General features: G+C 62.2%; 59 protein-coding genes, 1 tRNA gene and 1 other RNA gene (1 of these 61 only partly in view). 22 read left to right on the forward strand and 39 right to left on the reverse strand.

Annotation, left to right across the window (positions count from 1 at the left end):
- Positions 1-246: 246 nt before the first annotated feature.
- Positions 247-1524 (forward strand): App1 family protein phosphatidate phosphatase, encoded by a 1278-nt coding sequence (locus ILT44_RS04320; protein ID WP_204238343.1) that lies wholly within the window; start codon positions 247-249, stop codon positions 1522-1524.
- Positions 1525-1681: 157 nt separating this feature from the next.
- Here the strand turns inward: ILT44_RS04320 and egtD are convergent, their stop codons facing one another.
- Positions 1682-2629, reverse strand: a complete 948-nt coding sequence (egtD, locus tag ILT44_RS04325; protein WP_239467905.1) for an L-histidine N(alpha)-methyltransferase — start codon at positions 2627-2629, stop codon at positions 1682-1684.
- A 247-nt stretch (positions 2630-2876) separates the two neighbouring features.
- Entirely contained in the window at positions 2877-4184 is a 1308-nt protein-coding gene (locus tag ILT44_RS04330; RefSeq protein WP_204238345.1) for an adenylate/guanylate cyclase domain-containing protein, read from the reverse strand.
- 408 nt (positions 4185-4592) lie between these two features.
- Here ILT44_RS04330 and ILT44_RS04335 point away from each other — a divergent pair, with 408 nt between their 5' ends.
- Positions 4593-5039 carry a YHS domain-containing (seleno)protein gene (locus tag ILT44_RS04335; RefSeq protein ID WP_204238346.1) on the forward strand — a complete coding sequence of 149 codons (447 nt, stop codon included), beginning with the start codon at positions 4593-4595 and terminating at the stop codon, positions 5037-5039.
- On the opposite strand, the gene ILT44_RS04340 is transcribed toward ILT44_RS04335, so the two are convergent.
- Together ILT44_RS04340 and ILT44_RS04345 are read right to left on the reverse strand one after the other, a co-directional pair.
- Positions 5036-6946, reverse strand: a complete 1911-nt coding sequence (locus tag ILT44_RS04340; protein WP_204238347.1) for an adenylate/guanylate cyclase domain-containing protein — start codon at positions 6944-6946, stop codon at positions 5036-5038. The genes ILT44_RS04335 and ILT44_RS04340 overlap by 4 nt on opposite strands.
- 40 nt (positions 6947-6986) lie before the next feature.
- On the reverse strand, positions 6987-7367 hold the full coding sequence (locus ILT44_RS04345) for an adenylate/guanylate cyclase domain-containing protein (protein ID WP_204238348.1): 381 nt from the start codon (positions 7365-7367) through the stop codon (positions 6987-6989).
- A 396-nt stretch (positions 7368-7763) separates the two neighbouring features.
- Between ILT44_RS04345 and ILT44_RS04350 the strand changes: the two genes are divergently transcribed.
- The 3 genes from ILT44_RS04350 to ILT44_RS31850 all read left to right on the forward strand — a co-directional run bounded on the left by ILT44_RS04350 (position 7764) and on the right by ILT44_RS31850 (position 10493).
- On the forward strand, positions 7764-7982 hold the full coding sequence (locus ILT44_RS04350; RefSeq protein WP_204238349.1) for a hypothetical protein: 219 nt from the start codon (positions 7764-7766) through the stop codon (positions 7980-7982).
- A 413-nt stretch (positions 7983-8395) separates the two neighbouring features.
- On the forward strand, positions 8396-10186 hold the full coding sequence (locus ILT44_RS04355) for a vanadium-dependent haloperoxidase (RefSeq protein WP_204238350.1): 1791 nt from the start codon (positions 8396-8398) through the stop codon (positions 10184-10186).
- A gap of 97 nt (positions 10187-10283) precedes the next feature.
- On the forward strand, positions 10284-10493 hold the full coding sequence (locus tag ILT44_RS31850) for a hypothetical protein (RefSeq protein ID WP_372441130.1): 210 nt from the start codon (positions 10284-10286) through the stop codon (positions 10491-10493).
- Positions 10494-10998: 505 nt separating this feature from the next.
- Here ILT44_RS31850 and ILT44_RS04365 read toward each other — a convergent pair.
- The 3 genes from ILT44_RS04365 to ILT44_RS04375 all read right to left on the reverse strand — a co-directional run bounded on the left by ILT44_RS04365 (position 10999) and on the right by ILT44_RS04375 (position 15151).
- The gene (locus tag ILT44_RS04365) at positions 10999-11499 is read right to left on the reverse strand and encodes a hypothetical protein (protein ID WP_204238351.1); all 501 of its coding nucleotides are present in this window, start codon (positions 11497-11499) and stop codon (positions 10999-11001) included.
- A 250-nt stretch (positions 11500-11749) separates the two neighbouring features.
- Entirely contained in the window at positions 11750-13429 is a 1680-nt protein-coding gene (locus tag ILT44_RS04370) for an MFS transporter (protein ID WP_204238352.1), read from the reverse strand.
- 567 nt (positions 13430-13996) lie between these two features.
- Positions 13997-15151, reverse strand: a complete 1155-nt coding sequence (locus tag ILT44_RS04375; protein ID WP_204238353.1) for an RHE_PE00001 family protein — start codon at positions 15149-15151, stop codon at positions 13997-13999.
- 1731 nt (positions 15152-16882) lie between these two features.
- Here ILT44_RS04375 and ILT44_RS04380 point away from each other — a divergent pair.
- The 5 genes from ILT44_RS04380 (at position 16883) to ILT44_RS04400 (ending at position 18828) form a co-directional block, all read left to right on the forward strand.
- Positions 16883-17161 carry a hypothetical protein gene (locus tag ILT44_RS04380; RefSeq protein WP_204238354.1) on the forward strand — a complete coding sequence of 93 codons (279 nt, stop codon included), beginning with the start codon at positions 16883-16885 and terminating at the stop codon, positions 17159-17161.
- 56 nt (positions 17162-17217) lie between these two features.
- Positions 17218-17598: a hypothetical protein gene (locus ILT44_RS04385; RefSeq protein WP_204238355.1), complete on the forward strand. Its 381-nt coding sequence runs from the start codon at positions 17218-17220 to the stop codon at positions 17596-17598.
- A 76-nt stretch (positions 17599-17674) separates the two neighbouring features.
- A complete protein-coding gene (locus ILT44_RS04390) occupies positions 17675-17860 on the forward strand; it encodes a hypothetical protein (protein WP_204238356.1) in 186 nt (61 codons plus the stop codon).
- Between the two features lie 178 nt (positions 17861-18038).
- Positions 18039-18227, forward strand: coding sequence for a hypothetical protein (locus tag ILT44_RS04395; protein WP_204238357.1), 189 nt, complete (start codon positions 18039-18041; stop codon positions 18225-18227).
- Between the two features lie 397 nt (positions 18228-18624).
- Entirely contained in the window at positions 18625-18828 is a 204-nt protein-coding gene (locus tag ILT44_RS04400; RefSeq protein ID WP_204238358.1) for a nucleoside/nucleotide kinase family protein, read from the forward strand.
- On the opposite strand, the gene ILT44_RS04405 is transcribed toward ILT44_RS04400, so the two are convergent.
- A complete protein-coding gene (locus ILT44_RS04405) occupies positions 18825-19160 on the reverse strand; it encodes a Rap1a/Tai family immunity protein (RefSeq protein ID WP_204238359.1) in 336 nt (111 codons plus the stop codon). The two genes, ILT44_RS04400 and ILT44_RS04405, sit on opposite strands and share 4 nt — an antisense overlap.
- Before the next feature lie 13 nt (positions 19161-19173).
- On the reverse strand, positions 19174-20214 hold the full coding sequence (locus ILT44_RS04410) for a hypothetical protein (RefSeq protein ID WP_204238360.1): 1041 nt from the start codon (positions 20212-20214) through the stop codon (positions 19174-19176).
- Between the two features lie 126 nt (positions 20215-20340).
- On the opposite strand from ILT44_RS04410, the gene ILT44_RS04415 reads away from it, so the two are divergent.
- A complete protein-coding gene (locus ILT44_RS04415; RefSeq protein WP_204238361.1) occupies positions 20341-20925 on the forward strand; it encodes a hypothetical protein in 585 nt (194 codons plus the stop codon).
- A 65-nt stretch (positions 20926-20990) separates the two neighbouring features.
- Here the strand turns inward: ILT44_RS04415 and ILT44_RS04420 are convergent, their stop codons facing one another.
- The 8 genes from ILT44_RS04420 to ILT44_RS04455 all read right to left on the reverse strand — a co-directional run bounded on the left by ILT44_RS04420 (position 20991) and on the right by ILT44_RS04455 (position 25395).
- Positions 20991-21353, reverse strand: coding sequence for a hypothetical protein (locus tag ILT44_RS04420; protein WP_204238362.1), 363 nt, complete (start codon positions 21351-21353; stop codon positions 20991-20993).
- A gap of 234 nt (positions 21354-21587) precedes the next feature.
- Entirely contained in the window at positions 21588-22025 is a 438-nt protein-coding gene (locus ILT44_RS04425; protein ID WP_204238363.1) for a DUF6634 family protein, read from the reverse strand.
- Complete coding sequence (locus ILT44_RS04430) at positions 22022-22294, reverse strand: hypothetical protein (RefSeq protein WP_204238364.1); 273 nt, start codon at positions 22292-22294, stop codon at positions 22022-22024. Before ILT44_RS04430 ends, ILT44_RS04425 begins: the two co-directional genes overlap by 4 nt.
- Complete coding sequence (locus ILT44_RS04435; protein WP_204238365.1) at positions 22291-22671, reverse strand: L5-gp82 domain-containing phage-derived protein; 381 nt, start codon at positions 22669-22671, stop codon at positions 22291-22293. Before ILT44_RS04435 ends, ILT44_RS04430 begins: the two co-directional genes overlap by 4 nt.
- Positions 22668-22907: a hypothetical protein gene (locus tag ILT44_RS04440; protein ID WP_204238366.1), complete on the reverse strand. Its 240-nt coding sequence runs from the start codon at positions 22905-22907 to the stop codon at positions 22668-22670. Before ILT44_RS04440 ends, ILT44_RS04435 begins: the two co-directional genes overlap by 4 nt.
- The gene (locus tag ILT44_RS04445) at positions 22900-23265 is read right to left on the reverse strand and encodes a hypothetical protein (protein WP_204238367.1); all 366 of its coding nucleotides are present in this window, start codon (positions 23263-23265) and stop codon (positions 22900-22902) included. The genes ILT44_RS04440 and ILT44_RS04445 overlap by 8 nt, the downstream gene beginning before the upstream one ends.
- Before the next feature lie 10 nt (positions 23266-23275).
- A complete protein-coding gene (locus ILT44_RS04450; protein ID WP_204238368.1) occupies positions 23276-24607 on the reverse strand; it encodes an AAA family ATPase in 1332 nt (443 codons plus the stop codon).
- A gap of 419 nt (positions 24608-25026) precedes the next feature.
- Entirely contained in the window at positions 25027-25395 is a 369-nt protein-coding gene (locus ILT44_RS04455; RefSeq protein WP_204238369.1) for a hypothetical protein, read from the reverse strand.
- 110 nt (positions 25396-25505) lie between these two features.
- On the opposite strand from ILT44_RS04455, the gene ILT44_RS04460 reads away from it, so the two are divergent.
- On the forward strand, positions 25506-25910 hold the full coding sequence (locus tag ILT44_RS04460; RefSeq protein WP_204238370.1) for a hypothetical protein: 405 nt from the start codon (positions 25506-25508) through the stop codon (positions 25908-25910).
- Positions 25911-26288: 378 nt separating this feature from the next.
- On the opposite strand, the gene ILT44_RS04465 is transcribed toward ILT44_RS04460, so the two are convergent.
- Both ILT44_RS04465 and ILT44_RS04470 read right to left on the reverse strand, forming a co-directional pair.
- Positions 26289-26364, reverse strand: a tRNA-Lys gene (locus ILT44_RS04465).
- 314 nt (positions 26365-26678) lie between these two features.
- Complete coding sequence (locus ILT44_RS04470) at positions 26679-28241, reverse strand: 2-isopropylmalate synthase (protein WP_204238371.1); 1563 nt, start codon at positions 28239-28241, stop codon at positions 26679-26681.
- A 427-nt stretch (positions 28242-28668) separates the two neighbouring features.
- Here ILT44_RS04470 and ILT44_RS04475 point away from each other — a divergent pair, with 427 nt between their 5' ends.
- Positions 28669-28980: a hypothetical protein gene (locus tag ILT44_RS04475; RefSeq protein ID WP_204238372.1), complete on the forward strand. Its 312-nt coding sequence runs from the start codon at positions 28669-28671 to the stop codon at positions 28978-28980.
- Between the two features lie 137 nt (positions 28981-29117).
- On the opposite strand, the gene ILT44_RS04480 is transcribed toward ILT44_RS04475, so the two are convergent.
- Genes ILT44_RS04480 through pdxY form a run of 3 tightly spaced genes read right to left on the reverse strand, consistent with a single transcriptional unit; the run spans position 29118 to position 31590 of the window.
- Positions 29118-29834: a hypothetical protein gene (locus ILT44_RS04480; RefSeq protein ID WP_204238373.1), complete on the reverse strand. Its 717-nt coding sequence runs from the start codon at positions 29832-29834 to the stop codon at positions 29118-29120.
- Positions 29831-30736, reverse strand: a complete 906-nt coding sequence (locus ILT44_RS04485; protein ID WP_204238374.1) for a PhzF family phenazine biosynthesis protein — start codon at positions 30734-30736, stop codon at positions 29831-29833. Before ILT44_RS04485 ends, ILT44_RS04480 begins: the two co-directional genes overlap by 4 nt.
- A gap of 5 nt (positions 30737-30741) precedes the next feature.
- Entirely contained in the window at positions 30742-31590 is an 849-nt protein-coding gene (gene pdxY / locus ILT44_RS04490; protein ID WP_204238375.1) for a pyridoxal kinase PdxY, read from the reverse strand.
- Between the two features lie 263 nt (positions 31591-31853).
- Between pdxY and ILT44_RS04495 the strand changes: the two genes are divergently transcribed.
- From ILT44_RS04495 to ILT44_RS04505, 3 genes are all read left to right on the forward strand, one after another.
- Complete coding sequence (locus tag ILT44_RS04495; RefSeq protein ID WP_204238376.1) at positions 31854-32375, forward strand: DedA family protein; 522 nt, start codon at positions 31854-31856, stop codon at positions 32373-32375.
- A 64-nt stretch (positions 32376-32439) separates the two neighbouring features.
- Positions 32440-32595: a hypothetical protein gene (locus ILT44_RS04500; RefSeq protein ID WP_204238377.1), complete on the forward strand. Its 156-nt coding sequence runs from the start codon at positions 32440-32442 to the stop codon at positions 32593-32595.
- Between the two features lie 238 nt (positions 32596-32833).
- Complete coding sequence (locus ILT44_RS04505) at positions 32834-33052, forward strand: hypothetical protein (RefSeq protein ID WP_204238378.1); 219 nt, start codon at positions 32834-32836, stop codon at positions 33050-33052.
- Between the two features lie 21 nt (positions 33053-33073).
- Here ILT44_RS04505 and ILT44_RS04510 read toward each other — a convergent pair whose 3' ends face one another.
- Both ILT44_RS04510 and ilvC read right to left on the reverse strand, forming a co-directional pair.
- On the reverse strand, positions 33074-34825 hold the full coding sequence (locus tag ILT44_RS04510) for a patatin-like phospholipase family protein (protein ID WP_204238379.1): 1752 nt from the start codon (positions 34823-34825) through the stop codon (positions 33074-33076).
- A gap of 158 nt (positions 34826-34983) precedes the next feature.
- Positions 34984-36003 carry a ketol-acid reductoisomerase gene (gene ilvC / locus ILT44_RS04515; protein WP_204238501.1) on the reverse strand — a complete coding sequence of 340 codons (1020 nt, stop codon included), beginning with the start codon at positions 36001-36003 and terminating at the stop codon, positions 34984-34986.
- Positions 36004-36282: 279 nt separating this feature from the next.
- Between ilvC and ILT44_RS04520 the strand changes: the two genes are divergently transcribed.
- On the forward strand, positions 36283-36831 hold the full coding sequence (locus ILT44_RS04520) for a DUF924 family protein (RefSeq protein WP_204238380.1): 549 nt from the start codon (positions 36283-36285) through the stop codon (positions 36829-36831).
- A gap of 4 nt (positions 36832-36835) precedes the next feature.
- Here the strand turns inward: ILT44_RS04520 and ilvN are convergent, their stop codons facing one another.
- The 4 genes from ilvN to ILT44_RS04540 are packed head-to-tail and all read right to left on the reverse strand — an operon-like array spanning position 36836 to position 40318.
- Positions 36836-37381, reverse strand: a complete 546-nt coding sequence (gene ilvN, locus ILT44_RS04525; RefSeq protein WP_204238381.1) for an acetolactate synthase small subunit — start codon at positions 37379-37381, stop codon at positions 36836-36838.
- Between the two features lie 28 nt (positions 37382-37409).
- Positions 37410-38090, reverse strand: coding sequence for a glutathione S-transferase family protein (locus ILT44_RS04530; protein WP_204238382.1), 681 nt, complete (start codon positions 38088-38090; stop codon positions 37410-37412).
- A gap of 2 nt (positions 38091-38092) precedes the next feature.
- Positions 38093-38491 (reverse strand): endonuclease domain-containing protein, encoded by a 399-nt coding sequence (locus ILT44_RS04535; protein WP_204238383.1) that lies wholly within the window; start codon positions 38489-38491, stop codon positions 38093-38095.
- Positions 38492-38545: 54 nt separating this feature from the next.
- Positions 38546-40318, reverse strand: a complete 1773-nt coding sequence (locus ILT44_RS04540) for an acetolactate synthase 3 large subunit (RefSeq protein ID WP_204238384.1) — start codon at positions 40316-40318, stop codon at positions 38546-38548.
- A 274-nt stretch (positions 40319-40592) separates the two neighbouring features.
- Here ILT44_RS04540 and ILT44_RS04545 point away from each other — a divergent pair, with 274 nt between their 5' ends.
- On the forward strand, positions 40593-41420 hold the full coding sequence (locus ILT44_RS04545; protein WP_204238385.1) for an RMD1 family protein: 828 nt from the start codon (positions 40593-40595) through the stop codon (positions 41418-41420).
- Here the strand turns inward: ILT44_RS04545 and miaA are convergent.
- Positions 41398-42336, reverse strand: coding sequence for a tRNA (adenosine(37)-N6)-dimethylallyltransferase MiaA (miaA, locus tag ILT44_RS04550; protein WP_372441135.1), 939 nt, complete (start codon positions 42334-42336; stop codon positions 41398-41400). The two genes, ILT44_RS04545 and miaA, sit on opposite strands and share 23 nt — an antisense overlap.
- Before the next feature lie 9 nt (positions 42337-42345).
- Between miaA and serB the strand changes: the two genes are divergently transcribed.
- Positions 42346-43251 (forward strand): phosphoserine phosphatase SerB, encoded by a 906-nt coding sequence (serB, locus tag ILT44_RS04555; RefSeq protein ID WP_204238387.1) that lies wholly within the window; start codon positions 42346-42348, stop codon positions 43249-43251.
- 527 nt (positions 43252-43778) lie between these two features.
- Entirely contained in the window at positions 43779-44525 is a 747-nt protein-coding gene (locus ILT44_RS04560) for a hypothetical protein (protein ID WP_204238388.1), read from the forward strand.
- A gap of 96 nt (positions 44526-44621) precedes the next feature.
- Here the strand turns inward: ILT44_RS04560 and ILT44_RS04565 are convergent, their stop codons facing one another.
- The 9 genes from ILT44_RS04565 to ILT44_RS04605 form a co-directional block, all read right to left on the reverse strand.
- A complete protein-coding gene (locus tag ILT44_RS04565; protein WP_204238389.1) occupies positions 44622-46136 on the reverse strand; it encodes a DegQ family serine endoprotease in 1515 nt (504 codons plus the stop codon).
- A gap of 88 nt (positions 46137-46224) precedes the next feature.
- Positions 46225-46416, reverse strand: a complete 192-nt coding sequence (locus ILT44_RS04570; RefSeq protein WP_204238390.1) for a DUF2065 domain-containing protein — start codon at positions 46414-46416, stop codon at positions 46225-46227.
- A gap of 9 nt (positions 46417-46425) precedes the next feature.
- Complete coding sequence (hflC, locus tag ILT44_RS04575; protein WP_204238391.1) at positions 46426-47367, reverse strand: protease modulator HflC; 942 nt, start codon at positions 47365-47367, stop codon at positions 46426-46428.
- Positions 47364-48509, reverse strand: coding sequence for an FtsH protease activity modulator HflK (gene hflK, locus ILT44_RS04580; RefSeq protein ID WP_204238392.1), 1146 nt, complete (start codon positions 48507-48509; stop codon positions 47364-47366). Before hflK ends, hflC begins: the two co-directional genes overlap by 4 nt.
- Before the next feature lie 138 nt (positions 48510-48647).
- The gene (locus ILT44_RS04585) at positions 48648-49160 is read right to left on the reverse strand and encodes a dihydrofolate reductase (RefSeq protein WP_204238393.1); all 513 of its coding nucleotides are present in this window, start codon (positions 49158-49160) and stop codon (positions 48648-48650) included.
- Positions 49157-49639 carry a GNAT family N-acetyltransferase gene (locus ILT44_RS04590; RefSeq protein WP_204238394.1) on the reverse strand — a complete coding sequence of 161 codons (483 nt, stop codon included), beginning with the start codon at positions 49637-49639 and terminating at the stop codon, positions 49157-49159. The genes ILT44_RS04585 and ILT44_RS04590 overlap by 4 nt, the downstream gene beginning before the upstream one ends.
- 116 nt (positions 49640-49755) lie before the next feature.
- Positions 49756-51228: a M64 family metallopeptidase gene (locus ILT44_RS04595; RefSeq protein ID WP_204238395.1), complete on the reverse strand. Its 1473-nt coding sequence runs from the start codon at positions 51226-51228 to the stop codon at positions 49756-49758.
- 96 nt (positions 51229-51324) lie between these two features.
- Positions 51325-51621: a DUF2293 domain-containing protein gene (locus tag ILT44_RS04600; RefSeq protein WP_204238396.1), complete on the reverse strand. Its 297-nt coding sequence runs from the start codon at positions 51619-51621 to the stop codon at positions 51325-51327.
- A gap of 5 nt (positions 51622-51626) precedes the next feature.
- A complete protein-coding gene (locus ILT44_RS04605; protein ID WP_204238397.1) occupies positions 51627-52421 on the reverse strand; it encodes a thymidylate synthase in 795 nt (264 codons plus the stop codon).
- Positions 52422-52498: 77 nt separating this feature from the next.
- Here ILT44_RS04605 and ssrA point away from each other — a divergent pair.
- Positions 52499-52855: a transfer-messenger RNA gene (gene ssrA, locus ILT44_RS04610) on the forward strand.
- Between the two features lie 23 nt (positions 52856-52878).
- On the forward strand, positions 52879-53481 hold the full coding sequence (locus ILT44_RS04615; RefSeq protein ID WP_204238398.1) for an SspB family protein: 603 nt from the start codon (positions 52879-52881) through the stop codon (positions 53479-53481).
- A 16-nt stretch (positions 53482-53497) separates the two neighbouring features.
- Here the strand turns inward: ILT44_RS04615 and ILT44_RS04620 are convergent, their stop codons facing one another.
- A protein-coding gene (locus ILT44_RS04620; protein ID WP_204238399.1) for a cytochrome P450 crosses the window boundary here: on the reverse strand, positions 53498-54432 show its 3' portion. Its footprint extends 481 nt past the window's final position; only the last 935 of its 1416 coding nucleotides appear in the window; the start codon falls outside the window, past its right edge; its stop codon occupies positions 53498-53500.

Below are 54432 nucleotides of genomic sequence, written 5' to 3' on the forward strand. Positions count from 1 at the left end.
CGTCCACTCCGCGCCCGGCCTCGGCTCATGCCTCAGCTTAACGACACCGTCTGTCAGATTAAGTCCAAACTACTTCAAACCCAGAACCCTCTGATTAAAAGTCAGAGGTTCTTTGGCTATCAAGCAGAATAAGTCTGGCCTGCCGCAGCGGGTGCAAGACTATCATGGCTCAACAGAGCAGTACTCCTAGGATCTTTTCCACGACCCACTCATTGGGAGACCAGACAAGGATACGAGGTCAACGCGATGAGCCTCACCGGCGCAATGAGGAAATCGCTGGGCGCACTCATCCAGATGCTGGGCATCGCTGCCCGGCCCGTGCAGGATGCGCAAGGCGAGAGGGGCGTGGTCATCCAGCCCTACCGTGGCTATGGATCCCACTCCGAGGTCTTCCTGATTGGCCGGGTGTTCCGACAATCGAGTCCACACGCGGAGACCAGACGAGGATACCTCCTGACCAACCTACGCGACATCGGTCGGCGCATTGCCCGCCGCGCGATCCCCGATGCCATCGTGACCGCCCGGTTCTATGGAGCGGAGGAAACCGTCACCACCGACAAGGACGGCTATTTTCGGGTCCATCTCTCCCCTGCCCTGCCTCCCCGGCTCGACCGTTCATGGCACATCATGGATCTGACCCTGCCGCAGCCCCATGCGGTTCAGGCGCAGGCTCAGATCTTCATCCCGCCAGCCAGCTGCCGGTATGTGGTCATCAGCGACATCGATGATACGGTCATGCACACCGGGGTTGCCAACAAGCTCAGGATGCTCTGGCGCCTGTTCGTCGAAGACGCGCAGAGCCGGGTAGCGTTTCCCGGAGTCGGGGCTTTGTACCGCGCCCTGCACGCCGGCGCCTCCGGCGACCAGCACAACCCCATGCTCTATGTCTCACGAGCCCCCTGGGGCATCTACGAGGTGCTGGAAGCGTTTTTCGATCGGCATGGTATCCCGATCGGCCCAATCCTGTTCCTGCGGGAATGGGGCGTCTCCTGGACAAGTCCGCTGCCGCGCAAGGCCGAGGACCACAAGCGCGAGCTGATCCACAACATGCTGGCACTCTATCGTGAGCTGCCCTTCATTCTCATCGGCGACAGCGGTCAGCACGATCCCGAGATCTATCGTCAGATTGTCGAGGAGCATCCCGGGCGGGTGCTGGCGGTCTACATCCGCAATGTCTCACGGGATCCCAAGAGGATCAGAGAGATTGAGGACCTCGCCAAGGTGGTGGCGGGCGCGGGCAGCAGCCTGGTTCTGGCGGCCGACAGTGTGGCGATGGCCGAGCACGCCGCGAGCCTTAGTCTCGTTTCCGCAGAGACTGTCTCTGAAGTCCGGAACGAGAGAACGGCTACCGATCCGACTGAGCCTGAGTCGCAGACCTACGGCATTCAGAGGTCTACTCCAACGCGGACGGCAGAGGCCGTAGCGCAGGGTGACTTGCAGGATCTGGTTGGGACCGGATCCGAGCCGATGCCGCCCAATGTGATCATCGAGCCGACAACACGGGAGCAGCCCAAGCAACCCTGATGGGATGGGAGTATCTGCTGGCTCAAGATGATAACTTTCAGGCTATTAGAACCTGAGCCGTTCCTAACCGTCATCCTTGTGCAGCGCGCCACGATGATACGCTTCTCTGCGGGGTCAACTGACGCTGGCAGTCGTGGCTCTGCTGGGCATCACTGTCTTAGCTCGATTGTAGCAAGTGAAGGCAGAAGCGATTCTGCTCAGCGCACCAGAACCTCACAGGTTGCCAACCGGCTTGGCTTGCTAAGTTCTGGAAGGTACCAACATCATACTTATACGAGGTGTCCGTGTGGATGCTCTCCCCGACCTCAAACGCGATTGGAACCTCCCCAACCTGATACATCAATGGTCTTGTGGCAACCAGATGAGCCTCAACACGGAACGGGTCATGCTGCACGCGGGCCTCGTGGCGGAAGTCTTCGGGATCGAATACAGTGCCGAGAAGGCGATTGAGGTGAACCAACAGGTTCTTATGCAGCTCAGCCATTAGACCATCAGCCTGGCTGTAGGCGCGTAACAGGCTCTGTTCATCACGATTGGGATCGGCTCCAACCAGAAACCAGCTTGGCCCAAGGGTCTCGCGGGCCCGCGTCAGAAATGCGACTGCGCCTGCAGGATCGAAGTTGCCGATCGTGGAGCCTGGAAAGAACCCAAGGGTCGGACTTACCCCACGCTCGATCGGAAGGGTGATCTGCTTGGTGTAATCCGCGCATACCGGAGAAACCTCGATCCCCGGATAGTCCTCTGCAATCCGCAGTGTGGCGGCTTCGAGAAACTCACGTGAGATGTCGAGAGCAACGTACCGCGTCGGCGCAGTGAGTGTATCGAGCAGTATGCGAACCTTGTGGCTTGCTCCGCTGCCAAACTCGACGATCGTGGCTCCGGACCCAACCAGGCTGCCAATCTCATCGGCCGTTGAGCGCAGGAGAGCACCCTCGCAGCGGGTGAGGTAGTAATCTTGCGTGTAGCAGATGCGGTCGAACAGGGACGACCCCGCCTCATCCCACAGGTACTTGCCCGGAAGCGTCTTCTGGGCAAGAGACAGACCGCCAAGCACATCCCGCAGCACCTCATTCCGCTCGATCAATCCGGCCTCCTGCGTGAGCATGGTCATTAATGGGGCTTGCGCCTTTAGTCTTCGTCGAGCGTGCGCCTCACTTTTGTGGCCCGCTCAGCATCGATGAAGGGCTTCTCGATCAGGTGCATGCCAGGGTCCAAACGCCCATGGTGCACAATAGGGTTCTGTCGCAAACTTGGTTTTTACTTGTTTATACTGGTGGGCTCGTGCTGACCGGCCGCTGTAGTATCAACGACTTAACGCCGCCGCCGTGACCCAACATGGCGCCGAAAAACACCTATACTTCGAGTTTGCGACAGAACCGGAGAAGTGGCTGCCGCCGGGCGAGACCGAGCAAGTACCCGATCAACGCCTCCATCATCAGTTCCCGCTGCTGGCCCGGATCGTATGGCGACGGCCCGTAACGATCGCTTGTGGGAAGCGAGAGCATCGCGGCGAACACAGGCGCAACCGTCAGGACGTCGTCCGTCGCCTGAGCCAGGAAGGTCTCCAGCTTCACCAGCCGCTCGCCGGGCGTATCGTCTTGCCGGAACCCGGCATCCCGTTCGATCCGCTCGACGAACGAATGCAGCGGAGAATTGCTGAAAAAGGGCGAGCACTGGCACTGCACCTCGGTGTGGGGTTCTGGCCGCACGTGGTCGCGGAACTCGCGCGCGACCCGCGATTTGCCAATCCCGGCTTCGCCGGACAGCAATGCCACCTGCCCGTCTCCACCCCTGACCTGCTCCCATCTCTGTGCGAGCAGCCGAAGCTCCTCGGCCCTTCCGACCAGGGACGCAGTCCGCGTGCCGTGGGCCTCGAAGCGGCTCTCGACGGCGCGGGGGCCGAGCACCTGCCAGAGCCCGACAGGGGCAGCAAAGCCCTTCAGGTTCTGGGGACCGAGATCGTCGAGGTAAAAGCCGCTGCCGAGCAGGCGCCAGGTCGCCGGCGCGATTACCACCGCGCCCGGCGCCGCAAGGGTCTGGAGCCGCGCGGCAAGGTTCGGGGTCTCGCCCACCACACTCCGTTCCTGGGCTGCACCTGCGCCGACCAGATCACCCACCACGACTACGCCCGTGGCAATGCCGACCCGAGCGCGCAACGGATCCACTCCGAACGGAACCGGGACACGGCCCACCTCCTCGGCTAGGGCCAGACCAGCGCGGACCGCCCTGACGGCATCATCCTCGTGAGCCTGCGGATAGCCGAAATACGCGAGCACCCCGTCGCCCATGTACTTCGCCACGTAGCCCCTGCACTCGGCAACGATTCCAGAGCAGGCTTCATGATAAGCGCTGAGGACGGCGCGGTATTCCTCGGGGTCCAGAGTGCTTGCGAGGGTGGTCGACTCGACGAGGTCGCAGAACATCACCGTCAATTGCCGCCGCTCCGCTTCCACACCAATGTTGCCAGGGTTAGCCAGCGAGCGATCGAGCTGTGAAATGGCGTCGAGGAGTTTCCGGCGGTGGCCGACCGCATGGACGCCGAGCTCCTTCAGGTCCTCGCCAGTGAGCCGCGGCAGGATGTCGGCATCCACGGCATTGTCGCGGAACGCCTGCTCGTACTGCGCCAGCCCGAGGCTCCGTAGCCACTGCGCGACATCCACGTCCTGTCTCCCGCCGAGAGGCCGCAGCTTGCCGAGAGGATACACCGAGGCCGCTCATGCAGCGAGCGCCATCATGGGAGATCATCAGATGATAGGGCCTTACGATGAAGCGGTTGGAGGTGGGCTGGGCGGGTGATGCCCGACTTCCCTTTACACAAGCCCACTACGGAACGTCTCTTCAGGGTCAGGAACCGAGATTTCCTGCGTTCTCGGAACGTCCGGTTCGATGGGGATTGCTGCCCTCGAGCTTGGATCTCAGGCGTGCCGCAACCCGACGAAGAATGGGATCAGGCAATCCCGAAGCACCGCTGCCCTGATCCCCGAGATTTCGAGGTGGAGGAGGACTGCCTGAGGGTATATAATGGATCCCGCTGGCTTCGAGGGAAGCCGCGCCGGGAGGACAGTGCCATGCCGAAGCTCTCACGCCGAGATGCTGGCCTTATCCTCGTTGCAGCCGGCTTGCTTACGCCTTATTCCTTCGCCGCGGACGGGAAGCCGCTGGCCATTAAGGGCTATGATCCGGTCGCCTATTTCGATATGGGAACGCCCACACGCGGGCTGCCGGATTTTGAGCTCGAATGGGATGAGCACCGCTACCACTTCGTGAGCGCCGAACATCGCGAGCTTTTCAAGGCCGATCCTGTTCGCTACGCGCCCCAGTTCGGAGACTACTGTGCCATGGCGCTGGCAATGGGCGAACTCGACGAGGCAAACCCGGAGAACTGGCTGATCAGCGACGGTAAGCTTTATATTTTCGGTAAGGCAGCGCCGATGGGACCTGCGCTCTTCCAGCAGGACCTTGCTGCCAACGTTGCCAAGGCCAACCAGAACCGCCCGCTCATTCAAGCACACTAGCGGTTCATTCTCTCGTCCGGCAGCGGATCGCCTGTGACCGGATAGAGGCCGGCCTTACGCATGCCGTCACGCAAGTGGTCGAGATCGGCAGACTTCAGAAACTTGGTTCCGAATTCATGCGGATCGAAGGTCGGGAAGACGCGGCGTATCATCGTGACAACACGGGCGGCATCCTCAGCCTGGCCGTTCTGGGCATAGGCCGCAGCTAGCACGATGCGGCTGGAGTTTACGCTGCTAGCCGTGCGAAGATTAACTTCCGCCTGCTCGATGGCTGCGGGGTATCGCCGTCTCAAATAGTATGCGAGGCTCAGGGCAAAGCGGTCGACGCCATTGAGCTCGGGATCAATACGCTGCGCCTGCTCCAAGGCCTCGATCGCGGCATCCGTCTGTCCCAGCCACAACAATACGGTGCCACGCCCGGCAAGCCCCTGGGCGTCGTTGGGATTGATGGTAAGGGCGCGGTCGATCTCTGCCTGTGCTTCACGATATCGCTGACGAAAAAGGTGGATGTGGCCGAGGACTACGCGGGCGCGCACTTCGGAATTGTCAAGGCTGAGCGCTTTGACGGCCAGTTCCTCGGCGCGTGCCAGAAAGGCAATTGGCGACTCCGCCCAGCCCATTGAGGCCGCGAGGTGATAGGTTTCGGCGAGTGCTGCGTAAGCGGCAGCGTAATTGGGGTCCAGCTCGATGGCGCGTCTGAGCAGGACGCGCGCCTCCGCGTTGTTCGCGCGCGTTGGGCGCTGCAAAGCTGGCCGTGCGCGGAGCACGTAATCGTAGGCTGCAAGGCTTTCCGTCGGCTTCGCCAACACACGGCGTTGTTCGATCTGGGTCACGCCGATCGCCAAGGCCCCGGCGATCTGGGACGTAATCTTGTCCTGCAAGGCAAAGATGTCGATCATCGCCTCGTCGAAGCGGGCCGACCAAAGTACCCTGCCGCCTGCATCAACGAGTTGTGCGGCGACGCGGAGGCGGTCGTCGACATGGCGTACACTGCCCTCCACCTGATAGCGCACTGCCAGATTACGGGCGATCTCTCCGGGGCTCGCGGGCATGTTTTTGTAGGGAAAAACGGCGTTCCACGAAATCACGGTCAGCGCGGAAAACCGGCCGAGCGCGTTGATGATGTCCTGCGTCAAGCCATCGGCGAGATAATCGCGCTCTGGATCGGTGTTCTGGCTTTGGAATGGAAGTACGGCGATCGCGGGTCTCGCGCCGAGTTCGACGTTCCTCGTGAACTCATTGCCAGTAAGCAAAGGGCCGATAGATTTCCACCCGGAGGTAACACCGAGCCACACCGATCCCGCCGCAAGCGCGAGCGTGACAGCCATGGCGGCCATCAAGCCTGCGCGTCCGCGGGTGAACTGTGCGCTGGACCTCCCATCGACTCGCAGGCAATACGCCCGCACAGGCCGCGCGATGTTCTTGAGCTTGTGTTCGCCCCAATCGACGAGGGCGATGTCCATCTTGCCCTGTACGTCCTCCTGCACACGGCCCGATACGCAGATGCCGCCCGGCTCGGCGAGCACTTGCAGGCGGGCCGCCACATTGACGCCGTCCCCGAAAATGTCTGGTCCCTCGATAATGATGTCGCCGACGTTGACGCCAATTCGGAATTCGATGCGCTCTTCATGAGGCACCGCGACGTTGCGCTCAGCCATGCCGCGCTGGATTGCGACGGCGCAGCGCACGGCTTCGACGACGCTGGCGAACTCCGACAGCAGACCGTCGCCGGTGGTCTTGACAATGCGTCCGCGGTACTCGTGGATCGTCGGATCGATCAGGACGCGCAGATGCTCGTTCAGCCGCGCCAGCGTGCCTTCTTCGTCTGCTCCCATAAGGCGACTGTAACCGGCGACATCAGCCGCCAGGATCGCCGCCAGTCGCCGATCCACACGCTCCGTCGTCAATGTGGCTCTCCCAATTCACGCCGACGGCCGTTCCAGTGGATTATTGAGAGAAACTCCTCCACCAGGCACTTGGGAACCAGGCAGGCTCCCCGACTGACCAACCCGACATTTGAGCGCTCAAGGTCCCGATGCGGCACAGGCAGCCGCATGTCCGCTTGAGGTCGATGCCGATCCGGAAGGGGATCCGTTTCTCTTCCGCGACCCGGGCCTGGTGCTCGGCCGTGACCTGCTGGGCCTCGATCGCGTATTCGACGGCTTCGACGACGCTCAGGAACTCGACGAGGGCGCCGCCGCCCATCAGCTTGATGGTGCGGACGCGGTGCCGGACGATGCGGGGCTCGATCAGCTCCTTGCGGAGGGCCCTGAGCCGGGCCAGCGTGCCGGCCTCGTCCGCACCCATGAGGCGCGAATACTCGATCATATCGGTAGCCAGGATCGCAGCGAGCTTGCGCTCGACCGGCTGCCCGTGTGCGACGTGACTGTGGCATGGCGGCCGCCCGTCGACAGGGCTGAGGCCGGTGATCCGACATGGCCCGGATGCCCGGCCACAGCCTTCACCCCGCAGGGATGTTGCTCCTTTCGGATCCTCTTGGCTAGCGCTGGGTTGGCCGCGTCGGCGAGAGGGGGCCGGCGAAGCGGCATTCGGCCAGCAGGCATCGCCAACTGGATGCAAACCCTGGGCGATTAGGACAAGCAGGAAGGTTCACGGGGCTCCTTGCGTAATCCCCCTCGTTAACGGGCGCTGTGCGCGTCTGACGGCGATAATCCCGAGAGGCCGTTCTGCGACCACCAAAACTGTTTCTCCATAACGTTCAAGTTGGGTCTACCTCGGTCATCGAATGGGTCAGGACGCATCCGGCACTATGGCCTCCTCGCCAACAGCAGACGCGTCACCAATCTGGCCCGGGCCCGCGCGCTCCTCCTCGCGCGCGGGCCGCCCCTGGAGACCATTGCGGCAGAACTCACGGACGGCCTCGCCAAGGCTGGCACAGCCCTGCCCCTGCTGCTGCGGGCCTCGTCCTCCCACCCCAGATGACCGAAGGGCCCAAAGATTATCGGTCACCCCCGCTATACACCGTTCCAGATCGCCAAGGTGGCACTCCCCCGCAACCTATTCCGCCGCATCTTGGAGATAATCAAGGACTTCCGACCGCGGCAGATGGAGCGATGTTGAACCCGCACCTACAAGCAATCCTATGGATCCAGACGGGAGAGGTGCGCCTGACATCCGCCGGGATGGGCGGAACGGCGCGATAGGGCGGGTACGACCGGCAATCGGGGCCGATCCAGGCCGCAAAACAGCCTTTTGGTGCTGTTCAAAAATCGTCGCCAGGGTTATTCTGCTCCCGAAGGCACGCCACCGGGCCGCTTATCTGGGAATCCCCGTCAGAATCCTGAAAAGGGAAAAACGCGGGCCCCAGAGCGGTGCCTGCGAGGGAGGAGACCTCCATGGCTGACCACCCCACCATTTCGACGGAATCCGACCTGACATCACCAGCCTTACCGACCACCGCGGTCACTCGCCGCTCGCTGCTCGGCGGGGCGGGCATCGCGGTTGGCGCCGCCGTGCTTGCGTCTCCGCCGAGCATGCCTGGAATTACCCCGGCTGCGGCGCAGCCTGTGAGCGCGGACCCGCGACCGCTCGATGCGGCGTTCAAGCGCCGCGCCTTCGAAGTCCGAGAGGTCTGCGCGAGCAACAACGAGAAGATCCCCATCGCGCCCCACCCGACGAATGGCGATGAGGCCCGCTACACCAACAAGATCGGTTCCGACTCACGGGGCCTGCCGCACGACAAACGCGGCGAAGTGGAGCAAGCAGCATGGCAGGCCCTCTATACCGCTTGCCAGTCGGGCGATCCCACTGATTTCGAGAAAATCCCGCTCGGCGGCACTCGCAAACTGGTCAATCCCGTAGGCACAGAGGCCGTCAGTCTCAGCGGCCTAAACCCTACTCAGATCGGGATACCGCCGGCACCAGCCCTTGCAAGTGCGGAGCGCGGCGGCGAGGCGGTCGAGGTCTATTGGCAATCCCTGCTTCGTGATGTTCCGCTTACCGAATTGCGCGACGACACCTCCAATCGCGACGTGCTTGCAGCAACCGAAGAACTCAACAAGCTTGCCGATTTCCGGGGGCCGAAGTCTGGTGGGCGGGTCACGCCCGGTACGCTGTTCCGTGCCAATGTGCTTTATTTCGATCCGGCTGACCCGAAGGGCCGCTCCGTCACGCCCCCAGGCGTTTTGGACGGCCCGCTGATCTCGCAGTTCCTGCTCCGGGACGTGCCCTATGCCGCACAGTGGATGAGTGCTCAAATTCGCACCGCGACGCCCGCCAGCGAATTCCTGACCGAATACGAGGAGTGGCTGGCGATCCAGAACGGCGCCGCACCGAAACGCCAGTTGCAGTTCGACGCGACACCGCGATACATAACGACAGGAAGAGATCTCGCGGAGTATATCCACAGTGGTCCTGCCCTCGGGTGGGCGGCAGCACTGATTCTTGCGACCCCCGGTGGTGGGACGGACCAACGCTACTCCGGGATGTTTCCACCGGCAGAGGCCGTGTCCTCCCCATCGAACCCGTATCGGAAATCGAAAACCCAAGGCCCTGCGGATGCCACCTTCGGGTTGGGCTATGTGCGGGCACTACTCGCCACGGGGATCAGTAACTCCGTCCGCGCGTCCTACTGGCAGAAGTATTTCGTGCACCGTGCTGTACGACCGGAAGCCTACGGCGGTCTGGCGCACCATCGCCTTGCCAATGGTGTGAGCGACTACCCGTTGCATGATGACTTCCTGAAATCGGAAGCCCTCGATCGCAGTAAGGCCAAATACGGCACCTATCTTTTGTCACAAACCTATCCGGAGGCCTCGCCCCTTCACTCCACCTATCCCGGCGGTGCCACGGGCGTTGGTGCCGTCACGGCTACCATATTGAAGGCGTTTTTCGACGAGAGCCGCGTCATCGCCAACTCGGTACAGCCCGATCCGGCCGACCCGACGCGGCTCGTGCCCTATAGCGGCCCGCCGCTCACGGTTGGTGGAGAGTTGAACAAGCTCGCGGTGAATTTCGGTTTCGGACGGAATTGGGCGGGCATCCACTGGCGTTCCGACGCTTCTGCCTCGATGGCGCTTGGTGAGGAAGTGGCGATCGCCATGCTGCGGGACGAGCGCGCTACCCTCCGCGAACCCTTCGACGGGTTCTCCTTCACGCGCTTCGACGGCAGCCGCGTGACAATCTGACAGCAGCCGGGCGTCCACACATGATGAGGTGGACGCTCCCAACGGCCTTGGTGTGCCAAAGTGGAGGTGTTGAACTGCACCAATTGGGGAGGGGTGCATGGAAGAGGTTAGCATAGTTGGACTGAATCTGGCGAAGAGCGTGTACGAGCGCATCATGAAGCGCTTCAAGTCAGCCGGGCCGACACAGCGGTTTCTCGCGGTTTACGATCAAGTAGCAAACCTGTTCCGCCGTTCTGCCCACACCAATGCCGAAGATCTCGCTGTGCCCGTGCTCTTCAGGTCTGGGCTGAGGCGACCAGCATCGTGAGTGCCGTCTAAGCAAGGACAGGCATGTCATTCTTCGACAACTTGGCGGTGCCTTCAGCTCTCCTGACAGGTTTCGCGCGCGTGCGGATGCACCCCGCCGCAGTGTGTCCGATAACTGCCTTTTTGGAACCATCCTCGTCACACCTGCCAGTACTGGAGTAAAATGGATCTCCGAATGGCCTGAGCCGATGGAGGCTGCGATGACGGAGCCGAAGACGTCGTTTCGCGACTTTGAGCATCAAGGCTGGTCGGACCAGGAGGTTGCCGCTAACTATCATGACTTCTTCTCACCCCTCACGACGCAAGCCATTGGGGCGCTTCTCGATGCCACCGCGGTCAGACCTGGGATGTGGGTCGCAGATGTCGCCACCGGTGCCGGCTATGTGGCAGCGGCGGCGGCCTCGTGCCTGATGATGGGATCGCGGTTTGCCAAGGAGCCCATTGAGACAAGCCCTGGCCCATCTCGGAACCGAATGCATGCTCCGCATCGTGAGGCGCACCTCGATCTAAACTATACCAACAAACCATCCCTGGAACGTCGAGAACAGAAAGTGGTCGGCTTCAGACGTAGGGCCGGGCGCATGGTCTCGAACAGTCTCCATCCGGGTTCTCACCTCTTCTATCGGGAACCCGTCAGCCTGCCGCCCGATGGCCAGCGCGCCCTCCAGAACCTTGAGACCCTCCCGAAACGGGAGACACCATCTCATGCGCGAGGCGATGTAAGCGTCCCGCTCCACAGTCGGCGTGTCGGCACAGGCCAAGCGGGTGACGAAGGGCAGCAGATGCTGCCGCTGCTCGTCATTGGCTTGGTCGTTCAGCTGCATCGCCAGCCGGCAGATCGGACGCGAAAAGCACCCTGGCATGTCTTCCACTGAGCGCACCGGCTGGTATGAGAAACCGGTTGCCACAATGGCCGCCTCATTGATGCAGGTTCCGCCGTCTTGCCCAGGAAACGTGTGCGAGCCGTGTTTCAGTCGCCAGTTCAGAATGGGGCCGAAGCTGTCCATCGTGACGCTCCTTGTGGAGTTCCCGCTCAAGGATCGTGATCCTCCGACGCTTCACCTGTCAACACGCAGCGGCGGCCAACGTCACCGCCCTATCCGTTGTAGTGGGACTACAAAGGCTGATGAAGATGCTGAGGATACCGGGCAGCGATAGGTCGAGCAGGATGTCCGTTCCAGCAGGGTGAATGCACCCCACTGCCAACCTGCTTCGCATGACCGCTGTCAAATCTTCTGCTGCGGTGACAGCAAGCCCTCAGGACGACCGGGTTGGATCTGTCAGGGGTTCGACCAGGTCATGGGTCAGAGATCCTGGATCTAGGAATGACGCGCCTGTCTGGCGCTCGATCATGCGCCGCACGCGTGGCCGGTCCGGCCCCTGATGAAGTTCCCGGAGCCGTTCTCCCACAGCGGCGTCAGCCTGGGTGATGCGCTGGTTGTGCCGCACGTAGTCCAGCCAGGTCGGATTATGGTAGCGCTCGATCCAGATCTCCGGGTTCTCCAGATCCCGCAGCAGTGTCCAATGCCGCGCGCCGTCCCGGCGCCGGATCCGCCGCCGCTCGGCCATGACGGCAAGAAAAGCTACTACGTCCGCTTGCGTGATCACGTACTCGATCGTGATCACAACCGGGCCACTGCGCGGTAAGATGTCTACTGCGATATGGGGCTCCGTCCACCGGTTCAGCGGATCGAGGTTGAGCGTCTTCAACTCGGGCAAAGGAAGCCGCAGGCCGAGTGCGGCTCCGGCCACCAGCACCACCGCTGCCATCAGCAGAGGGTCCGAGGTCCCATAATGCTCGGCCGCGACGCCCCAGATCCAGCTGCCGAAGGCCATGCCGCCGAAGGTCGCCATCTGGTAGAGCGCCAGAGCGCGTCCGACCACCCAGCGTGGCGAGGACAGCTGTACGGTGGCGTTGAAGCTCGAGAGCGCCAGCACCCAGCTCGCCCCGCCGAGAGCCATCGCGACCATCGTCGCGAGGGTGAAGGGGCTCAGTCCTGCGACGGTTGCGCAGACGGCAAAGCTGAGGAAGGCAATGCGCACCAGAGCCTCGAGCGACAGCGCCTGCCTCAGACGGGTACTCAAGAGGGCTCCACCGACCGCCCCGGCGCCGAAGGCCCCAAGCAGGAGGCCATAGGTGAGCGGACCTCCCTGGATCAGGTCGCGGGCAATGAGCGGCATCAGGGCCTGGACTGCAATGGCCGCCAGACCGAACACAGCTCCACGAAGCAACACAACGCTGAGATTGGGCGACATCGCCACGTACCGGATTCCGGCCGCCATGGCAGACCCGAGAGTCTCGGGTGGCAACACTCTGGGTGGCTTGGCAGGCTGCCAGCGCGCCAGGACCACGATCAGCCCGAGATAGCTGATCGCGTTAACCGCAAAGGCCGCGAAGGCGCCGATTGTTGCCACGATGAGGCCGCCAAGGGCCGGGCCGACGCTGCGGGCGATGTTGAAGCCCATACTGTTGAGGGCGATCGCTGCCGGCAGGTCGGAGCGGGGCACCATCTCGCCAACCAGCGACTGCCAGGCGGGTCCGTTGAAGGCCGTGCCGCAGCCGACAAGGAAGGTGAAGCCAAGCAGGAGCCAGGGCGTCACCAGGTCGAAGTAGGCGCACAAAGTCAGGGCGACCGATACCGCCAGCAGGAAGAGCTGCGAGGCGAGCATGAGCTTGCGCCGGTCGAAGTTGTCGGCGATGGCGCCGGCCATGAGCGAGAACAGCATGATCGGCAGCGTCGTCGAGGCCTGCACCAGGGCAATGAGGTCGGCCGATGCGCCGATGGAGGTCATCAGCCAGGCCGCGCCCACCGACTGAATCAGCCCACCGAAGTTGGAGGCAAGGCTGGCAATCCAAACCGCCAGGAAGATGCGGTGCCGGAAAGGCGCCAACGAGGAGGTGGGCCTGTCCGATCCTTCAGCATCTTTTGTTGGCATGGAGAACTCAATGTGAGGGCAGGGCCTGAGCCAGCCCTTGGGCGACTAGGTAGGGCCAGCGGCGTTGCCTGCTAGGTGGGGACCAAGGCGCCGAATATAGCTGGCGCTAGAATGGGCCTCACGTTCCCGGCTTAGATATCGGAGGAGCCCTGCTCGCCACGGCGCTGGGTTATCAATGGGCGAAGCTCATCGCCTCGGTGCTCAAGAAGGTTCGGCTGCTGAACCGGCTAAGAAGCCGCCACGTCACCTGGCTGACAGGGCTTCGCTTGCTCTGTCCTCTGCCTCACGATCGACTGCATACGCGCCAGCGCGTTCTGAACCTCGGGACGCCTGGAAATCTCCTGAGCCGAGAACTCGTACCGGCACAGGCGGCAGGTCAGATCCGTCCCGAAGCGGAGCTTCCGCAGCCGGACCTTGAACAGCTGCCGGCAGTGAGGACAGGCTAAATCGATCCGTGTGCTCCCGTGATCCTCGAACAAGCTGCCCTCTCCGGTTAAGGTTCGCCAGCAAGCCCTGAACCATGGCAGTAAGGCGACAAAGAGGCGTTAGCTGTGTGGTCGGGTAGCCTCACACGATGCCCCAGGCCCTGTAGCGGGTGCGGCCTGTGAGCTCGCGCGGCAGGGCTCCGCCGAGCTGGGCCAGCATGAGGTCAATGGCCTTGGGCGTGACCTTGAGCAGCTTGGCCGCGAGCGGCACGGTGACCAGCGGGCGCGACAGGAACAAGTCGACGAGCTCCGGCAGCTTCGAGTTGGAGCGGGTCTTGGCCGTGACCCGGCTCATCAGCTCACGGGCGAGGATGAGCCGGTCGAGATCCTTGTGGGCGAGGACAAGGGCCCCCTCGAGCACCTGGCAGAAGCCCTCGAGCCTCTCGGCTGCCCCTTCCCGGCCCTGGGGCCGGAACTTCGACTGCTTGAAGCCGGCGGCGAGCGGCAGCAGATGGTTGGTGAGTCCCCGCGCCCGCAGGATGGCGGCAGCCATGATCAGGCCAAGCCAGGGCAGGCGGGTGTAGAGGTTGAGATCGAGCCACGCGTTCCACGCCGCCGCGGCAGCCGCAATGGCCGGCCAGTGGGCCGTGCGCTGGACCACATCGAGCCACAGGTCCTCGGCCTCACTCTCGTCCTGGTCGGGATCGTACACCAGATGCGAGCGGCTCTTCGGGATCGGGGTCTCGCCAGCGAGCACCTTGCCGGTGCGCTCGAGCAGGGCATCGATCTCGGCAAAGTGCGCCTTCCACGGATCGGCATCGTTGGCATAGAGCGGGTAGGCCTCGTCATCGTCCGGATCCAGCCGCTTGCCCTTGGGCCGGGTGGGCTTGTCCTGAGCCACGGGGCCGATACCGCGTAGGGCGGCCAAGCCGTCGATGGAGATCGGCCACGGCGCCTTGCGGGCCAGGGCGGTGCGGCGGGCGCGGAGGGCAGCCGCGGCCCGGGTGAGCTCGTGGGTGGGATGGCGCACGTCCATGCCGGCATCGTGCAGCACCAGATCCCCGACATCGACGAGGTGCCCGTCGAGCAGCAGGGCCCGCACCGCCTCAGTCATGTCGCAGCGCGACTGCCAGCCGGCAGAAAGACCCGAGGCCTCCAGTCGGGCGTCGAAGCGCAGGATGCTGATCGTGATCGGCTCGAGACGCCCGGCGATGGTCTCCCACCGCAGCTCCGGCAGAGCATAGGAGCGGGGCACCAGCCGCTCGTCGTCAAAGTCCCCTGCCCTGCCGAAAGCCACGCTTGCACCCTCAAGCTAAGTCATTGATGAACCGAGCTATAGCTTAGCCAGCGGAAGCAAAGCAAGAGATTGCTACTATGAACGATGAGACTTTTGTGCACTCTGCGGCACGGCATTCGCAAAGATCGCGAGCGGTGTGACTGGCGGACCGTTCTGGAGATGCCGCAACGAGTACGGAAGGCGCTGAATGGCAGCAGAGGCCTTTGTTTTAAGCCATTTCGAGACGCTTGTGGACGTCCTTCCTTTCCCGGCTGGTTAACAAAAGGACTTGAGAGACGTCTGCAAACGATCAGTTGCTCGTAGGGGCTGCAGTGTACAGTCACTTTCCGAGCCTGCTCATCTCTGGTACGGCAGGAGTCGGAGCAGCCTCTCGTCTGCGGTCCCTAGGTTGTACGAGCCACTTGGGTACAACATCGTCCCGAACACCACCGACTTCTCATCGATCTAAAAGCCGGAGAGATTACTCACGTTAGTGCGGAGGCGTTGCTCTGACCTGCGAGCAATGCCCATGCTCTTCTGCGTAAGTCACGCCTTGGTTGCGAGGTCGCACGCCTGGCATGAGGCCTCCACCTTCCGTGCGCTCCCTTGGCGCGCGAAGATCAACACAGCGTTGTACGAGATCCCATCGCGCATCTCGTTCACCGTAGTGCTCCAAGGGCTCCATCCTGGCCCATCCTGTGCCAGAGCCGGGGTGTCGAAAGCAAGAGCGTGAGAAGTGGGAGACGCATGAGAATTTCCTGTTGTGACTTTCCGCTGCGCCTAACGTGCGCCTGATGTCCGTCTCACGTCAGCCTGGCCATCATGGAGCTATTGCAGCGCAAAGGCTTGCTATGACAGCGAGCGCGAGAACCAAGAGCGTCGGTGCGCGGTCGCGGGTGGGTGACGCGATGTCATTTGCATGGTCGATGCCCTTCGCCTCCTCATTAATCGAAGTCCGATCCTTCAAACTTCGACGAGTTCTGGGAGATCAGGATCGACCAATCTCTATCCCGCATCTACAAGGCAAGTGGTTGGGAACACATTGAACCGGACTTAGCGCGGCTCTGAAGGAGTTGGGCAGGGTTATGTCAACTCTGGACGCAACCCACCGCGATGCAGGGTCCAAAAAGCGTCCTTACAGTTGCGGCGGACCACACAAACTTGCGTCATCGGTTTGACTGACCGATGGCTTCGACAGAAGCCAAGGACCGCTGAGAAGCTGTCCTAACCACAATTGAGCCATACCCCGATCTTGATCAGGCGGTCGATGCGATAAAAGCGGAAGCCCTCAATCATCATTGCGGACAACGTGTGATAACCCCTGCAGGGTCATGACACCTGCATTCGTTCGCCGCTGACAGCAAGTCAGCTGGCCTATCGCCAGCTAACCATATTTGCAGTGCTCGCAGGCTCGTACCCTAAGCTTCCGCGCGAACTCGGCTCCCTTTTTACCTGAGTGATGAATGCGTCTGATTGCGGTATCCGCTTTTAAGGCATCGGACCGAAAATGGGTCTGCACTTTTGGGCTGATCCGGCGCTCGAGCGAGAATTCTTGGCTGCCCTCAAAAATGTCTTATGGCCTGGGCACGCGCTGCGCCCTAACAATTCAGCGGGCATCTGTTAACCACGTGACAGATTAAGCGGAAATTAAGCTTGACACATCCCCCTACTCGACTCCTGGCCAACTTCTGGCACCGTGTCTTCGTCACGAGTGAAACATCAAAGTTCATTCTTTCAACGAGGAAATGTCACGTGGGCAACATACAGGATGCAGCGGGATGGGATCCTGCTGTGGAGCGGGTTTACACCGCTATCATCGAGGCCGCAGATGAAAATATCCGCATTGAAGGAGGCGATTGGGACAGCTGGCGCAATGGGAAGCATTTAGCGCATTGGGCGTATCCGGAGGATAGCGAACTTGCACTTAGCAGCGTGCAGCGCAAGGAACTCATCGAGTCCCTCGACGAGTTTCTGAGCATGGAGCGCGACCGTATCAGGGCTCGCCGGAACGCTGAGCGCGATGACTTCTGACCCGACGAGGTCATGGAACCATCACTACAATATGAGACGCAGATAGGGGAAGAGTAATGATCAATTACGGAATGCTGGACGAAGTTCTTCAGGTTCTCGAAGCAATGGACGATGACGAGCTCTTGGCGGAGCAGGCGAGGCTCCGTCGTCAGGAAGGTACTGAGGCCGCAGATGAGCGGGACGCCTTGATGCTCTATAACACGTACTACGTCTGCCTGGAACGGATCTCGGGCTATTTCAAGCGCCTCTATGGCCTCGAAAACAATGACTATGATGAGGACCGTGAGTATAATATCGCTGTACCACAGCAAGAGGCCAAGCAGCTGATGGAGCAGATAGGCAAGTTGCTCCAGGTTGGCCCGACGCAAGAGATTTGTCAGTACGAATACTGGCTGGAGTGGCTCCTTTTCGAACAGATGCAGGGTGAGTTGGTCTAGCAGCGTGACCGCAATCGCCTGAACCGCCGAACCACAAATACGAAAGTGCCGACAGTCCGCAGAGACTGGGACAATTATGGCAGCCAAGGCGCTGAAGGAGATCGGAAGTGAAGGTGCGTATGCTTCCGATTTCACCAACGAGATCCTGGCCTGCAAAGCAGCAACTGGGGCGCTCGGCACGATGGTGGTGAAGCCGTCAGTTGCGTATCGGCTGCACTACCCAAAAGAAACGGTTGCAACGGACGGGTCGGTCTACGATTGAATAGACGGTCGTGTTCCAAACAGTCCACTTATCGCGGCTCTTGAGCAAACCATCGCGCAGCATGCAGGAACTCACCGTCAGGCCATCAAGCTCATCCTAGACTTTGCACATCTCAAACCAGATCCTCATAGGGGCATCAGACGATGACGGCGGGACCTCTCTCCAGAGCAGCCTCTTAATGCCGGTTCTCGCCTTCGCGACGAGCCAGCATGAGATGAGCAGTAGGCAGATGCCAAGTAGCATGAAGCCGGTCAACCATGCATTGGAGTTGAAAGGCGGCACGATTCAGTTCCAGACAAAGTTCATGAACAACTTGTCGGGCATCGGTGACTGGTTGATCTCCTGCTTCTTCTCCAAATTGCCCTAGCTGTAGATGTAGCCTCCATCCATGACCAAAACGTCTCGCGGGGACGGCGTCACGAACTGCTTGATGTGCTCACCGTATAAGGCAATCTCGTTCGAGATGAGCATGTCGACGAAGATCTTAGGCTTCCACCTTGACGCACGAGATCGACTAGCCGCTCACGGCTATCGCGAACTATCTGAAGGGCTGCCGCCGGATTTGTAGCGCATGGACGGCGACAGGAAGCTGGAGGAGATCTCGGGCCCCGGCGTGAGCTGCCGCCACTTGATGCGAATTCTGGGCACCGAGTGGGGGCGGGTCTGCATTCGCCCCGATCCCTGGCTGCACCTGGCGCGCAACGGCGTCGAGCGGGCCTGGGCGAACGGGCAGCGCGTTGTGATCGATGACGTGCGCTTCGCCAATGAGGCCACGGCGATCCGGCGAGATGGGCGGGATCCTGATCAGGGTGAACCGGCCCGGCGTGGTGGCCGGTGGCCACGTGTCCGAGACCGAGCAGGCCGGCATCGCGGTCGACTTCGAGCTCGCCAACGACGGGACCATCGCCGACCTGGTGCACCGCGTCTCCGCCATCCTGCGCCTGCACGAGCAGGCCCAGGCCGCCTAGTCGTTGCAGGGCCAGGCGTCCTGCAGCGCCTTGATCACCAGGTACGCAGCCGGGACGTGCCATTCCGTCGGGTTCTCCCGGGCATACTTGCAGGCGACGGCCGTGGCCTGCCCGGCCGACACGCTGGGCGGCGTGCAGTAGCCCCGTGACTTGCTGATCTGGGATCCCGTCGCGTACCCGTCCATCAGCCCGACGACGTAGCGGTTCGCGGCCAACTGCTTCTTCTCGCAGTGGCCCTGGGCGAACTCCTGTCCGTTGACCCACATGCTTTCCGCCCGCCCGGCCGACGTTGCCGCCAGCAACAGGGCGACACCCAAAACAACTCTACGCATTTCCTGCCCCTGCCTAATCACGCCGTGACGGATCCACGACCCACACGGCCGCGTCGGTCGCGATGACCTTGTCGATGATCGAGTAGGCGGCCGAGTCCCAGGCCGCCCCATGCTCCTTGCTCTTGAGCATGGCTTCCTTGACGAGCGCCGGGTTCACGACAGGGCCTTCGAGTTCCTTCCAGACCTTGTACATCTCGCCCCAGACCTTCATCGCCTTCGAGGACGGGTCGACGAGGCGGCCCAGGCCGAACATGCGCAGGACGACCCGTAGGATCCTCAGGCCGAAGTGCGCCACGAGCAGCCCGCCCCAGACCTTCAGGAGGAACTCGCCGACGCCGTCGGCCCCGAGGAAGAAGGCCAGCATGACCGCGGCCCCGGGGATGAGCAGGGCCCAGGCCAGCCACATCACCAGGCGCTCGCCGACTTCCTTCCACCTGATCTTCTTCATCTCATCGAGGTTGCCGTCGTGGTCGAGATAGCGGCGGTTGAGACCGATGGTGTCCCGCGGGAACGGCATCATGAATTCTTTGATGTGCTCGCCGAAGGCCGCGAGCTCGCGCGTGATCAGTTGGTCGAGGAGGATGTAGTCGAGGAGCGGATGCCGAAGCCACGGCTGCTCGAAGTAGTCGGCGACGTCGGCCAGCAGGTGCTGCTTGTCGATGCCCGGCATGTGGTCGGACTTCAAGCCCTCGCGGAACCCCCGCTTCGGATCGTGCCTACGCCAGACCCGGTGCTTGGCGTCCTCGTAGGCCCGGCGCTCCTCCGCCGTCATGGCTTCAACGGACTTCTTGTAGATCATCTCGCCGAGCACCTTGCCGCGCCCGTTGAGCTGGATCGACTCGACAAGGTCGAAGGCCTTCTGGAGCCGGCGCTCCAGGTCCCACTCGGCCTCACCCTGCTTCAGGCTCTCGGCGACGCACCGCGCCGCGAGCTGCCCGAGCAACCAATTCTTCTGGCTCGAATGCGCGGCCCGCCCCGGCTCGACCCGGTCCTTGACCCAGGCCTTAGAGGCGGTGAGCGCCTCGTCCCTGGTCATCGTGTAGCTATCAGACATGCCCCAGGCCCGTCCCCAAGGAGACGGTAGCGCAGCTTGGCCGGAGACAGCAAGGCCACGTGGATATCGGGGACGGCGCGCCCCGGCATTGTGGGACAGGTTGCTGGTGGGATATAGCATCCGCCCATGGTTCCTGATCCCAAATGGCTTGAAATCCTCAAAGCATCCGGCTGGCAAACGACGGCCCTGGCCGGCGCCTCCGCTCTCATCGTCTGGCTGAACAGCTCCGGGCTGCTCCCCGTCCCGCTCCACGAGTACATCATCCAGGGCGCGGTCGTCGTCGGCCTGGTCTCGGCCTGCCTGGCGCTGGCGTCCATCGCCTCCGCGCTCGTGAAGGCCTCCGAGCACCCGCGCCAGGCCGTCTCCGGATGGCGGGCGCGGCGGGCCTTCAAGCGGGAGTTCGAGGCTCACATCCCCATGCTGCGGCCCGTCGAGAGGCAGATCTTCGCATACCTGCTGCACCACAATCAGAAGGGTTTCACCGGGGCCCTGGACGCCGGGCATGCGGCAGGCCTTCTAGGATCGGGCTGGATACGCATCAACGCGCGGCATGGCCAACAACTCGACCGATGGGACGTGCCGTTCGTGGTCCACGATCTTGTCTGGGAGGTCCTGCAGGAACACAAGGATGAGTTCCCCTACAAGCCGGAGTATGACGAGCGCTACCGCACCCGCAGCGAGCGGCAGCCGTGGCGCGTGCCTGTCGTTTGACCAACGATTTCACCAACGAATCTTTGGTGGCTTTGTTGGTGAAAACGTAGGATTGGTTGGTCAATTCAGCGGTCGCCCGTGCCCAGGTTGTACGGGCCACTCGGGCACAGCATGGTCCCGAACACGATGCTATCCGCGTTGACGAAGAAGCCATCCAGCCTGTCGAGGTCAGCCCGCATGCCGCTCTCGGATCTCCTGGCGATGCCCTTCGCGGTTTGCGTCAGCCAAGCGCCGTGCGCCGGGTCATGGATCGTGCAGCTTCCCTCGACCCGCCAGGCCTTCCCTGAGCGCGTGAAGGTCAGCGATGCGTTGTAGGACAGGCCGTCGCGCATCTCCTGCAACGACAGGCTCCAGGGGCTCCAGCCCGGGCCGTCCCACCCGAGCGCGGGGGCTGCCGATAACAAAAGCGCGAGAGCGACAGTACGCATGTCGATTTCCTTTGTGGGTTGCATGTGCGCCCGACGTCAGCCCGACATCCGGCGCACGTCTGCCTCACCACAAAGAAACCGTTGCGGCACAGGCGAAAGATGCGATGGCGAGCATGAGGGCAACGAGCGCCGGGAGGGCTTCTTGGTAAAGATTCGGGCTGTCGATTCGTGGATTGGTCATCGGCGCCTCCGTGGAGCCGATGGTTATAGATTCTTGCACGGCCGATGGTAGCCCTACGGCTGAGGTAGGGAGTTCCCCTGATCGTCTTCCATGGGCGGCAGCGGAAGGTCCGGGAAATGGTCGCGCGCCTGGAAGCCTGGATGCGGAGCCCAGGGCCCAGACCGCTCCGACGTGCGCTCGCCCATGACCTGCTCGGCGATCTCTTGGGTCGTCCTATGCACATAGCGGCGGCCCAAGCGGTAGAACCGGTTCCGCGTGCGGAGCCAGCTTTCGTCATCAGCGATGCGGAGGACCTCGCTGGTTGTCAGGTGACCGGTGCCATGCTGTGGATGGTCAGTGACACGACCGAACGCGCACGGCACGCCACGACGGTGCATCACGCGCCAATCGTCGAGCACGGGAGCCGCCATCAGGTCGATGTCGGTCGGCTCGATCCGGGCGACGAACAGGTCCCATTCCTCAGCGCTCAGGCGGCCCTTGTTCTGTGTCATGTGTTGCCTCCGTTGCGGGCGCCCAATCGCCAGGCGCCATGATACGTCACTGCGTAGCCATGCTCCTCGTCGAGCACCTGGACGACGCCGGTGGTGACCTGCGATCCGTCCGGAAACCTGGCGTCGGGCGACCCATGCACGATCCCTCGCACGTGGAGGTCCTCGCCCTCCTCAAGGAGCTCGTAGTCCTCAAGGATCGGGGCCTCGGCCATCATGCGCGCCGGGGGCTGCCAGTTGTCATCCAGGAAGTATCTCGAATACCTGCTCATGCTGAATTCTCCGGCTGCCAATCGCTTTCAACAAGAGCCCAGGCCTGCCTGCCTTCCGTGAGCACGACGAGATCGGCACGATGGATCGGCTGGTAGCTTGGTCTGATGGTGAAGGCACCGCACCAGTAGGGGCTGTAGTTGATGAGGACGAACTCATAGCCAAGCGTCCCGGGCGGAGGCGGCGAGACCAGCGTGCCGGTGATCCACGCGCTTACGTTGCGCTGACGCGTTCGGATGTAGCGCTGCCTTTCCGCCTCACGGACGACCATCCGGCAGTCGGCCAAGGCAACGCTCACCATGTGGTCGACGACCCTGCCGTCGACGCGCACCGACCACATGCGCTTGCGCGTGTGCCAGTAAACATCAGCCTTCGTCACAGGTACCTCCTGCCGCTCTTGAGCGTGCACATGATGCGCCAGGCCTCGCAGATCTCCGGCGCCCTGGCCGAGGGATGCTCGATGACAATCCACATGGCAGCCACGAGCTCGTCCAAGCGCGCCACCGACAGGTCGTCCAGGAAAGCCTGGGCGGCGCGCTGCGGGCGCTCGTCGTGCTCGCGGAAGGCCTCGCCGAGGTCGAGAGCGCAGACCATGGCGGTCGAGAGGTTAGCCATCGTTGGCCTCCCTGTGCTCGTAGCATCGGATCTCGGTGCCGTTGCCGACGAGGACGGGATCCCCACTCTTGCCGCAGACCTCGCACCGGTGCTTCGAGAGCTCCACCGCGGCGAGGTAGAGACGGTACGCCAGGGTCGACGTGCCCAGACAACCGTCCGAGATCATCGCGAGCTGGCCCCTGGCCTTGTGGATGCTCAGGATGACAAAACGCTCCTCCGGAGACAGCGCGTTGTCGATCTCGCGCACCATGGCCTCGGTGAGACCACGCCAGCCCTCGGGCACGCGGACCGCTGTCTCCACGGCAAAGCGATGCCGGTGCCGGGCGACCAATGCCGCCCGCCAATCTTGCTTCTGCATTGCCACCTCCTCAATGACGCGGGGCCAGGGCCGCGCGGCCCATGACGAGGACCTCGACCAACCTGCGGAGGCGGCGCATCGACCCGCCGGTCCACTGGCCTGCAAGGAGGTCGAGCTCGTCGCCGTCGAGATCGGGCAGCCAGCGCTCGTCGACGCCGTTCTCCTCGCGGATGTCGGCGACCATGGTCCTGGCGATGGCCGGCAGGTGCTCGGCCTTGGGCCTGGGGATGTGCAGCACGCGCAGCCTGTCGCGCAGCGGCCCGGCGACCCGGTGCAGGTCGTTCGCCGTCATGAGGTACGTCATGCACGACAGGTCGAGCGGCACCTCCAGCATCGGGTCGACGATCCGGCGCGATGTCTCCCGCTCCAGGAATGGGAGCAAGGCCTCGTCCAAGCGGCCGTTGTGAGAGCTCGTGCCGGCCTTGTCGATCTCGTCGATGATGAGGCACGCGTTCGCGCGCTCGAACTGGAGGAGAGCCTGGGCGGGCGCCGACAATCTCGCTGAGGCCCAAGCCGCGCTGGTGCCGGCGATCTGGCCGTCGGATGCGCCTGCTGCGGAGTGCAGCAGGTAGCGCAGACCAGAGGCCTCGACGGCCCGCCGGGCGTAGCGCGTCTTGCCCACGCCGGGCGCCCCGTCGAGGAGGGAGGGGCGCAGCCATGCGTAGCCGAGCTGCTGCGATACAACCGCATCCTGCGCGACGGCCGTGTTGGCGGCCTCGGCTTGCGGGTATTCCGCCTGCAGTGCCTTGAAGACCACCTCAGGATCGGCAGGAGGATCGTACGCCAGGACCTTGCCGGCCACGTGCCCGACCTTTCCTCTCGCGACGGCCGATGACCCCGTGCGGCGCCCTTCCGTGGTGACGGTAGTGGGCTCCAGCGCCGGGAAAACCACACGCCCGCGGACCTGGGGCTCCTCGTCCTCGATGTCTTCCGGGAGCACCTGCAGGATGTCCATCTGAACCCCGCCGGCCGGGTTGTCCAGGAGATCGCGCAGGACGCTACCCTGGACGGTCTTCTCCCGCTTGCGCTGCTCCTCGGTGACGGTGGCCCGGGCTTCGTAGACGTCGAATGCCAGGCGCCCGGCCTCGGCGAGATGCACCATCGCGGCGGCATGCGATTGCAGGCGCATGCGCTCGTCGGCCCACGCGAAAGAGGGTGTCTCGGTCCGGAGCGCTTCCCAAACGGTCGCGTGGAGCTGCGCGGGCGCGAGCTCATCCGTGGCCATCCGTTCCATGTCGAAGGCGATCTTGGCGACGTGCCAGGCAGCCCCAGGGGCGCCGTCGCACCAGGCGTAGAACATCAGGCGATGATACGCATCGCGCGCTGCGCTGAGGGCTCCCATCGGCCAGTCGGCGGTTGGCAGGGACAGCGTCCGCTCGGCCTCGGTCGCCGCGGCGAAAGCGGTGACATGACACGGGTCGTCGTGGAAATCGCGCAGCCGGGCCGCGAGGAGGCCAAGCGGTACGCCGTAGCCTTCGAACAGGGGGACGTTCTGCTCGCAATAAAGGCGCAGGTCACGTTCGATTGAGTAATCGCGGAACGGCGCGCCCCGGTACAGGTTTTCCGTCGAGACGACGCCGGTCACCTGGCGCCTGCATTGTATGTTGAAACGGGTCTGCAGCTCGCGCAGGCGCGCGACTCGACCCTTGGTGTCGTTTGACATGTGTCAGCCCCTTCGGACTCATCGCGCACGACCCACTGTCGAGACGCTGCACACCTTATACGACAAAATGGTTAAGAATGTCCTAAAGGATTATGACTTCAGTCCTTGGAGCCTGTGGATTCCTCGGGTTTCACCCGGGCGGCGGCGTCGCGGAGATGGGCGGATACAACGTGCGGCGACAGGCCGGTGGCCAGGATCGCGTCGAGGAGGTCATAGAGCTGCTGCTCGTACCGGGTCTCATTGAGGCGCCGCCTCTGCTCGTCCAGATCGCGCAGGACGCCCGCCGGCACCGTGGACTCACCGGCGGACCAGCGCTGAGCCGTCCGTGTCGAGACACCCGCGAACGCTGCCAGTCGGTACACCCAGCCCAGGCCGAACACCGCCTGCCCGAGCTCGCGGAATTGAGCGACCTCGTCCTCGGCGACCTTGATGAATCGAATTTTGGGAGGGCGAGTCTCTTCGGTCATGCCGAAAGGAATGCGCGACCCTGGCCCAAAAGGAAAGCCCCGGCGCAGGGCCAGGGCTTCGAGTAGGACACAAAGGGCGGCTTGGCTCATCACACCGGCCGCCACACACCATGCTTGCGATTCGTGTCATCCCCGCCAGGGATGTCTTCGAGGTTGTAAGGCTCCTCGGTCTCGACCCGGGCAGCCCGGATCCGGGCCAGGTCGTCCGGCGTGAGGTCCTCGACCCTTACGGCCTGCCTCTCGGAAAACTTTCGCTCGAGCCTGGCGAGCTCCTCCTCGACCGCGTCCTCGTTCTTGCCGGCCAGGGCATCGGCGGCCACCTGGCGGGCATACTGCATGAGGTCCGTGGTGTCCTGTTCCTGACCGACGGCCTCTCATGGACGGCTCGTCTGTCCGACCTGCGGAAGATCGTGCAGCGGCAGAACCAGGGACAGATCACCCGCATCTACACGATGCAGATGCGCCAGGAGTTCCTAGCGGACCTGAAGACGCTGAAGCAAGAAATGGGTCTCTAGGCCGTAGGCGGCCCTCCGTGGAGGCAGGTTGCGGGGCTCGGAGCGATCCGGGCCCTGATGCTTTCCAGGGGAACGGAAGGGGCACCGACCAAACATCGACCAAACATTGGCGGCGAACCAACGCTGATCAGGGATGACGAGCGGTGACGAGGGATCACCGGAAACCGTTGTTTTCCATAGGCTTCCGGCGATCATAGAGGGAGGTCTTTTGGTAGGCAGCCACGTTCGGGACGTAGGGGTCGCAGGTTCAGATCCTGCCACTCTGATCTGAACGCACTAAGGTGAGCGACTGCCCCCGCCCCAATTCCGCCCCAGCGCAAAAAGCGGCCTGCGCCTTCACGCTACCGTTTTGCAACTAACTGTTTTAACTGCGAAATTTGGTGGGTGTGCAAGGATTCGAACCTTGGACCCGCTGATTAAGAGTCAGCTGCTCTACCAACTGAGCTACACACCCATCGCCGAAGCGAATTCAGCGGCGTGGTGTCCGCTGAAGAGGCCGTGCGTGTAACAAACCGGATGGTCCCTGTCTAGCCCTATCCATGAGGTTTTCCGTCCAATGCGGGATTATCCCGTGGTCAGGGCGAAGCCTGGACTCAGCGAGACCATAGAGCCGTCAAGCTTGCGCAGCTCGCCTTGAAGTTGCCGCGTTGCAGCCCGGGCTGATTGCATCGGAGGTCCGCCTCCAGCAAGCTGAGACTACAGGTTCGATGCCCCTGCCCCAACGCCGTTGCAAGAAAAAGGCCCACTCAGCGGGCCTTTTCCGTTCTGCTATTCCGCCGCGTGCTGGGCGTGCAGGCGGGCGCCCCGGCTCATGAGCTTGTTGAGGGCGCCGAGATAGGCTTGGGCGGAAGCCACCAGGGTGTCCGGATCGGCTGCGCGAGAGGTCACGCTGCGGTTGTCGGCGGAGAGGCGCACCGAGACCTCGGCCTGGGCATCCGTACCCTCAGTGACCGCGTGAACCTGGTAGAGTTCCAGAGCCGCCTCGTGAGGCACCAGGGCCTTGATGGCATTGAAGGTGGCGTCCACCGGGCCGTTGCCCTCCTGCTCCTCGACGACAATCCGGTCGTCGACCTGCAAACGCATGGTCGCGCGCTGCGGTCCGCGGGTGCCGGCCACGATGTGGAGCGAGACCAGCTTGATGCGGTCGTGCGCCATGGCGATGTTCTGGTCGACCAGCGCCTCGATGTCCTCGTCATAGACGTGCTTCTTGCGGTCGGCGAGTTCCTTGAACCGCTCGAAGGCATCCTGGAACTGGTTGTCCGACAGGCTGTAGCCCAGTTCCTCCAGCTTGTTGCGGAAGGCCGCCCGGCCCGAATGCTTGCCCATGACGAGCGATGTCTTGGAGACACCGACGCTTTCCGGCGTCATGATTTCGTAGGTTTGGGCATTCTTCAGCATGCCATCTTGGTGGATGCCGCTCTCGTGGGCGAAGGCGTTCCGGCCGACGATGGCCTTGTTGTACTGCACCGGGAACGAGGTGGCGGCCGATGCGAGCTTGGAGGCGCGGGTCAGCATGGTAGCCTCAATGCCGGTCTCGTAGGGCAGCACATCGCCGCGGGTCTTGATCGCCATGACGATCTCTTCCAGGGCAGCGTTGCCGGCGCGCTCGCCGATTCCGTTGAGGGTGCACTCGATCTGCCGTGCGCCGCCTTCCAGCGCCGCCAGGGAATTGGCAACCGCGAGGCCAAGATCGTTGTGGCAATGGGCCGAGAAAATCGCCTTGTCGGCGTTCGGTACGCGCTCGCGCACCGCCCGGAACATGGCGCGGTACTCGTCAGGCGTGGCATAGCCCACCGTGTCGGGCAGGTTGATGGTGGTGGCGCCGGCCTTGATGGCGGCTTCCACGCAGCGGCACAGATAATCGATCGGGGTGCGGGTAGCGTCCATGGCGGACCATTCGATGTCCTCGATCAGGTTGCGCGCCTGGGTCACCGTAGTGGTGATGATCTCCAGCACCTCCTCTTCCGACTTGCGCATCTGATGCGCCAGGTGGATCGGCGAGGTGGACACGAAGGTATGGATCCGCGGCCTCACGGCGTGGCGCACGGCCTCGCCGGCACGCGCGATATCAGCGGAGATGGCCCGGGCAAGTCCGGCAACCGTCGCCCGCTTCACCTGCTTGGCGATGAGGGAGACCGCCTCGAAATCGCCGTTGGAGGCGATGGGAAAGCCGGCCTCGATAATATCGACACCCATGGTGTCGAGCAGTTCCGCAACCTCGAGCTTCTCCTCCAGGGTCATGGTGGCGCCGGGGCATTGCTCGCCGTCGCGCAGGGTCGTGTCGAAGATCAGAACGCGGTCCTTAACGGCGCCGGATACGGAAGCGGTCATCAATCTAGTCCTTCTCGGAGGGAGCGGCCTTTTGCGCTCAAGGTTGTTCCTGCTTGTCCAGAACCCCTGAGAGCCCAGGCGGCAACGCCCAGCCGACCCTCAGGGGCAGCTAAGGAGAAGGAGGCCAAGAAGACGCGCACGAGCGGCCGCGAGAGCGGTGCCGTTCATCTTTGCGCTGGGGGAGCCGATGATCATCGCTGCCCAAATCCTCCTCGGCCGCGGGCTTTAAGCCGCGAACACCGGGCTCGTTTGTAGCGGCGCTCCTCTCGAATGGCAAGGCGTTGAAACAAATGAATAGAGAAAGCTCGACTATCGTATGGGTTATGACACGAAGCTCGGCAGGGCTGGTCTTCCGCCAGAGCGCCCTAGAACAGACGAAGCTTGGCCTTTATTCCTCGCTCACGAGGCCCATTAAGGAGATGCTCCCATGAAGATTGTTACCCCCGCCCTGCTCCTGACCGGCGCTTTGGCGCTGACCGCCTGCAATCAGACCGCCTCGGCACCTGCACCCGCCGGCACCAGCGTCATGGCAAGCAGTTCCAGCACCGGCTGCAAGGGCGAAATCGACCGGTATCGCGCCGTCATGAGCAATGACCTATCCATGGGGCACGTGAACCAATCCGTCTACACCCGGGTGGATCGGGAAATCGTTCAGGCCGAGACCGCCTGCGCCGCGGGTCGCGATGCGGAGGCGATCCGGATGGTCAAAGCGACCAAGGCGCGGCACGGCTATCTCTGATGGGCGCATCGTGCGGACCCAGAGGGCAGCGTCAGCGACCCGCAGGGCCACGTGAGTGAAAAGTGGTCCCGGTTTTACGCGCCGAACGATGCGCCCATTAAGGAAGGGAGCATCGGACCTAAAAGTGGGCTCCACTTTTAGGTCCGATGCTCGAAGACCCAGTCGAAGAAAGACTGCAGGAAGAGCGGCATCCGCTCCGAGTCGATATCCCCCGAACCGCGGATGATCCGCACACCCTGCAGTTCGGGCTCGTGCTGCCGCGCGATGTTGGCGCGGATCTTCGCCGCGCCCTCCTCGGCCGTCATCAGCAAGGTCACCATGCGCAGTAGGGCGATTGTCGGCCAGCGATGGACGATGATCCATTCATCGTCCACGTGGTAGTCGCTCTCCTGCAGCCCTGTCTCCTCCGCAAGCTCACGGGTGAGGCTGGTGGCGAGATCGACGGCGCCGTCGGGACGCAGATCGGAAAGGTCGGGCGTACCGGCTGGGAAATAGACACGGCCCGCATTCGTCGTGCCGTTGCCCATCACGCCGCAGATGTAAGCGCCATCCGATCCGCGTAGCGCGCCCATGGCGAACCCATTGGCGATGGCGGGATCGGGATAGCCCTTGTCGATCCAAGCAACGAAATCGGCGTAGTCCACCTCGAAGTAGGTGTTGCGGCACAGGTCCTGCCCGAAGGAGACATCCTGCAGCAGCAGCACGCGTCCGTTGAACATCTGCGGCTTGCCGGCCGTACGACGCTTCCAGTTTTCCTCGACAAAGGCTCGGTTCTGTTGCGGCCATTGCCAATCGAACGGGAGGCAGCATGCCTCGACACGGGAGACACGCCGGATCTCGATTTCACGCTTCACGCGAAAATCTCGCCGCGGCTCACCATCACTGCCCCACCGCCGATCTCGGCGGAGGCAAGCGCTCCGTCCTTGATGACCATCTGCAGGATGATCTCACTCGGGCGGCCCATCTCGACACCCTGTTCGATGACGATGTTATGCTCGCCGTCGCCCAGCGGCTCGCATTGCATGAGTGCGCCGGCAAAAGCCGCTGCCGCGGAGCCAGTGGCCGGATCCTCGGCGATGCCCATCCCCAAGCCGAACATGCGGGCGCGGAACCGCAAGCCATCGGCCTGGGGAATCCGGGCATATACATAAGGCGCCGGGTGGTCGCTGTCGCCGAAGGCCTTGTCGAAGGCCTCGCCCTGCGGCTTGGACTTCGCCAAGGCTTCAAGCGATGAGACGGGCACGAGATCGTAAGCGACACCAGCCGAATGGCGGCTCGGAACATGGCGGTCGAAACCGATCTCCGTCGGATCGAGACCAAGCGCCCAGGCGCAGGTCGTGGAGTCCTTGCCCTCGCCCCACACAAACGGCAGGCGCGGCAGGCGGAAGCGGGCCGTGCCGTTCGTCGCGTCTCTCACCTCGACGACGCAGGGCACGATGCCGACCTGCTCCTTGAGCCCGAAAGCCGCGGCGCCGGGTTCGCCATTCTGATCCAGCAGCGCCAGAAGCACAGCCGTTCCCACCGTGGGATGCCCCGCGAAGGGCAACTCCCGCGCTGGCGTGAAGATGCGGATATCGGCACGCTGGCGCGGATCGGAGGGCGGAAGAACAAAGACTGTTTCGGAGAGATTGAACTCCTTCGCGATCCTCTGCATGGCAGCCGTATCGAGGCTCTCCGCATCGAGCACCACGGCAAGGGGATTTCCGGTGAAACGCTCGCCCGTGAAGACATCGAGGGTGACAAAGCGTCGGGACATGCGGATCAGACCTCTTCAGCGTCGAAGCGATGGGTGGGCGAGACGAACTCATCCTGCGCCGCAATGGTCAGGATCTCGCGGGAACCTGCCTCTTCCGTACGCTTGAGCAAGCCGTAGACAGAGGCCGAGGCTTCGGCAAGAGCCGTCGGCGCGGAGCGCGAGCGGGCATAATGAACGAAGAAGAGCGCAGCGATGGCATCTCCTGCTCCGTTGACTGACAGCGAGAGCTTCGGAGTCCGGACGCGCCAGAAGCGCCCCGCTGCACCGGCGACAAGATCAACGCTGTCGGCAGGCGTTTCCCTGGTCTCGACGGAGGTGACGAGAATGACCTTGGGGCCCATCCCCTGCACGAGCTTGACCGCCTTCTTCACGTCATCGAGCGTCTGGATCGTGAGACCGGACAGGTAGTCCAATTCGAACTGGTTGGGCGTGATGATGTCGGCCGCGGGCAAAGCCTGCTCGCGCATGAATTCCGGAATGCCGGGGCGCACGAACACACCGCGCCCCACGTCGCCGATCACCGGATCGCAGCAATAGAGAGCCTCCGGGTTAAGGGAGCGCACACGTGCGACGGCGGAGAGGATGGCATTGCCGATATCGGCCGACCCCATATAGCCGGAGAGAACACCGTCGCAGCGGCCGAGCACGCCGCGTTCGGCAATGCCCTCCACCAGATCCTCGATGGCGGGTCCGTCGAAAACACGGCCCTTCCAAGAGCCGTAGCCGGTATGGTTCGAGAACTGGACCGTGTGAATCGGCCATACCTCAACGCCGAGACGCTGCATCGGAAAGACCGCCGAGGCGTTACCCACGTGACCATAGGCGACATGGGATTGGATCGAGAGAACATTCATGGCTCTTGCCCCTTAGCGCATCGTGCGGAAAAGTGGTCCCGGTTTTCCGCGCCCAACGATGCGCTCATCTAAGCTGGAGCATCGAATCGATCCCAAAAGTGCAAGTCCACTTTTGGGTCCGAGGCTCTACCATGGGTTAGCGCAATACAGGCCCTGCTTCAAATTGTGTGATGTGATCCTATTCATCACGGATGCGATTGGATCTATCTGACCTACAGCAAATGCCTATATGCCTCCCACAAAGCAGGAGCCGGATGGGATTCATGGATATCGAGCTTTGGAAGAACAGCGTCCTGGGTTTCGTGCAGACCCACCAGGCTTATGCCCCCTTCGTGCTCGGGCTGATGACATTTGCCGAGTCGCTCGCCTTCGTGTCCCTGCTCCTGCCGACCATGACGATCCTGATCGGCACCGGTTTCATCCTGGCTGCTGCGGATATCCCCTTCTGGCAGGCCTGGATCGGAGCCGTCTGCGGCGCCTTTCTGAGCAACTGGGTCTCCTACGCAATCGGACAGCGCTACAAGAAAGCCGCCTATGAGGTCTGGCCGCTGTCCCGCAATCCCAAGCTCATCGAGCGAGGCGAAAACTTCTTCCAGCGCTTCGGTCCCTGGGCCGTGTTCCTGGGGCGCTTCTTCGGGCCGATTCGGGCCGTCATTGCCGTTATTGCCGGCATTTTCCTGATGCCGGGAGTTCTCTTTCAAGCTGCCAACCTAGCCTCAGCCTCTGTATGGGCTTTCGTGATCCTCGCGCCTGGCGCGGGATTGGCACAATACCTGCTGTGGTAGGGCCGCGCACCTGGGAACCTGAGGTCCGGGGGCTCATTAACCTCGGTCACCAAAGGAGGCCTCCATGGGCAAAGGCAAGATGAACGGCGACAATTCCGGCGAGAGCAAGAAGCACCCCGGCGATCACATCCGCGGCTCGGGCGGCACGATGAAGAATCGCAAAGACCCCGGCAAGCAGGACAATAACAAGGCTGCGAATACAAAGAGCAACCAGCAGTAAGAGCTGAAAGCCTTTTCAGCCTGCGTAACCTCTGACCTACCCGTTTCCATAGGTTTCAGCAGCGTTCCGCAATGTTAATAGCTCAGCTATAATGTTGCGGAATACTGCTGTGACGCCTCACTCATTGCACTCGTACGACGATCCCGCGTCCAACCTATCCTCGGACGAGGGAGGAAATCCGCTCACGACCGGCCTTCCCTCTGCCTGGTGGCCATGCATCTGGGGAGGCGCCTGTCTTGTGTACTCGGCTTTCTGGATTATGGAGAGCTGGAGGCGTGCCCAGGCTCTTCTCGGTCCGACGAAGCTCAACCATCTGACGCAGGATGTCTGGTGCCTGATCCTGGTCCTCGGCAGCAGCTACGCGTTCTACCAGTTCTACAAGCACCGCTCGGAGACGCTCGGTCTCGTGCTCTGCCTGCTGATGGTTGGGGCTGCCATGACATGGCACCGGCTGTAGGATCGAAACCGTCCCCGATCCTCAGGCAACCTTGAACGCGTCGAGGGCACCGGCCTCAATCCGGTCACGGGTGTGTTCGTAACCGATCCGGACCACTCTCTCGAAATGCTCCCAGCCCCTCAGCGGCACAGCGGCCAGCGGAGGGTGAATGACCAAGGCCGCATGAGCGCGCGCCTTGAGCGTCTGGGCATCGCTGGAGATCGTGGCCGCCCGGTAGAGCAGACTGACGATGTCCGGCGCCTGAGCCGACAGACCAAGCAATCGGCGCAGCAAGGGGGCCTTCTTCTCCTCCTCGCCCGCAGTGGTGAAGGCGACGTCCCGGGCCACATCGATGCCGAGCACCGGCCCCCGCTGCAGGTCGGCCATAACGTCCGCCGGCAGATTGTTCATCATGGCGCCATCCACGAGCACGCCCTCCGGCTCGATGACAGGGGGAAGCAGGCCGGGAATGGCGAGACTGGCCCTCAGCGCCCGCCAGAGAGAGCCCTGACGATGCACATGGGTCGAGCCGGTCGTCAGGTTCGAAGAGACGCAGAAGAACGGCAGCCAGAGATCTTCGATGTTGCGGTCGCCGAAATGCTCGGTCAGGCGCGCATCGACCTTCTTGCCTCGCACCAAAGCCACAAGGGGCAGAGTGTAATCGTTCAGAGGCGGATTTCTGACGAAGGCCTCAATCATGAGAGCCTTTGCTTCATCGAGCCCGATCTGGATGGCAGCCGTTGCCGCCATCACGGCCCCGATGCTGGTCCCACCCACGAGGTCGATGGGAAAACCATATTCGCGCAAGGCCTGGATGGCCCCAAGATGGGCAAAGCCGCGAGCCCCGCCTCCAGCGAGAACCACCCCCACGGCGCGTCCGCTCGAGGTGCGGATGAGGCGCTGCAGATCGGGCGTGCTTTTCACCCGCACATGAATTTTCTGGTCCACCGGGAGGCGGCTGACTGAGGCGTGGGCCGGCGCAGGACGGGGCGCATCCACCTTCTGAAGCAGCACGAGATCATGACGCCGCCAGGATGACGTCGCGCAGGTCAGTGCCTCTGCCTCAGGCGCAAGAGGCTCACCGGGACAGGCTACGAACATGACGTGGTCGGCATGGCGGATGCAGCGCCCCGTCCAGGGGCCCGACGGCTCGGAGGCGACGTAGATGACACGTTCCCGGCTGGCCTCAAACCGATAGAGCCAGTTCTCATCCTCCTCAGCCGGCATTGCATCGAGAAGATCGACCCTTGCCCCGTGGCTGCGCCGCATCTCTTCCAGGAATGCATGGGCGAAGTCGGCCACCGCCACGCCCTGGGTGACAGGCACGATGGCAAAGGTGGTGGGCTTGAAGGTGATGGGGCTGCTGCGCGTGGTTGCGCGAAGCCTGTCGGCGAGCAGCCTCGAGAGATAGACCATGACCGAGGGGCAGCGCACTACGAGGCGCTCGAAGGCCTCCCGAGTGAGCTTGAGCAGAACCGAGTCCCGCAGGGCCGTCACGGTGGCCGAGCGGGGCGCATTCGAGATCAGGGCCATTTCCCCGATCGTCTCAGGGGGCAGGATGCGGGCGACGCGCCTCTGCTCTCCATGGCTGCCCTGGATGGATACGCCGAGCGCCCCGGATGCGAGCATGTAGAGCGCATCTGCCGGATCGCCCTCCTGAAAGAGGACCGCGCCCCCTGGGAGAACTACCTGCTGGAGCTCAGCCTGGAGTTCGAGACGGGTCACTGGATCGAGATCCGCCCAAAGGGGCGCCTCAAGTTCCGGCAGGTCTTCGGTCAGGATCGATGCTCTCATGGCCCGTCGATGTTCCGCACTTCAGAGCCCACTAGCGGGAAATGACGAGGCTCGCAAATCCGCTTGCGGCTTAGTGCAGGAGAGCGTGGGCGGCGCGGAGGCGGAGCCCTTTCCTTGAGAGGATAAGGATTTCACCACTCGCGCGCCGCCTGTCGAGCTTAGTTCCGGCTCTTGTCGACGAGAGCCTTTTCCTTGATCCAGGGCATCATGTCGCGCAGGCGGGAGCCGACATCCTCGATCGGATGGGCGGCATTGCGGGCGCGGGTCGCCTTGAAGGAGGTCTGATTGACCTTGTTCTCGAGCATCCAGTCGCGGGTGAACTTGCCGGACTGAATATCCTCCAGAACCCGCTTCATCTCGGCCTTGGTCTCCGCCGTGATGATGCGCGGTCCCGTCACGTACTCGCCGAACTCGGCCGTGTTCGAGATCGAATAGTTCATGTTGGCGATGCCGCCCTCGTAGATGAGGTCGACGATCAGCTTCACTTCGTGGAGGCACTCGAAATAGGCCATCTCGGGGGCGTAGCCCGCCTCGGTCAGGGTCTCGAAGCCCGCCTTGATGAGTTCGACGAGACCCCCGCAGAGCACGACCTGCTCGCCGAAGAGGTCGGTCTCGCACTCTTCCTTGAAAGTGGTCTCGATGATGCCGGCCCGGCCGCCGCCATTGGCGGAGGCGTAGGAGAGCGCGATGTCATGGGCATTGCCCGTGGCATCCTGGTGGATCGCGATCAGCGTCGGCACGCCGCCGCCGCGCTGGTACTCGGAGCGCACTGTATGACCGGGACCCTTCGGGGCCACCATGAGCACGTCGAGATCCTTGCGGGGCTCGATGAGGTTGAAGTGAACGTTGAGGCCGTGGGCGAAGAGGAGCGCGGCTCCTTCTTTCATGTTGTCGTTGAGCTCGCTGCGATAGATGTCGGCCTGCAGCTCGTCGGGGGTCAGCATCATGACCACATCGGCCCACTTGGCGGCCTCGGCCACTTCCATGACCTTGAGGCCGGCCTTCTCGGCCTTGGCAGCCGAGGGCGAGCCCTTGCGGAGCGCCACCACGATGTCCTTCACGCCGGAATCGCGCAGGTTCAGCGTATGGGCATGACCCTGGCTGCCATAGCCGACGATGGCTACCTTCTTGCCCTTGATCAGGTTGATATCTGCGTCGCGATCGTAATAGACACGCATGGTCCTCAAGTCCCTTATCTCAAAGGGGGCATTCCCCCGGTCTTCGTTGACGCTGCACCGCCCGGATGGACTTGGCGCAACATTTGATTTATCAGGCGCCGCTTTTAGCGAATAAAACTGCGCTGACAAGCTGATGTTTGTAGCAAAACTGCTGCCCCTCCCTGCATTCCATGCAAGGCGAACCCGTTCAGCCCAAACGATCCGAGACAGGAGAGTTCAAACCGCTCTCCCATGCTCTAGATTGGCTTTTCAGACCTCTACCGAGAAGGACGAAGCCGCATGCAGCGCCTTGCCACTCCCGACGAAGTTCTCGATTTCTGGCGCGAGGCCGGACCGGAGAAGTGGTTCTCGAAGGATGAAACCTTCGACCAGGTCTGCCGTGACCGTTTTCTGCCCACCTACGAAGCAGCCGCGCGGGGCGACCTCAACGAGTGGGAACTCACCCCAGATGGAGCGCTCGCCGTCATCCTCCTCCTCGACCAGTTCCCCCGGAACATGTTCCGGGGGAAAAGAGAAACCTACAAAACCGACCCGGTCGCCCTGATGGCTGCGGACCGCGCCATTGAGCGAGGCTTCGACCACAAGGTGGAACCGCAGTTCCGCCGGTTCTTCTACCTGCCCTTCATGCACTCCGAGTCCTTGACGGATCAGGAGCGCTCGGTGGCCCTCAACGAAGCCCACGGCGAGGAGGATTCCGTCAAGTATTCCCACCATCACCACGACATCGTCGCCCGCTTCGGCCGCTTCCCTCACCGCAACGCCATCCTAGGTCGCGAGACCACGCCCGAGGAAGAGGCGTTCCTGAAGGAAAGCGACTTCAGGGGCTGAAACTTCAGCTGATTCCTTCCGCGCCGCGCGCCATGGCAGCCACTCCGGTACGCGACACCTCCACGAGGCCGACCGCCGTCATGAGCTTGATGAAGCGCTCGACCTCGTCCGTCGTGCCGGTCAGCTCGTAGACAAAGGAAGTCAGCGTCGCGTCCAAGGTCCGCGCACCGAAGGCCGAGGCAAGACGCATGGCTTCCACCCGGTAGTCGCCCTTGCCTACGACCTTCACGAGGCAAAGCTCGCGCTCGACCGCCTCGCCGGTGAGTGTGAGATCGATCACCCGGTGCACCGGCACGAGGCGTTCCAACTGACTCTTGATCTGCTGGATAATGCTGTCGGTGCCCGTCGTTACGATGGTGATGCGCGAGATATGCGCCTCATGCTCGGTCTCGGTGACGGTCAGGCTCTCGATGTTGTAGCCCCGGCCCGAGAACAGGCCGGCGATGCGGGCAAGAACACCCGGCTCGTTGTCAACGATGATGGCGAGCGTGTGTCGGTTCACGGGCTCGACTCGGGTCGCATCGGGATAATGGGTTTTCATCTGCAGCATGGTCTGGTTTCCCGAATTTACTGTAGCCTCAAGCGGCCTTGCGGTAGTTTTCGATGGCGTCCTCATCCACCTCATCGGCAGCGACGATCCACTCCTCCTTCAGAGCAGCGGAACGCCATTCCTGGAAGGCCGGCAGCGCGAGGATCGCATCCACATAGGCGCGCGTGGTGGCATCAAGGGCGATGGAGTAGGTATCGAGACGTGTCACGAGAGGCGCATACATGGCATCGGCCGCCGAGAAGGCGCCGAACAGGAACGGACCGCCGGCACCGTAACGCTCACGCGCCTGATGGACGATCTCGCTGAAACGGGCGACATCACCAGCAACGGCCTCGCCTCGGTCTTTCTGTGCATACTTCCTGCCGAGATTCATTGGACATGCGGAGCGCAAAGCCGAGAAGCCGGAATGCATCTCAGCCGCCACCGAACGCGCCATTGCGCGAGCCTTGCGATCCTCGGGCCATACGGGAACGCCATAGGCCTCGCCCACATGTTCCATGATGGCGATGGTCTCCCAGACCGTAATATCGCCATCGATCAGGATCGGCACCTTTCCGGCAGGCGAGTGCTTGAGCACCTTCTCCCTCGTGTCCGGCAGATCGAGCGGAATGGTGATCTCGTCGAAGGCAATTCCAAGCTGCTTCATCAGCAGCCAGGGGCGCAGCGACCAGGATGAGTAGCACTTGTTGGCGATAACCAGGGTTGGCATATCTAGACACTTTCCCCCTCTCCCGAGTGGGAGAGGGGCCAGGGGTGAGGGTGAGAGGTTGCAGGAGACACTGCAGCCTCTGCGATACTCATTAGAACAGATTCAAGATCGCTCATCACATCTTGGTTTGTGAAGCGAATGACCCTGAACCCGTGATGCTCAATCTCTTGTGTTCGCCGAGTATCATAATCTGCGTACCAGTCATGCTGCTTTCCATCGATCTCGACGATCAGCTTTCGCTCTACGCAGAGAAAATCGACGGTGTAGTTCAGGAAAGGGACCTGACGCCTGAACTTGAGGCCCTGAAAGTGCCGTCCCCGGAGAGCCTGCCACAGCATGTCTTCTGCAGACGTGGACGTCTTGCGGAGATTGCGCGCAAATTGGCGTGGCTCTCTAGTCATGAAGCGGCATTCCCTCACCCCTGCCCCTCTCCCATCCGGGAGAGGGGTTCTCGGTTAAACCAGCATCTTGCCCTTCTCGTCGATCACGGAGCCGATATCGGCTCCGGTCTCGCCGAGATAATCGTTGAGCAACATCTCGTTATGCGCCTTGCCCGACGGGATCATCGGGAAACAGTTCTCGGTCTTGTCGACGAGGCAGTCGAAGATGACCGGACGCTTCACGTTGATCATCTCGAGAATCTTCGCATCGAGGTCGCCGGGCTTGTCGCAGCGAATGCCGACGCCGCCATAGGCTTCGGCGAGTTTCACGAAATCGGGCAGCGATTCCGAATAGCTCTGCGAGTAGCGCCCGCCATGCAGCAGTTCCTGCCACTGGCGCACCATGCCCATGTATTCGTTGTTGAGGATGAACACCTTGATCGGCAGGTTGTACTGCAAAGCCGTCGACATCTCCTGCAGCATCATCTGGATCGAGGCTTCGCCGGCGATGTCGATGACCAGCGCATCGGGATGCGCGAACTGCGCGCCCACAGCGGCGGGAAGACCGTAACCCATGGTGCCGTGACCACCCGAGGTCATCCAGCGGTTCGGCTCCTCGAACCTAAAGTACTGGGCCGCCCACATCTGGTGCTGCCCCACCTCGGTGGTGATATAGACCTCGCGATCCTTGGTCAGTTCGTAAAGGCGTTGCAACGCGTATTGCGGCTTGATCGTCTCGCTGGAATTCCGATAAGCGAGGCAGTTTCGCGCGCGCCAGCCCTCGATCTTGCCCCACCAATCCTTCAAGGCCACCTTGTCCGACTGGTGAGCGTTCTGCCGCCATAGGCGCACCATGTCTTCGAGCACATGCGCGCAATCGCCGACGATCGGAATGTCCACTTTAACCGTCTTGTTGATCGAGGACGGATCGATATCCACATGGATGCGCTTTGAGAAGGGCGAGAAGGCATCGAGGCGGCCCGTGATGCGGTCATCGAAGCGCGCGCCGATGTTGATCATCACGTCGCATTCGTGCATCGCGAGATTGGCTTCGTACGTGCCATGCATGCCAAGCATGCCGAGCCACTGCCTGTCGGATGCCGGGTAAGCGCCGAGCCCCATCAGGGTCGACGTGATGGGAAAGCCCGTGAGCCTCACGAGTTCGCGCAGCAGCATCGCAGCGTGCGGGCCGGAATTGACGACACCGCCGCCCGTGTAGAAGACCGGCCGCTTGGCATTGGCCATCAACTCGACGGCAGCGCGGATGTGATCCATGTCACCTTTAACGGTCGGGCGGTAGGTCTTGTGCTGATTGCTGAGCGGCCGGACATAGCTTCCGGTCTTGAATTGGATGTCCTTCGGCAGATCGACCACGACGGGACCGGGGCGGCCATTCTGCGCCACATAGAAGGCCTCGTGCAGGACCCGCGGCAGATCCTCGATCGATTTGACGAGATAATTGTGCTTCGTGCAGTGACGGGTGATGCCGACCGTGTCGCATTCCTGAAACGCATCGGTGCCGATGAGATGGGTCGGCACCTGGCCGGTGATACAGACGAGCGGGATCGAATCCATCATCGCGTCGGCGAGACCGGTAATCGCATTCGTCGCACCGGGACCTGAAGTCACGAGCACCACGCCCGGCCTGCCGGAGGAGCGGGCGTAACCCTCGGCCGCGTGAACCGCCCCCTGCTCGTGACGGACGAGGACATGCCGCACCTTCTCCTGGTGGAAGAGCGCATCGTAGATGGGAAGGACCGCACCGCCCGGATAGCCGAAGATATGCTCGACTCCCTGGTCCTGCAGGGCACGGATCACCATTTCGGCTCCGGTCATCGTCTCGCTCATGGTACTCGCTCCGTCGGTCTCGTCTGCTTGTCTTGAAGAATCTGGGCAATAAAAAAGGCCCCTGAGGGGGCCTGTGCGCCATCGCCGGACCTGCGGGTCAATCCCGCTCCGTCGATGGCGCTCGTACTACGAGAATAAGCTTGCGCATGGGGGCAGCTCTCGGTTCAAAAGTTGCGCAGACGCTAAACGATACCTTTCATTCGGTCAAGCGGGGGTGATTTGGCCGAATGCGGCTTAGCATTCACCGCGTGCCCCCTATTTTAGTCGTATGACCATGACAGAGACCATCTCCTCGACCGGCACACCGATGCAGAACCTGCGCCTCACAGCCCGTGCCCTGCTCTTGGGCGACCGCCTTGAGGTGGCGGGGCTTGAGCGCAGCGACGTGCTGTCCACCACCCCCCTCGCCTTCCGGGCCGGACAGGAAGGGTTCGTAGCCCTCTTCCGCTACGGCGTGGCCGTTCTGGTCGGCCTCACGCCCCTGGAGGAGGACGAGGTCATCCGCAGCCTGCGCCAACGCATTCAAGGCGAGTTCGCCCGCCACGAGGAAGAGACGGCCATCATCGAGATTTCGCCGGACAAGGATGACCAGATCCCGCCGGGAGGCCCGATCTTCATCAAGAAGCTCTCGACCGAGCGGCTGATCGTCATTGCGGACGCCCTGTCGAAGAGCGCCACCCTCGCCCGCGACGAGCGGGAGGCCACGGCCGCCTTCGAGCTGGTGGAGCCGTCTGTCGAACACCTGGCCCAGAAGGGCCGGCGCCCTCGCGACCGCCGCAAGATCCTCAAGCATGTGGGCCGCGCCCTTCTCGTCCGTCAGCGCATGTCGGGCCGGGTGGCGGTAGAGGAAAAGCCTGACGTTCTCTGGGATCGGCCGGATCTCGAGCGCCTCTATGCCCGCCTGGAGGATGAGTACGAGTTGAAGGAGCGGGCCAGAGCGCTCCATAGCAAGCTCGAAGTTCTCGGGGATACAGCCCAGGCATTGACTGACATCATCGACACGGAACGGTCCTTGCGCCTCGAACTGATCATCGTTCTCCTCATCGTGTTCGAGATCTTCATCACCTTCTATCAGATGCTTACGGGCTATCTGGCCCATTGATGTGGGCCATCGCCGCTTCGAAGCCGCTCTCGGGTTCGACCCACTGCCAGTCCGACAGCTGATGCCGGAACCAGGTGAACTGGCGTTTGGCGTAGCGGCGGGTATCTCCCTGCCCCTTCGCAATGGCCTCATCCATCGAGATCTCGCCGCGCAGATATGCGAGAAGGCCGGGCACCCCGTGAGCCCGCATGGCAGGCAGCATGGGATCGAGGTTTCGCTCTCCCAAGGCTTTCACCTCGTCGAGCGCGCCCTGCTCCATCATGGTGTCGAAACGACGGTCGATCCGTCGGCGCAGTTCCGCCCGCTCAGGGGCGAGGAAGAGCTTGACGACGGGGCTGTCCGCCAAGCGCCCCGGCTCGCGGGCGCCATGGAACGACAGGAGGGGACGGCCGGTTGCGGCGAGGACCTCCAAGGCTCGCTGGACGCGCAGGCGGTCGGAGGGGCGAAGCGTCCTTGCCGTCTCGGGATCGCGCTCAAGGAGAAGGCGATGAAGATCGGGCGTCTCGAGCCCCTCGCTCTCCCGGCGCACCTGCTCGCGCACCGCCTCCGGAACCGGCGGCATGTCCGATAGCCCCTCCGTCAGGGCTTTGAAGTAGAGGCCCGTGCCGCCCACGAAGATCGGCAGCTTCGTGCCCTCGATATCCCGAAGCACGTCGACCGCATCCGCCACGTAACGTCCGACTGAAAAGTTCACGGCCGCGTCCACATAGCCGTAGAGTCGGTGGGGCGCCTCTGCCTCATCTTCCAGGGTCGGACGGGCCGTGATCACGCGCAGGTCGCGATAGATCTGCATGGAATCGGCGTTGATCACCACGCCTCCCAAGGCCTGTGCCAGCTTGATGCCCAATGCGGACTTGCCTGAAGCGGTCGGCCCTGCGATGAGAACCGCGCCGACCCGAACGTCACTCACAGCCAGGTCTCCCCAATGGCGTCTGCTCCCAATTCCCTCGTCGCGACCCTGATCGCCAATCCGTCTCGTCCGGCCGTTACCGACGAGATCGTGGCCTTGGCTGCCTGGGCGCTCGGACAAGAGACGGAACAGGCCGTTCTGGCAAGGGGAATTGCAGCGGATCTGATCGTTCCGGGTGTCACGGAAGCGAAGGCCGTCGAGGCAGCTCTGCGTCAGGTCCTGAATGGCCAGCCCATCGATGTCGTGGTGCAGCCCCTGGAAACGCGGCGCAAGCGCCTGTTCCTGGCAGACATGGACTCGACCATGATCGGCCAGGAATGCATCGATGAACTCGCCGATTACGTTGGGCTGAAAGCCGAAGTTTCCGAAATCACCGAACGCGCCATGCGCGGCGAGATCGCCTTCGAGCCGGCGCTTCGCGAGCGGGTCGCTCTGCTGAAAGACCTCCCTATCAATGTGGTCGACGAGATCATCGAGAAGCGCATCACCCTTACCCCCGGCGGTCGGGCTCTCGTTCAGACGATGCGCGCGCAGGGTGCTTATACCTGCCTCGTATCGGGCGGATTCACGCTCTTCACCGGTCCGATCGGCGCCAAGATCGGTTTCCACGAGGACCGTTCCAACCGCCTGATCCTGAACGGCGAGAAGCTCGCCGGACTCGTCGAAGAACCCATTCTTGGTCGCGAGGCGAAGCTTGCAACTCTGATCGAGCTGCGCACCCGCTTTAGTTTGGCTCCGCACGAGACGATGGCTGTGGGTGACGGTGCCAACGACCTCGCCATGCTAGGCGAAGCGGGTCTCGGCGTCGCCTTCCGGGCCAAGCCTGCAGTGGCGGCCGCGGCCCATGCACGTTTGGATTATTCCGATCTGTCAGCACTGCTTTACGTGCAGGGGTATAAAGCGGGAGAATTTATAAGCTAATCGAAAAATATTTTGCAGGGCTCTCAGATCGCGAGAATGTTCAGCAATAAAAGCGCTCAAATTATTGGCATCATAATATTGTGTCTTCAATATAAGCAGAGATTATTTCGATCTCTCTTTCAGCCTTCCTCTCCATTTCATTAGTGACAATCTAGCACAAAGATCTGTGCTATAAGAAACGTTATAGCAATATATGCACCTAGATTGGTTGCATTTATTCCTACATAGAGTAAAATTTCAGGATTTCTACAATCTTAAAAGATAATTTTCCTTTCATAAGCCTCACAAATAGTGAAATTGATGAAGGAACAAGCACTGGCGCTGAAGTAGGAAGCATTTACACCTACGACACCAGTGGAGGAGTATATACCTATACGCTGCTTGATAATGCAGGGGGCCGCTTCAAACTCGTTGGTGACAAAATTGTCGTCGCTGACGGCACAAAGCTCGATTTCGAGACATCTGGGTCGCACGACATTGCCTTCCGCGTCACGAACGGTGCTGGCGAGACCAAGGATCTGGCGTGGATGATCGAGGTGACGAATATCGTCGAGGCAGGTGAGAAGCCTCCCGTGCTTGTGAGCATGGCCGATGGCTTTGTTGAAGAGAATGCGAGCACCGGTACTGTCGCGGGCGTGTTCGAGTCGGGTAACGGCATTTACACCTATGCTCTCATCGACGATGCCGACGGACGGTTCAAGCTGGTTGGCAACAAGCTTATCGTTGCCGACGGCGAGAAGCTCGACTATGAAGCCGCCGACTACCACGCAGTGACCGTACGCGTCACCGATAGCCTCGGCAATGTCACCGACATGGAATGGGGTGTTGAGATCCTCGATGTACAGGACGAGGAAAACTACATTTACGGCACCAACAGGGCCGACAAGCTGTACGGCTCAGCTGGCAACGACATCATCTCCGGCCTTGGTGGCAAGGACTATCTTCTCGGCGCCTCTGCCAAGGATGTATTCCGCTTCGAGAATGTCAAACTCAGCAAGTCCAATGTGGACCGTATCTCTGACTTCTCCGTGAAGGACGACACCATCGAACTCCACACGAATGTCTTCACCAACCTCGAAGCTGGCGATCTGGGCAAGCAGTCGTTCTGGACTGGGGCGAAGGCACACGATGCAAACGACCGCGTCATCTATGATGCTAAAAAGGGCTACCTGTATTACGATGCGGATGGTTCGGGCGCTGCGAAGCAGGTCTTGTTTGCGAACCTCTCCAAGAACCTCAAGATGACGGCGAGCGACTTCGACGTCATTTTCTGAGTTGGAATGGGGTCTATCGAGAGAATTTAAATCTCTTACTTCAATAAAGAAGACGGCCTGATCAGGCCGCCTTTTCAATCTCAGTGTTGCACTGCCTCACTCGATGGACAAGGCCACGAAGCGTACCTCGCCCTGCGCGTTGGCAACGAGAAGCAGTGCCGACTTGCGCCCTTGAGTTTTGAGGTCGTCGATCTTCTTGGTCACATCGGCCGGGTTGGAGACCGGCTCCTGGTTTACCTCGACGATCACCTCTCCCGCCTGGATCCGCTTGTCGGAGGCGGCCGAGTTCGGATCGACGCGGGTGATGACCACACCCTTGAGATCATCCTTGAGGCTGAAGCGCCGCCGCAGCTCGTCCGTCATGCCGGACATGTTGAGGCCGAGGGCCTGACGCGTCGCCGTCGGGGGTTCGGTCGAAGGCTGCTGCAGGCTCGCCTGCTTCTCGGTATCCTCAAGACGACCCAGGGTGACCTGCTTGGTCATCTCCTGGCCCTTGCGGACTATAGTCACATCGACGGCCTTGCCGACAGGCGAGGAAGCCACAATCCGCGGCAGGTCGCGGGAGTCCTTGACCTCCTTGCCGTCGAAGCGGACGATCACGTCACCGACTTCAAGACCAGCCGGCTTGGCGGGCCCCTTCTCGTCGATGCCAGCCACGAGAGCGCCGCGCGCCGTACCGAGATTCAGGGCTTCCGCCGTGGCATCGTCCACGTTCTGGATCCGTACGCCGAGCCAGCCGCGGCGGGTTTCGCCGAACTGGCGCAGCTGATCGATGATCGGCACGGCTGTCGAGGCAGGCACCGCGAAGCCGATGCCGACGGAGCCGCCCGTCGGCGAGAGGATGGCCGTGTTGATGCCGATGACCTCGCCGTTCATGTTGAAGAGCGGGCCGCCGGAATTGCCCTTGTTGATGGAGGCGTCGGTCTGAATGTAGTTGTCGTAGGGACCGGACTCGATGTTGCGGCCACGAGCCGAGATGATGCCGGCCGTCACCGAGCCGCCAAGGCCGAAGGGATTGCCGATCGCCATCACCCAGTCGCCGGCACGGATGGCGTCGGAATCGCCGAACTTCACCGCCTTGAGGGGCTTGTCGGACTTTACCTTCAGAACGGCGAGATCCACCTTCGAATCCTTGCCGACGATCTCCGCCTTCAGGCGCGTGCCATCCGGAAAGATGACGCTGATGTCGTTGGCGTCGCCGATCACGTGATTGTTCGTCACCACGATGCCTGACGGATCGATCACGAAGCCGGAGCCGAGGGAGTTCGAGCTGCGCGGCCGCGGCGAGGGACTGTTTTCGCCATTGCCGCCCTGTCCGCGACGGTTGAAGAACTCCTCAAAGAGATCCTCGAAGGGAGTGCCAGGCGGCAGCTGCGGCAGGGTCCGGTTGCGGGCTTCGACCGTCGTCGAAGCAGAGATGTTCACCACTGCCGGCGTGACCTCCGCGGCCAAGTCGGCGAAGGATTCAGGAGCCGAACGGGCAAAAGCCGGTAACGGCATCGCTGTCGCGACCAGGGTCAGGACCGCGAAGCAGGACGTGGCAAGCCGGCGCAGGGGACGCTGGGGCAGAAGCGCCTTGGAAGGTGCCAGCGCGATCGTGGCTGTGTTCATCGACAATCCTCTTTCGGAGTTTGTGCATATAGATTGGTGCTTGGCTCCGGCATTCAAGCGGGCAATGCGGCGGAAGCTTGGCCGCCGCCTATCCGAACTGTCGTACAAGCCAGATCACCCCCAAGCCGATGACCGCCGAGATGATGCCGACGATCCTCATCTGATCGCTGGGGCTGTGAGCCGCCTCGTACATGGCCCTACGCATGCCCTCAGGGAATGCCGCAAACAAAATGCCCTCGACCGCGAGAGCGAGGCCGAGGGCTGCGATCAAGTCCATCATCAGGCAGGCTTATTGAGCTGGAGCCGGTTGCGCCGGCCCTGGCGCCGGGGCCGGTTGAGCAGGGGAGGCTCCGCGACCGCGTTGACCCGTCGGGTCATTGAAATAGCGGAAGAAATCGGAATCCGGACTCAGCACCAGGCGGGTGTCACTCGCCTTCAGCCCGGTCTCATAAGCCTGCATGGACCGATAGAAGGAGAAGAATTCCGGATCCTGGCCGAACGCCTCGGCCAGAATGCGGTTTCGATTCGCATCTCCCTCACCGCGCAGCTCTTCGGCCCGCTGGTTGGCCTCGGCCCGGATGATCGTCGCCTCGCGCTCGGCTCGGGCCCGGATCGTCTGGGCCTGCTGCTGACCGTTGGCGCGGATGTCGGCCGCCTCGCGCTCGCGCTCGGTGCGCATCCGTTGGTAGACGGCCTGGCTGTTTGCGGCAGGCAGATCGACGCGGGTCAGTCGCACGTCGATCATCTCGACACCCAGACTGCTCGCCTGCCGGTTCACATCATCCTGAATGCGGTTCATCAGGGCAGACCGCTCGGTCCGCACGATGGCATCGCGGGAAGCGTTCGCCAGGACATTACGCATGGCCGAGTTGGTGAAGCTCTGCAGGCGCTGATTGGCGAGGGCGATATTGCCGACGGCCTGGTAGAACCGCAGCGGATCGTTGATCCGATAGCGCGTGAAGGCATCGACCTCCAGGTTCTGCCTGTCCGCTGAGAGAACGGTCTGAACCGGCAGATCGAGATCGAGCACCCGCTTCTCGAAGTAGGTGACTGCGTCGATCAGCGGCACCTTGAACTTCAGCCCGGGCTCCGAGATGGCGGATTGCACCGCACCGAAGCGCAGCACCAGGGCATACTGGGTCTGCTGCACGATGAAGATCGAGCTGTAGAGGACGATGGCGATCAGGCCCATTAGGATCAGGAGGCCCGTGCGAAGAGTCGAACCGTTCATCGCGTGGCTCCCTGCGGATTGGCGGCATTGCCTTGAGTCTGCTGGCGTTGCTGCATCTGGTTGAGCGGCAGGAAGGGCACGACACCCTGCCCCTTCTGGTCGACGATAATCTTGTCGACGCCACCGTAGACACGCTCCATCGTCTCAAGGAAGATGCGCTCGCGGCTGATATCCGGAGCCTTGCGGTACTCCTCATAAACCTGACGGAAGCGGGCAGCCTGACCGGTCGCATCGGCAACGGACTGCTCGCGATAGGCCTCGGCCTGCTGGACCGTGCGGGCGGCCTCGCCTCGCGCTTCGGGAACGACTCGGCTGGCAAAGGCGCCTGCCTCATTCTGCACGCGCACCGCGTCCTGCTGAGCCGCGTTGACGTCGAAGAAGGCCTGCTGGACCTCCGACGGCGGCCTGACCGCCTGGAGCTGGACCACGTTGATCAGCACACCGGCGCGGTAGGTATCCAGCGTCTCCTGCATGATCTCGCGCACTTCCTGGGCGACGCTGGCCTGTTCGGTGGTCAAAATCGCCTGGATGTTGCGGCGGCCGATGACCTCGCGCATGGCGCTCTCAGCCACTGATTTGACGGTGCCTTCCGGGTTCTGCAGGTTGAAGACGAAATCCTGCGGACGGGCCGGGTTGATCTGCCAGACCGCATCGAAATCGATGTCGACGATGTTCTCGTCGGCGGTGAGCATCAAGCTCTCCTCGATCACGTCACGCGGACGTCCTTGGCCTGTGGGCGTGGAGCGGTAGCCGACCTCGACCCGCTGCTGAGCCGTGACATTGGGCTTCACCACGCGGCCGATCGGGTAAGGCAGGTTGTAGCGCAGGCCTTCTCCAGACGTTCCCGTGAAGCGGCCGAAGATCATGTTGATGCCGACCTCGTTCGGCCGCACCGTGTAGAAGCCGGTAAGCAGCCAGACGGCGATCACGCCCAGAAGGAGGATGATCAGGCCCCGGCCTCCCATGGAGCCCCCCGGGATGAAGTCCTTCAGCCGGTCCTGGCTGCGGCGCAGGATATCCTCGAGATCCGGGGGATTGCCGTTCCCCTGAGGGCCGCCGGAACCCCATGGGCTCTTGCCGCCTCCCGATCCGCCGCGCTGCCCCCAGGGGCCACCGCCGCCGCTTTGGTTACTCCAAGGCATAGGACGCCTTTCCTCACTTGCGATAAAGACCAGCCGAGACAGCCGATAAGAACTTGAGACGGTTGTGGGAGTTACCTCTTCCGCCTGTCAAGCCTGCGAATTGGGGATTGCAGAGGGCTTCGTCAACCTTGAGACGGGTCAACGGCGCCTTTCGAGATCAATAAAGGTAAATGGATGCTCGTCATCCGGGCCCTTCGGATGGTCCTCCCGCTTGACCTCGCGAAACTGTGACCTGTCGAAGGACGGAAAGACCGCGTCGCCCTCGGGCGCCGTATGAACCTCGGTCAGGAAGAGAGTCTGCACATGGGGCAGAGCCAGAGCGTAGATCTCCGCCCCACCGGCGACGGCGACGGCATTGGTTCCCATGCGGGCTGCGAGATCCTCTCCCTTGACGACAGCCTCCTCCCAATCATGAGCCACGTGCACGCCCTCTGCGGAAAAATCAGCATCGCGAGTCAGCACAATCGTCTCACGGCCCGGGAGGGGCTTGCCGATCGACTGGAATGTCTTGCGCCCCATGATCATCGGCTTGCCCATGGTGAGGCGGCGGAAGCGTCCAAGGTCTGTCTTGAGCCGCCAGAGCAGTTGGTTGTCCCGTCCGATGACGCCGTTCTCGGCCATCGCGACGACGAGGATGAGGGGAACAGTCATGGCTCCTCCGCCAATCGTTGCAGGGCATCGCCCGTCATGCGTTGCACCGTCCACTCGTCCATCGGGATCGCTCCGATGGATCGATAGACGCGCAGGGCCGGCTCGTTCCAATCGAGCACCCACCATTCGAGGCGAGGCAGCCCCTCCGCAACGCACCGGCGTGCCAGATGCCGCAGCAGGCCCCGGCCAACTCCCCTCGAGCGGAACTCCGGCCTGACAAAGAGATCCTCCAGGTAGATCCCGTGGCGCCCGCGGAAGGTCGAGAAGTTGTAGAACCAGAGGGCGAAGCCGACAGGCTCCCCCTCCCATTCGGCGATATCCGCAAAGACCCGCGGGGTGGGGCCGAAAAGCGCCTCCGCAATATCGGCCTCGGTCGCGCCGACCTCATGCGCCAGCCGCTCGTATTCGGCGAGTTCCCGGATGAAGTGGAAGATCAGGGCGGCATCGGACGACGCGGCAGGTCGGATCGAGAGGGTCATTCTTTCTCTCTACGGGAACATAAGTGCATCGCCAATGGCTCTTCACCGGCAATCCACGACGGCCGACGTCTTCTTCAGTCTAGTGCCGCTTCAGATCACGAAGAACTCGTGGAAGCTCATCGTAAGGCCTTTGTAGAGCGATGCGACCTCGACCGGCTTGATCTTTGTCCCAGATCCATCGGCGTCGTAGAGCAGCAAACCCTTCGCCTTGTCGTAAATGATCCGGTCCTCCCGGTCCTGAGCCTTCGAGGCGGCAATGAACATGTCGGCGGCGAGTTTCTTCGGCTTCTGAAGCGTCCCTGCCCCCAGCTTCGTGAAGACCTTGTTATCGAGCCAAATCGTATCCGAGGGGGCATTGTAGTCGGCGATCTTGTCCCTGTTCGAGACCTTGTTCGGCCTGACGTCGAATACGAAGGTGTCTCGCCTGCCCCACCGATCAGCACGTCGTTGCCGGCCCCGCCCCAAAGTTTGTCGTTCCCGCCCCTGCCTTGGACCTCGTTGGTCTGCGCATTGCCGCGAAGGTTATTCGATGCGCCATCGCCCGTGAGCAGAAAATCGTTGGTGACGGTCCAGGTCACCGTCTGCTCAAGAGAACTGCGGTTCCCTCTCACCCAATCCGTGGGATCGTAGGCCCGGGCCCGCAGGGTATGGGTGCCGAAGCCGCAATTGTCCTGCGCCAGGCTGAAGGTCTCGCCGGCATCGACGAAGGCCCTGCCGTCCAGGGTCCAATCAACCTTGATCACAGCAGGGTCGATCGTATCGACGTAGAAATTGGACCGGTTGTGATGTGCGCTCCAGAGATCGGTGTACCCGTCCAGCGGATCGACGAATTCATAGAACTTGAGGACGAATTGCTCCCTTGCGATGGCATCGAAGGGACGGCCCAAGGTCTTCATCTTCGAATCGACGGACGGGCGGTAAGCGCCCGTCGCATGATAATAGGCCCCCTCGTAAGCCCCGATGACCCCGATGCCAGGCTGGTCGTATCCCAGCCACTCGGACCATTTGACGCCGGAAGGGTCGTTCGTCACGTTGGCATAGGCCGGGTCAGAACCGCTATAGGATCCCGAAGCGCCATAATCGTACTCATCTCCCAAGCCCGCGAAGGCGTGACCGATCTCATGGAGCGCGATCTCGTGGGCTTGGGAATGTCCCGCAGAGTAGATGCCGGAATCGTAGCCTGCCCCGCCATAGCTCTCGCTGTTCACGAGGATGAAGCGCATCTCGGAGGCAAATCCAGCGTATCTCAGGACCTCTTCCTCGATGGCGTCCGCCTTATCCAGACTGATGTTCAGCGCTCGCCCGCTATAGCTAGCGTCCAGGGCAGTGTCCCGTGAGATGCCTTTCGACAGGTCATCGGCACCGGACTCGTTCGATTCGATATCGATGGAATGAATGTTGAAGAAGTTTCTGTAGCGCCCGAAGGGATCACTCAGAAGACCTCCGTTGAACATGGTGCCTAGCAGCCCTTGAATTTGAGCCGTATAGGTCGTGGCAATCTCCGAGGATGTGTAGCCGTCGCCCAGGAAGACCATGTCGATGCGATTGGAGCTGTAGCCGGTCATCTGCAGTGGGCGAAGCGAGGGCACGTGAAAACCTCAAAACACGAATGATATACAATATATCGTCGGTCCTAACCGATTACACCTGCCTTGAACAGTGCGGATTGCGCGGCTCCCTGGCCTTTATTCCTCCTCCAGAACTCGCCGAGGGGATCCCCACTCCTCCAGGACTGCATTCATGTCGTCGAGGACGAAGAAGCGGGCGCTCTCCACATCATAGCCGTCCTCCAGCAGGCTGTCGTAATCGGTCAGCCTGTGACGGATATAGGCCGTGAGGGACAGCCAGGCGGCTGTCTCGGGCGAGGCGGCGTGCAGGCCGCGGCTGCCCAGCGCATGGTCCGTCACGGCCTCGAATTCGTGGCGCGGAATGCGGGGGGCGAGAATGCGGACGGCGCTCTCGATGGCCTCGCGCCTGTTCATGACGGTCAGACTGCGACGGGAGCCTTGATCGCCGGATGAGGATCGTAATCCTCGATGGCAATGTCGTCGAAGGTGAAGTCGAAGAGCGAGCGCACGGACGGGTTCAGCCGCAGCTTCGGCAGAGCCCTTGGTTCGCGCGAGAGCTGGAGGCGCGCCTGTTCCAGATGGTTGAGGTAGAGGTGCGCATCGCCGAAGGAATGGACGAAATCGCCGGGCTGAAGGCCGGTGGCCTGCGCCATCATGTGGGTGAGCAACGCGTAGGAGGCAATGTTGAAGGGCACACCCAGGAAAACGTCCGCTGAGCGCTGGTAGAGTTGGCAGGAGAGCCGTCCCTCCGCGACATAGAACTGGAACAGGCAATGACAGGGCGCGAGCGCCATCTTGTCGAGATCGGCCGGGTTCCAGGCGGACACGATGAGGCGGCGGCTGTCGGGATTGCGGCGGATCTCGTCGAGAACCCATCGGATCTGGTCGACGGTGCCGCCATCGGGCTTGGCCCAGGAGCGCCATTGCTTGCCGTAGACGGGACCGAGATCGCCGTTCTCGTCCGCCCACTCGTCCCAGATCGTGACACCATTCTCCCTCAGGTAACGGGTATTGGTGTCCCCCTTCAGAAACCAAAGCAGCTCATGGATGATGGATCGCAGATGCAGCTTCTTCGTGGTGACGAGCGGGAATCCCTCGCTGAGATCGAAGCGCATCTGGTGGCCGAACACGGAAATCGTGCCCGTTCCGGTGCGATCGTCCTTACGGACACCCTCGTCCATGATGCGGCGGATGAGATCGAGATAGGCCTGCATGCGGTACTCCTCACTCAATCATAGGGCAGCGGCAACAGCCTTCCGAGTCACTTTTCAATGAAGGGTGGGGACAACCCACCCTTTCAAATTCCGTCCGCCCCACCTATATTGGAGGTGCCGGTCGCAAGATCGGCTATGGCGATAAACGGCTATCGGAATAAACCCATCGGACCCGGGGGCGGTACCCGGCGCCTCCACCAAAATCCAGGCAGGATCTGGACTTCGGCGGGGGCGAAATAGGATCGACGAGGGCGTAAAGGGTAGACTTTCGCTCGGCATGGTTCCGCCGTTATCGGGCCGAATCTATAGTTGCCAACGACAACTATGCTCCGGTTGCAGTGGCTGCGTAAGCGGTCCCTAAAGCCGACTCAAAGCCCTTGCGGTTAGCACCGTAAGGCGGGGTCCGGAGGCACCTGGCAACAGAAGCCTCCACTTTTGTTTCTGCAAGGGCTCGCTTATGGCCGGTGGTAAAGACCTGATCCGCTACGATCTTCTGGTGCAGGAAGCGCTCAAGGGCGTCGTGCGCAAGGTGCTGATCGATGCCAAGGACGGGCTTCCTGGCGAGCACCACTTCTACATCTCCTTCCAGACGGATTTTCCAGGCGTTCGCCTCTCGAACCGCCTGCGCGAAAAGTATCCTCAGGAGATGACCATCGTCCTCCAGCACCAGTACTGGGATCTCAACGTGACCGAGCACACCTTCGAGGTGGGGCTCTCCTTCTCCGGCATTCCGGAGCGGCTGCTCATCCCGTTCGATGCCCTGACCGGTTTCTTCGATCCCTCCGTCCAGTTCGGCCTCAAGTTCGACAGCCAGGACGAGAGTGAAGAGGAGGAGGCTCCAGAGGCTTCACCGGCACCGCAGCCGCTTCGCGGCGCTGCGTCCGAGCCTGTGGAGTTGAAGCAGCCGCGCAAGCCGCTCCACCAGACGGAAAAGCCGGCAGCCACTTCCAAGGCCAAGCCCGCAGAGGAATCTGCGGAGCAGGCTTCTGAGACCGATGGCGCCGCCGCAGCAGGCAGCGCAGAGGTCGTCAGCCTCGACTCCTTTCGCAAGAAGAACTGAGCCCCCTCATCCCGGTTCAGGCCTCGGCCAGAGCCTGTTTCCGCACACGCTGCGTCAGCTGCATGGGCAGGCCGCCCCGCGGCCTCAGGGTAATGCGCTGCACAGGAGCGACCTCGTGCCCCTCGACGAGATCGAGCCGCAGGGAACGGGCGATTGTCGCAAGAACGATCACCGCCTCCTGCAGCGAGAAGCTCGCGCCGATGCAGACCCTGGGGCCCGCTCCGAACGGCAGATAGGCAAAGCGGTCGATCCGCTTGCGGTTCTCAGGGAGAAAGCGCTCGGGCTGGAAGGCGTCGGGCTCGTCCCAAAGCTTCCGGTGCCGGTGAAGAACATAAGGGGCGATCACCACCATCGAGCCTGCCGGAATCTCCAGATCTCCGATCCTGTCGTCCTCAAGGGCCGTCCGGCTCATGTAAGGCGCCGGCGGATAAAGCCTGATCGCCTCGTCGATCACCGCACGGGTATAGACGAGGCGATCCAGATGACCGGGCTCGATCGGCCCGTCACCCAGCACTTCGTCCACCTCCCGTTCGACACGGACACGGGCCCGTTCGTCCTGCGAGAGAAGATAAAGCGACCAGGACAGGGCATTGGCCGTGGTCTCATGCCCGGCGCCGATGAAGGTGACGATGTTCGTCCGCACCTCGATGTCGCTCAGCCCCTTGCCGGTTTCGGGATCCGCCGCCTCCAGGAGCAGGGTCAGGAGGTCCCGTGGAGCAGGCTCGCCGCGGGCAAGCAGCGCCTTGCGGGCCTCGATCAGCGCATTGACGGTCTCCTCGAAGAACTGGATCGACGGCCTTGCGCGCAGGCGCCCGATCCGGGGCACCCAGTCCGGGAATCCGAAGATGTCGAGCGGATCGACCCGGCCGAGCGCGTTGAAGTAGCGGGTGATGGCACGCCCCAGGGCATCGGGATCCTTCGGCACGCCCTGTGTAAAGATCGTCCGCTCGA

The sequence above is a fragment of the Microvirga arvi genome, from assembly GCF_016892765.1.
In the GTDB taxonomy this organism is placed as follows: Bacteria; Pseudomonadota; Alphaproteobacteria; order Rhizobiales; family Beijerinckiaceae; genus Microvirga; species Microvirga arvi.

What these genes read in the sequence shown, in the direction of transcription:
- pdxY (WP_204238375.1), bottom strand. Translation starts at nt 31,590, where the DNA reads ATGAATGTTCTCTCGATCCAATCCCATGTCGCCTATGGTCACGTGGGT.
- serB (WP_204238387.1), top strand. Translation starts at nt 42,346, where the DNA reads ATGGCGTCTGCTCCCAATTCCCTCGTCGCGACCCTGATCGCCAATCCG.
- ILT44_RS04615 (WP_204238398.1), top strand. Translation starts at nt 52,879, where the DNA reads ATGGCCGGTGGTAAAGACCTGATCCGCTACGATCTTCTGGTGCAGGAA.
- ILT44_RS04430 (WP_204238364.1), bottom strand. Translation starts at nt 22,294, where the DNA reads ATGAGCAGGTATTCGAGATACTTCCTGGATGACAACTGGCAGCCCCCG.
- egtD (WP_239467905.1), bottom strand. Translation starts at nt 2,629, where the DNA reads ATGCTCACGCAGGAGGCCGGATTGATCGAGCGGAATGAGGTGCTGCGG.
- ILT44_RS04390 (WP_204238356.1), top strand. Translation starts at nt 17,675, where the DNA reads ATGGCAGCCAAGGCGCTGAAGGAGATCGGAAGTGAAGGTGCGTATGCT.
- ILT44_RS04365 (WP_204238351.1), bottom strand. Translation starts at nt 11,499, where the DNA reads ATGGACAGCTTCGGCCCCATTCTGAACTGGCGACTGAAACACGGCTCG.
- ILT44_RS04400 (WP_204238358.1), top strand. Translation starts at nt 18,625, where the DNA reads ATGAGGCCACGGCGATCCGGCGAGATGGGCGGGATCCTGATCAGGGTG.
- ilvC (WP_204238501.1), bottom strand. Translation starts at nt 36,003, where the DNA reads ATGCGTGTCTATTACGATCGCGACGCAGATATCAACCTGATCAAGGGC.
- ILT44_RS04420 (WP_204238362.1), bottom strand. Translation starts at nt 21,353, where the DNA reads ATGCGTACTGTCGCTCTCGCGCTTTTGTTATCGGCAGCCCCCGCGCTC.
- ILT44_RS04605 (WP_204238397.1), bottom strand. Translation starts at nt 52,421, where the DNA reads ATGCAGGCCTATCTCGATCTCATCCGCCGCATCATGGACGAGGGTGTC.
- ILT44_RS04440 (WP_204238366.1), bottom strand. Translation starts at nt 22,907, where the DNA reads ATGGCTAACCTCTCGACCGCCATGGTCTGCGCTCTCGACCTCGGCGAG.
- ILT44_RS04335 (WP_204238346.1), top strand. Translation starts at nt 4,593, where the DNA reads ATGCCGAAGCTCTCACGCCGAGATGCTGGCCTTATCCTCGTTGCAGCC.
- ILT44_RS04385 (WP_204238355.1), top strand. Translation starts at nt 17,218, where the DNA reads ATGATCAATTACGGAATGCTGGACGAAGTTCTTCAGGTTCTCGAAGCA.
- ILT44_RS04565 (WP_204238389.1), bottom strand. Translation starts at nt 46,136, where the DNA reads ATGAACACAGCCACGATCGCGCTGGCACCTTCCAAGGCGCTTCTGCCC.
- ILT44_RS04345 (WP_204238348.1), bottom strand. Translation starts at nt 7,367, where the DNA reads ATGATCGAGTATTCGCGCCTCATGGGTGCGGACGAGGCCGGCACGCTG.
- ILT44_RS04470 (WP_204238371.1), bottom strand. Translation starts at nt 28,241, where the DNA reads ATGACCGCTTCCGTATCCGGCGCCGTTAAGGACCGCGTTCTGATCTTC.
- ILT44_RS04475 (WP_204238372.1), top strand. Translation starts at nt 28,669, where the DNA reads ATGAAGATTGTTACCCCCGCCCTGCTCCTGACCGGCGCTTTGGCGCTG.
- ILT44_RS04425 (WP_204238363.1), bottom strand. Translation starts at nt 22,025, where the DNA reads ATGACACAGAACAAGGGCCGCCTGAGCGCTGAGGAATGGGACCTGTTC.
- ILT44_RS04530 (WP_204238382.1), bottom strand. Translation starts at nt 38,090, where the DNA reads ATGCCAACCCTGGTTATCGCCAACAAGTGCTACTCATCCTGGTCGCTG.
- ILT44_RS04585 (WP_204238393.1), bottom strand. Translation starts at nt 49,160, where the DNA reads ATGACTGTTCCCCTCATCCTCGTCGTCGCGATGGCCGAGAACGGCGTC.
- ILT44_RS04535 (WP_204238383.1), bottom strand. Translation starts at nt 38,491, where the DNA reads ATGACTAGAGAGCCACGCCAATTTGCGCGCAATCTCCGCAAGACGTCC.
- ILT44_RS04600 (WP_204238396.1), bottom strand. Translation starts at nt 51,621, where the DNA reads ATGAACAGGCGCGAGGCCATCGAGAGCGCCGTCCGCATTCTCGCCCCC.
- ILT44_RS04560 (WP_204238388.1), top strand. Translation starts at nt 43,779, where the DNA reads ATGATCGAGGTGACGAATATCGTCGAGGCAGGTGAGAAGCCTCCCGTG.
- ILT44_RS04545 (WP_204238385.1), top strand. Translation starts at nt 40,593, where the DNA reads ATGACAGAGACCATCTCCTCGACCGGCACACCGATGCAGAACCTGCGC.
- ILT44_RS04540 (WP_204238384.1), bottom strand. Translation starts at nt 40,318, where the DNA reads ATGAGCGAGACGATGACCGGAGCCGAAATGGTGATCCGTGCCCTGCAG.
- ilvN (WP_204238381.1), bottom strand. Translation starts at nt 37,381, where the DNA reads ATGCTGCAGATGAAAACCCATTATCCCGATGCGACCCGAGTCGAGCCC.
- ILT44_RS04510 (WP_204238379.1), bottom strand. Translation starts at nt 34,825, where the DNA reads ATGAGAGCATCGATCCTGACCGAAGACCTGCCGGAACTTGAGGCGCCC.
- ILT44_RS04520 (WP_204238380.1), top strand. Translation starts at nt 36,283, where the DNA reads ATGCAGCGCCTTGCCACTCCCGACGAAGTTCTCGATTTCTGGCGCGAG.
- ILT44_RS31850 (WP_372441130.1), top strand. Translation starts at nt 10,284, where the DNA reads ATGGAAGAGGTTAGCATAGTTGGACTGAATCTGGCGAAGAGCGTGTAC.
- ILT44_RS04445 (WP_204238367.1), bottom strand. Translation starts at nt 23,265, where the DNA reads ATGCAGAAGCAAGATTGGCGGGCGGCATTGGTCGCCCGGCACCGGCAT.
- ILT44_RS04450 (WP_204238368.1), bottom strand. Translation starts at nt 24,607, where the DNA reads ATGGGAGCCCTCAGCGCAGCGCGCGATGCGTATCATCGCCTGATGTTC.
- ILT44_RS04455 (WP_204238369.1), bottom strand. Translation starts at nt 25,395, where the DNA reads ATGACCGAAGAGACTCGCCCTCCCAAAATTCGATTCATCAAGGTCGCC.
- ILT44_RS04395 (WP_204238357.1), top strand. Translation starts at nt 18,039, where the DNA reads ATGCCGGTTCTCGCCTTCGCGACGAGCCAGCATGAGATGAGCAGTAGG.
- hflC (WP_204238391.1), bottom strand. Translation starts at nt 47,367, where the DNA reads ATGAACGGTTCGACTCTTCGCACGGGCCTCCTGATCCTAATGGGCCTG.
- ILT44_RS04405 (WP_204238359.1), bottom strand. Translation starts at nt 19,160, where the DNA reads ATGCGTAGAGTTGTTTTGGGTGTCGCCCTGTTGCTGGCGGCAACGTCG.
- ILT44_RS04570 (WP_204238390.1), bottom strand. Translation starts at nt 46,416, where the DNA reads ATGATGGACTTGATCGCAGCCCTCGGCCTCGCTCTCGCGGTCGAGGGC.
- ILT44_RS04500 (WP_204238377.1), top strand. Translation starts at nt 32,440, where the DNA reads ATGGGCAAAGGCAAGATGAACGGCGACAATTCCGGCGAGAGCAAGAAG.
- ILT44_RS04410 (WP_204238360.1), bottom strand. Translation starts at nt 20,214, where the DNA reads ATGTCTGATAGCTACACGATGACCAGGGACGAGGCGCTCACCGCCTCT.
- ILT44_RS04590 (WP_204238394.1), bottom strand. Translation starts at nt 49,639, where the DNA reads ATGACCCTCTCGATCCGACCTGCCGCGTCGTCCGATGCCGCCCTGATC.
- ILT44_RS04370 (WP_204238352.1), bottom strand. Translation starts at nt 13,429, where the DNA reads ATGCCAACAAAAGATGCTGAAGGATCGGACAGGCCCACCTCCTCGTTG.
- ILT44_RS04320 (WP_204238343.1), top strand. Translation starts at nt 247, where the DNA reads ATGAGCCTCACCGGCGCAATGAGGAAATCGCTGGGCGCACTCATCCAG.
- ILT44_RS04485 (WP_204238374.1), bottom strand. Translation starts at nt 30,736, where the DNA reads ATGTCCCGACGCTTTGTCACCCTCGATGTCTTCACGGGCGAGCGTTTC.
- ILT44_RS04355 (WP_204238350.1), top strand. Translation starts at nt 8,396, where the DNA reads ATGGCTGACCACCCCACCATTTCGACGGAATCCGACCTGACATCACCA.
- ILT44_RS04495 (WP_204238376.1), top strand. Translation starts at nt 31,854, where the DNA reads ATGGATATCGAGCTTTGGAAGAACAGCGTCCTGGGTTTCGTGCAGACC.
- ILT44_RS04460 (WP_204238370.1), top strand. Translation starts at nt 25,506, where the DNA reads ATGCTTGCGATTCGTGTCATCCCCGCCAGGGATGTCTTCGAGGTTGTA.
- hflK (WP_204238392.1), bottom strand. Translation starts at nt 48,509, where the DNA reads ATGCCTTGGAGTAACCAAAGCGGCGGCGGTGGCCCCTGGGGGCAGCGC.
- ILT44_RS04415 (WP_204238361.1), top strand. Translation starts at nt 20,341, where the DNA reads ATGGTTCCTGATCCCAAATGGCTTGAAATCCTCAAAGCATCCGGCTGG.